The 57,671-nt window shown below is 51.8% G+C and carries 38 protein-coding genes (2 of these 38 only partly in view); 15 read left to right on the top strand and 23 right to left on the bottom strand.

Annotation, left to right across the window (positions count from 1 at the left end; genetic code table 11):
- Positions 1-1,690, top strand: partial view of a TrkH family potassium uptake protein gene (locus Q4E40_RS09200; protein WP_303411614.1) — the 3' portion only. Its footprint begins 110 nt before the window's first position; only the last 1,690 of its 1,800 coding nucleotides appear in the window; its start codon lies off the left edge, out of view; it ends in the stop codon at positions 1,688-1,690.
- Between the two features lie 191 nt (positions 1,691-1,881).
- Here Q4E40_RS09200 and hemE read toward each other — a convergent pair whose 3' ends face one another.
- From hemE to Q4E40_RS09215, 3 genes are all read right to left on the bottom strand, one after another.
- Positions 1,882-2,928: a uroporphyrinogen decarboxylase gene (hemE, locus tag Q4E40_RS09205; RefSeq protein WP_303411615.1), complete on the bottom strand. Its 1,047-nt coding sequence runs from the start codon at positions 2,926-2,928 to the stop codon at positions 1,882-1,884.
- 847 nt (positions 2,929-3,775) lie between these two features.
- Positions 3,776-4,396, bottom strand: coding sequence for a MarC family NAAT transporter (locus Q4E40_RS09210; RefSeq protein WP_303411617.1), 621 nt, complete (start codon positions 4,394-4,396; stop codon positions 3,776-3,778).
- A gap of 91 nt (positions 4,397-4,487) precedes the next feature.
- A complete protein-coding gene (locus Q4E40_RS09215; RefSeq protein WP_303411619.1) occupies positions 4,488-5,105 on the bottom strand; it encodes a MarC family NAAT transporter in 618 nt (205 codons plus the stop codon).
- 147 nt (positions 5,106-5,252) lie between these two features.
- On the opposite strand from Q4E40_RS09215, the gene Q4E40_RS09220 reads away from it, so the two are divergent.
- Together Q4E40_RS09220 and purE are read left to right on the top strand one after the other, a co-directional pair.
- Positions 5,253-6,383, top strand: a complete 1,131-nt coding sequence (locus tag Q4E40_RS09220; RefSeq protein WP_303411621.1) for a 5-(carboxyamino)imidazole ribonucleotide synthase — start codon at positions 5,253-5,255, stop codon at positions 6,381-6,383.
- 1 nt (position 6,384) lies between these two features.
- Positions 6,385-6,912: a 5-(carboxyamino)imidazole ribonucleotide mutase gene (gene purE / locus Q4E40_RS09225; protein ID WP_303411623.1), complete on the top strand. Its 528-nt coding sequence runs from the start codon at positions 6,385-6,387 to the stop codon at positions 6,910-6,912.
- Positions 6,913-6,975: 63 nt separating this feature from the next.
- On the opposite strand, the gene Q4E40_RS09230 is transcribed toward purE, so the two are convergent.
- The 3 genes from Q4E40_RS09230 to Q4E40_RS09240 all read right to left on the bottom strand — a co-directional run bounded on the left by Q4E40_RS09230 (position 6,976) and on the right by Q4E40_RS09240 (position 10,645).
- Positions 6,976-8,214: an outer membrane beta-barrel protein gene (locus Q4E40_RS09230; protein ID WP_303411625.1), complete on the bottom strand. Its 1,239-nt coding sequence runs from the start codon at positions 8,212-8,214 to the stop codon at positions 6,976-6,978.
- Positions 8,215-8,543: 329 nt separating this feature from the next.
- Entirely contained in the window at positions 8,544-9,788 is a 1,245-nt protein-coding gene (locus Q4E40_RS09235; protein ID WP_303411627.1) for a porin family protein, read from the bottom strand.
- Positions 9,789-9,886: 98 nt separating this feature from the next.
- Positions 9,887-10,645, bottom strand: coding sequence for an outer membrane beta-barrel protein (locus Q4E40_RS09240; protein WP_303411629.1), 759 nt, complete (start codon positions 10,643-10,645; stop codon positions 9,887-9,889).
- Positions 10,646-11,068: 423 nt separating this feature from the next.
- Between Q4E40_RS09240 and Q4E40_RS09245 the strand changes: the two genes are divergently transcribed.
- A complete protein-coding gene (locus tag Q4E40_RS09245; protein WP_303411631.1) occupies positions 11,069-11,980 on the top strand; it encodes an AraC family transcriptional regulator in 912 nt (303 codons plus the stop codon).
- A 241-nt stretch (positions 11,981-12,221) separates the two neighbouring features.
- Here Q4E40_RS09245 and Q4E40_RS09250 read toward each other — a convergent pair whose 3' ends face one another.
- The 4 genes from Q4E40_RS09250 to Q4E40_RS09265 form a co-directional block, all read right to left on the bottom strand.
- Positions 12,222-13,820: an amidohydrolase family protein gene (locus tag Q4E40_RS09250; RefSeq protein WP_303411633.1), complete on the bottom strand. Its 1,599-nt coding sequence runs from the start codon at positions 13,818-13,820 to the stop codon at positions 12,222-12,224.
- Positions 13,821-13,957: 137 nt separating this feature from the next.
- Positions 13,958-15,466 carry a S10 family peptidase gene (locus Q4E40_RS09255; RefSeq protein ID WP_303411635.1) on the bottom strand — a complete coding sequence of 503 codons (1,509 nt, stop codon included), beginning with the start codon at positions 15,464-15,466 and terminating at the stop codon, positions 13,958-13,960.
- A gap of 232 nt (positions 15,467-15,698) precedes the next feature.
- Complete coding sequence (locus Q4E40_RS09260) at positions 15,699-17,219, bottom strand: SusD/RagB family nutrient-binding outer membrane lipoprotein (protein WP_303411638.1); 1,521 nt, start codon at positions 17,217-17,219, stop codon at positions 15,699-15,701.
- A gap of 32 nt (positions 17,220-17,251) precedes the next feature.
- On the bottom strand, positions 17,252-20,356 hold the full coding sequence (locus tag Q4E40_RS09265) for a SusC/RagA family TonB-linked outer membrane protein (RefSeq protein ID WP_303411640.1): 3,105 nt from the start codon (positions 20,354-20,356) through the stop codon (positions 17,252-17,254).
- 418 nt (positions 20,357-20,774) lie between these two features.
- On the opposite strand from Q4E40_RS09265, the gene Q4E40_RS09270 reads away from it, so the two are divergent.
- Positions 20,775-23,708: a WD40/YVTN/BNR-like repeat-containing protein gene (locus Q4E40_RS09270; RefSeq protein ID WP_303411642.1), complete on the top strand. Its 2,934-nt coding sequence runs from the start codon at positions 20,775-20,777 to the stop codon at positions 23,706-23,708.
- A gap of 78 nt (positions 23,709-23,786) precedes the next feature.
- Here the strand turns inward: Q4E40_RS09270 and dnaK are convergent, their stop codons facing one another.
- Together dnaK and Q4E40_RS09280 are read right to left on the bottom strand one after the other, a co-directional pair.
- A complete protein-coding gene (dnaK, locus tag Q4E40_RS09275; protein WP_303411643.1) occupies positions 23,787-25,712 on the bottom strand; it encodes a molecular chaperone DnaK in 1,926 nt (641 codons plus the stop codon).
- A gap of 295 nt (positions 25,713-26,007) precedes the next feature.
- On the bottom strand, positions 26,008-28,728 hold the full coding sequence (locus Q4E40_RS09280; RefSeq protein ID WP_303411644.1) for a S8/S53 family peptidase: 2,721 nt from the start codon (positions 28,726-28,728) through the stop codon (positions 26,008-26,010).
- Between the two features lie 484 nt (positions 28,729-29,212).
- Here Q4E40_RS09280 and Q4E40_RS09285 point away from each other — a divergent pair, with 484 nt between their 5' ends.
- Positions 29,213-32,398, top strand: a complete 3,186-nt coding sequence (locus Q4E40_RS09285; protein ID WP_303411645.1) for a WD40/YVTN/BNR-like repeat-containing protein — start codon at positions 29,213-29,215, stop codon at positions 32,396-32,398.
- Positions 32,399-32,544: 146 nt separating this feature from the next.
- Here Q4E40_RS09285 and Q4E40_RS09290 read toward each other — a convergent pair whose 3' ends face one another.
- A complete protein-coding gene (locus Q4E40_RS09290) occupies positions 32,545-33,018 on the bottom strand; it encodes a hypothetical protein (RefSeq protein ID WP_303411646.1) in 474 nt (157 codons plus the stop codon).
- Positions 33,019-33,189: 171 nt separating this feature from the next.
- Here Q4E40_RS09290 and Q4E40_RS09295 point away from each other — a divergent pair, with 171 nt between their 5' ends.
- Together Q4E40_RS09295 and Q4E40_RS09300 are read left to right on the top strand one after the other, a co-directional pair.
- Positions 33,190-33,732, top strand: a complete 543-nt coding sequence (locus tag Q4E40_RS09295; protein ID WP_303411648.1) for a PepSY-associated TM helix domain-containing protein — start codon at positions 33,190-33,192, stop codon at positions 33,730-33,732.
- A 5-nt stretch (positions 33,733-33,737) separates the two neighbouring features.
- The gene (locus Q4E40_RS09300; protein WP_303411650.1) at positions 33,738-36,149 is read left to right on the top strand and encodes a TonB-dependent receptor plug domain-containing protein; all 2,412 of its coding nucleotides are present in this window, start codon (positions 33,738-33,740) and stop codon (positions 36,147-36,149) included.
- An 18-nt stretch (positions 36,150-36,167) separates the two neighbouring features.
- Here the strand turns inward: Q4E40_RS09300 and Q4E40_RS09305 are convergent, their stop codons facing one another.
- Together Q4E40_RS09305 and Q4E40_RS09310 are read right to left on the bottom strand one after the other, a co-directional pair.
- Complete coding sequence (locus Q4E40_RS09305) at positions 36,168-36,749, bottom strand: hypothetical protein (protein WP_303411651.1); 582 nt, start codon at positions 36,747-36,749, stop codon at positions 36,168-36,170.
- 196 nt (positions 36,750-36,945) lie between these two features.
- Positions 36,946-39,882 (bottom strand): WD40/YVTN/BNR-like repeat-containing protein, encoded by a 2,937-nt coding sequence (locus Q4E40_RS09310; protein ID WP_303411653.1) that lies wholly within the window; start codon positions 39,880-39,882, stop codon positions 36,946-36,948.
- Positions 39,883-40,167: 285 nt separating this feature from the next.
- Here Q4E40_RS09310 and Q4E40_RS09315 point away from each other — a divergent pair, with 285 nt between their 5' ends.
- Together Q4E40_RS09315 and Q4E40_RS09320 are read left to right on the top strand one after the other, a co-directional pair.
- Entirely contained in the window at positions 40,168-40,932 is a 765-nt protein-coding gene (locus Q4E40_RS09315) for a ThuA domain-containing protein (RefSeq protein WP_303411655.1), read from the top strand.
- Positions 40,933-41,004: 72 nt separating this feature from the next.
- Complete coding sequence (locus tag Q4E40_RS09320; protein ID WP_303411656.1) at positions 41,005-41,979, top strand: YpdA family putative bacillithiol disulfide reductase; 975 nt, start codon at positions 41,005-41,007, stop codon at positions 41,977-41,979.
- Here the strand turns inward: Q4E40_RS09320 and Q4E40_RS09325 are convergent.
- The 6 genes from Q4E40_RS09325 to fabG form a co-directional block, all read right to left on the bottom strand.
- Positions 41,969-42,526, bottom strand: coding sequence for a hypothetical protein (locus Q4E40_RS09325; RefSeq protein WP_303411657.1), 558 nt, complete (start codon positions 42,524-42,526; stop codon positions 41,969-41,971). The genes Q4E40_RS09320 and Q4E40_RS09325 overlap by 11 nt on opposite strands.
- Positions 42,527-42,544: 18 nt before the next feature.
- On the bottom strand, positions 42,545-43,828 hold the full coding sequence (locus Q4E40_RS09330; protein WP_303411658.1) for an LVIVD repeat-containing protein: 1,284 nt from the start codon (positions 43,826-43,828) through the stop codon (positions 42,545-42,547).
- 110 nt (positions 43,829-43,938) lie between these two features.
- The gene (locus tag Q4E40_RS09335; protein WP_303411659.1) at positions 43,939-44,607 is read right to left on the bottom strand and encodes a pseudouridine synthase; all 669 of its coding nucleotides are present in this window, start codon (positions 44,605-44,607) and stop codon (positions 43,939-43,941) included.
- A 238-nt stretch (positions 44,608-44,845) separates the two neighbouring features.
- Positions 44,846-45,457, bottom strand: coding sequence for a GNAT family N-acetyltransferase (locus Q4E40_RS09340; protein WP_303411660.1), 612 nt, complete (start codon positions 45,455-45,457; stop codon positions 44,846-44,848).
- Between the two features lie 21 nt (positions 45,458-45,478).
- Positions 45,479-47,560, bottom strand: coding sequence for a vWA domain-containing protein (locus Q4E40_RS09345; RefSeq protein WP_303411662.1), 2,082 nt, complete (start codon positions 47,558-47,560; stop codon positions 45,479-45,481).
- A 193-nt stretch (positions 47,561-47,753) separates the two neighbouring features.
- Positions 47,754-48,500 (bottom strand): 3-oxoacyl-[acyl-carrier-protein] reductase, encoded by a 747-nt coding sequence (gene fabG, locus Q4E40_RS09350; RefSeq protein WP_303411664.1) that lies wholly within the window; start codon positions 48,498-48,500, stop codon positions 47,754-47,756.
- 277 nt (positions 48,501-48,777) lie between these two features.
- Between fabG and Q4E40_RS09355 the strand changes: the two genes are divergently transcribed.
- Positions 48,778-50,112: a M23 family metallopeptidase gene (locus Q4E40_RS09355; protein ID WP_303411666.1), complete on the top strand. Its 1,335-nt coding sequence runs from the start codon at positions 48,778-48,780 to the stop codon at positions 50,110-50,112.
- Between the two features lie 711 nt (positions 50,113-50,823).
- Here Q4E40_RS09355 and Q4E40_RS09360 read toward each other — a convergent pair.
- Positions 50,824-51,492 (bottom strand): tetratricopeptide repeat protein, encoded by a 669-nt coding sequence (locus Q4E40_RS09360; protein WP_303411668.1) that lies wholly within the window; start codon positions 51,490-51,492, stop codon positions 50,824-50,826.
- Positions 51,493-51,703: 211 nt separating this feature from the next.
- On the opposite strand from Q4E40_RS09360, the gene lpdA reads away from it, so the two are divergent.
- The 4 genes from lpdA (at position 51,704) to Q4E40_RS09380 (ending at position 57,314) form a co-directional block, all read left to right on the top strand.
- On the top strand, positions 51,704-53,098 hold the full coding sequence (lpdA, locus tag Q4E40_RS09365; RefSeq protein WP_303411670.1) for a dihydrolipoyl dehydrogenase: 1,395 nt from the start codon (positions 51,704-51,706) through the stop codon (positions 53,096-53,098).
- A 357-nt stretch (positions 53,099-53,455) separates the two neighbouring features.
- Entirely contained in the window at positions 53,456-54,568 is a 1,113-nt protein-coding gene (locus Q4E40_RS09370; RefSeq protein WP_303411672.1) for a fatty acid desaturase family protein, read from the top strand.
- Between the two features lie 216 nt (positions 54,569-54,784).
- On the top strand, positions 54,785-55,903 hold the full coding sequence (locus Q4E40_RS09375) for a fatty acid desaturase family protein (RefSeq protein ID WP_303411674.1): 1,119 nt from the start codon (positions 54,785-54,787) through the stop codon (positions 55,901-55,903).
- 187 nt (positions 55,904-56,090) lie between these two features.
- Positions 56,091-57,314, top strand: a complete 1,224-nt coding sequence (locus tag Q4E40_RS09380; protein WP_303411675.1) for a DEAD/DEAH box helicase — start codon at positions 56,091-56,093, stop codon at positions 57,312-57,314.
- Between the two features lie 206 nt (positions 57,315-57,520).
- Here the strand turns inward: Q4E40_RS09380 and Q4E40_RS09385 are convergent, their stop codons facing one another.
- On the bottom strand, positions 57,521-57,671 hold the 3' portion of the coding sequence (locus Q4E40_RS09385) for a glycine zipper domain-containing protein (RefSeq protein WP_303411676.1). 95 nt of this gene lie beyond the right edge of the window; only the last 151 of its 246 coding nucleotides appear in the window; its start codon lies off the right edge, out of view; it ends in the stop codon at positions 57,521-57,523.

A 57,671-nucleotide genomic window follows, 5' to 3' on the forward strand; every position in this document is an offset into this window, starting at 1 on the left:
TTACGCGCATGGTATGCTGGAGAACCCGGATGCCGTACAGAAAGTGTTCTATGCCATAGACGGGATTTTTACTGTCTTTGTAGTCATTTACCTGCTTCGAATATTGTATGCCTTTGAGCGGGTGAGGTTTCTCAAGCGCACCTGGTTTGAAGGCACCCTGATGGCGATTGTTTTCATCAACCTGGTGGGCACCTACCTGCTGCAACTGCCCCTTATTTACAACCTGTTTGAAAGCGCTGACATTCTGCTTTCAGTGGAACTGCACCGGTTGGCGGTATCCATATACATGCTGGTGCTGCTTTTGATCGAACTGCTGGAAACCCGGGTTTACTTCAAGGTCCTGCAGTTTAAGCCGACAGTTGTCTTCCTGCTAAGCTTCGTGTTCCTGGTGCTGCTGGGTGCCGGACTCCTGATGATGCCGAACATGATCACCTCACCAGGCAGTATGCGCTTCATCGATGCCCTCTTTATGGCCACCACCACCTCCTGCGTAACAGGCTTGGTGGTGGTGGATCCGGGTACATACTTCACGTTCTCGGGGCAAGTGGTTCTGCTGATGCTGATACAGTTGGGAGGGCTGGGTATTCTGACCTTTGCCACTTTCTTTGTTTTACTCATGCGGCAGGGAATGGGCATAAAGCAGCACCTGGCCATGTACGAAATACTGGAAAGTGATTCGCTCTTCTCCACCCAAAACCTGTTGCGCAAACTGGTGTTGATGACATTTACGATCGAAGGGATCGGGGCGCTGATCATCTTTACGACCTGGGACAAAGACCTGGAATTCGTCAGCCTGGGCAGCAAAATATTTTACTCCATTTTTCACTCAGTTTCAGCTTTTTGCAATGCGGGCATCTCACTTTACCCGGAGGGGTTGTACACAGTGCCTGTGCGCTATTCATATGCGCTGCATCTCGTCATCGCGGCGCTGATTATTCTGGGCGGCATCGGTTTCCCGACTATAATTGATATAATGTCCCCTCAATCGATTCGGGCGCGCATGTCGGCTCCCTGGAAAAACTGGAGATTGCTCACCCGCATTAGTGTATATACCTCTGTCGGTCTGATTGTTCTGGGTACCGTGGGGTTTTTCCTGCTGGAGTACTTTAACACGCTGGCACACCTAAACTTCGGGGAAGCCGTGATCACCTCCTTCTTTCAGTCTGTCACCACCCGCACGGCTGGCTACAACACTGTGGATATATCGGCTCTGACGGTGCCGACCCTGCTGATGTTCGTCTTTCTCATGTTTATCGGCGCTTCTCCCGGTTCCACGGGCGGGGGTATCAAAACGACCACATTCCTCATCATCCTGCTCACTGTTTGGACAACCATACGGGGTAAGCGTTACGTGGAAATCGGCAAGAGGACGATCCCGCATGCTGTGTCTTACAAAGCCTTTACGGTGTTTGCCTTTGCGGCCACACTCAACCTTCTGTTCCTGTTTATCCTCACCATCACCGATTCGCAGTTCGACGTGATGCGGCTCGCTATTGAGCAGGTATCCGCCTTTGCCACAGTGGGGCTCAGCACAGGTATAACAGCCGGTATGTCGGATGCCGGAAAATGCGTGTTAATTCTATCTATGTTCATCGGGCGGGTGGGTACGCTCACCCTTGCTGTCGCGCTGAGCACCCGCGCTTCCACAACCGCCTACAAATACCCCGAAACGCAAGTGCCGGTCGGGTAGGAGAGTCTAGGAGTTTTAGTGTTTAAAAGTTGAGGAGTTGTGAATTAGAGCGTATAGAGCAGAGCGTTTGGCAGGGATTATAATTCCGCTTTAAGATTCCGGAACCATACTAACAGCGAAGGCCCGCCAAATAGTCGGGCCTTCGCTGTTATGAATGAAAAGGTCAATTCTAATTTATAAAGCCTTCAACTCTAAAACTCACCAGCTCCTAAACTGCCAAACTCCTTCACCGTCTGAATAAAGCATTTTACTTTTTCCGGATCAGTGTCAGGGTATACCCCGTGGCCGAGGTTAGCGATGTGGCGTTGTGGCCCAAACTCCTTCAGCATTTTGATAGTTTCGTCCTGAATAGTCTCGAATGAGCTGTAAAGGAGACAAGGGTCCATGTTGCCTTGCAGTGTTTTGTTCGGACCAAGCTGTGCTCTGGATGTTTTGATATCCATGTTCCAGTCGAGGCCGATGGTTTCGCAGTTCAGTTTGCTGAAATCCTCCAGTGCAAAGAAAGCGCCTTTGGCAAAAACCGTTACCGGCACATCGTTGATGGCGTTGCAAATCTCTGTAATGTAAGGCAACGAAAACTCACGGTAATGCGCCGGAGTCAGGATGCCTGCCCAGGAATCAAACACCTGGATCAGGTTGGCACCTGCCTCTACCTGTGCTTTCAGGTAGGCGATGGTGGTATCGGTAATCATGCGCAGCATCTGGTGTGCCAGCCTTGGGTTAGTATACAGCAAACCGCGTGCATGCGAGAATGTCTTGGACCCGCTGCCCTCTACCATGTACGCCAGGATGGTCCACGGCGCGCCAGCAAAACCGATAAGCGGCACGCGTCCGTTCAGGGCTCTTTTGGTCACTTTGATGGCTTCCAGCACATAGCCCAGGTGCTCGTGCGGGTCGGCTACGCGTAGGCGGGCCAGATCAGCCTCGGTGCGGATGGTTTTTGGGAACCACGGGCCACGCTTCTCCACCATTTCGTAGGTACAGCCCATTGCCTCCGGCACTACCAGGATGTCAGAGAAGATAATGGCAGCGTCCACGTCCAGAATATCCACAGGTTGGATGGTCACTTCAGCGGCCAGATCAGGTGTTTCCACCAGTTCCTTGAATCCGCTCAGGCTTTCGCGTACGGCTCTGTATTCAGGTAAGATGCGGCCGGCCTGGCGCATCAGCCACACCGGAGTACGTTCTACGGTCTCCCCTTTTGCGGCTCTTATAAGCAGGTCATTCTTCAATTGCATGGCACAAAGATACGTTAAAATTGCTGACTGTCGGAAGATGATTGTTATCATCAAACCTACGATGGTATAGCCTGTGGTTAAAAACGTTTTACTCTCGCTTTTAGTAGAATGTTAGGTTTTGTTTTCGCCTGTCCGGCGGGGGAAGGTTTCGCAGGTATAACTTGATGGCGTGAGTCCATGCGCGTGATGGCTAGGGTGGAGCCTCTGGCCTAGGTATAGATATAAGTATAAGGTTTACTATACCTCAAGTTTATCGTCAGCGCAAATGTGGTTGGGCCTGATGGCCAGCGTGCAACTGGCATAGCTGCTGTCTTGCTATACCTAAACTGTTTTGTTTCATTGCTTCGCCTGTGCGGCGGGCACCTACTTTTTTCCTTGATGAAAAAAATAGGCAAAAAAATCAAGACGCTCCAAACTCGCTGAACGCTCGAACAGTGGAGCGTCGTAAAGTGCACCGGGCACCGCTTTCTGCTGCGTAGTTAGCGTGCAAGTTAGTCTTGCTATACCTGCCAGTGGTCTGAGACAGGGCTACGAAGCTTATACCTTGTAGAGTAGTAGTGGCAAAAACTCCCCTCCTTGGACTACTGAGAACGAGAGTTCGAAAGTAGCGAGCATAGCTCTGAGGGGCAGGGGTGGTTGGACCTAGTTTAGCAAAGTATAACCCGCAGCTAAAAACTTTATACCTGTGAATTGGCAGCTACAGAAAAGCCCCCTTTGAAGTGGGTAGGGGGATGTTAATCGTGCGTATGAAACTGCAGCTACGAAGCCTATACCTGAAATTCAGCAGGATCAGGTAAAGTTCTACTTTAGTGGAGCAGGGGATGACAAACGTGCACCAGAGGCCTGATCAAACAAAAAACAGCCCTTGTATACCTGTCACAATAAAGTTGACGCCAATCGACAAGACGATAAAACCCATGATGCGCGAGAGTGCTGAAAGGCCCGCTTTCCCCATAAACTGCAGCAACTGATGCGAGAAAATAAGAATAAGATAGGAAACCACGGCCAGCGCAGCAATGGCTGTCACCACCAGGCCCAGATCAGTAATTTTAAGTGCATCGGAGTATAGACTGATGCTTACGGCGATAGCGCCCGGACCGGACAGCATCGGCATGGCCAGCGGCGCAAAGGAAATGTCTTCTTTTTGCATACTCTCTTTCAACACGCCTTTCGACACTTTTTTGCCCCGGTGTGCCTTGCTGGAAAGCAGCTCGAAGCCCGCCTTCATAATCATGAGTCCGCCCGCAATGCGGATGTCGTGGAGACGGATGCCGAAAAAGTTGAGTACGTATTGTCCGGCCAGGAAGAAAACGGCCAGAATGAGCGCCATGTATATGCAGGCCCGAAGTGCCTGCTGGTTGCGGTTAGAAGGGGTATCGTCCTGGGTGAGTGTCAAAAAAACGGGCATTGCCCCGAAGGGGTTTACCACACTAAACAGGGCCGAAAAAGTGGCCAGCATCATTTCCATAGCTTGGTCAGGAGTTAGTCTGATGCAAAGCTAGGAAGGTGAAATTACGCCTGCGTTACCGCCGTGTTGTATGTTTGTTAAGAGAGGGCGACTATGACAAAAACAGCGCGTAAATGGCTGATACGATGAAGTTCACGCCAATCGAAAGCACGATAAAGCCCATGATGCGCGAGAGTGCCGACAGACCGGCCTTGCCCATAAAACGAGTCAGCTGCGTCGAAAAACGGAGGATCACATAAGAGATAACGGCCAGCAGTATAATACCGATCAGAATCAGGGTCATATCCCAGAAGGAAAGGGAAGTGGTGAACAGACCAATACTCACGGCAATGGCACCCGGACCGGACAGCATAGGCATGGCCAGTGGGGTAAACGAAATATCTTCTTTGTGCTGCGCTTCTTCTACCACATCCGGAGAGACTTTTTTATTACTGCCACCCGGGGTGAGTAGATCAAATCCCGCTTTCATGATCATCAGTCCACCGGCAATGCGCAGGTCGTGAATGCGGATGCCGAAAAAGTTGAGCACGTACTGTCCGGCCAGGAAGAACACGGCCAGTATACCAACCATGTAGAGGCAAGCCTTGAGGGCCTGTTGGTTACGCTGGTCAGGAGTATCGTTTTGGGTAAGCGTCAGGAAGACCGGCATGGCTCCGAAAGGGTTCACAACGGAGAAAAGGGCAGAAAGCGTAGCAAGAATGATTTCCATGGATGCGATAAACGTAGAATCTCCAATATAGTTTTTAATCAATATAAATCAAAGAACGACGTTAGCAGGTATAGAATTGCAGCGGAAGGCGGCGCGTTTAAAACATAATCCTTAATTTTGGGTAGAAAACACCCTAAGCAACATACTATGAAAGGAGAAGTAAAGCTCGGCATACTGGGCGGCGGACAACTGGGACGCATGCTGATTCAGGCCGGGCTCGATTTTAATATCTATACCCTGGTGCTGGACCCGGACGAAAACGCACCCTGCAAAGATGTGTGCCACGAGTTCTTCGTGGGCAGCTTCCGCGACTTCGATACGGTGTACGAGTTCGGCAAGAACTGCGACATCCTCACCATCGAAATAGAACACGTAAACGCCGATGCCCTGGAGAAACTGGAGCAGGAAGGCGTGAAGGTATACCCGGATGCCAAAACAGTGCGCACCATTCAGGACAAGGGCCTTCAGAAAGAGTTTTACAAGCAACATGCTATACCTACCGCTGATTTCAGAATCCTGAAAGACGGCGGAGAACTCCAGGCAAACACCGACTTTCTGCCCGCCTTCCAGAAACTGCGTCGCGAAGGCTACGATGGCCGTGGGGTAACGCGCCTGCAAAGCGAGGTCGATCTGGGCAAAGGCTTTACAGAACCATCGTTACTGGAGAAGCTGGTGGATTTTGAGAAGGAAATCTCCGTGATCGTGGCCCGCAACGCCAGCGGGCAGGTAACGGCCTTCCCGGTGGTGGAACTGAGCTTCCATCCGGAGCACAACCTCGTGGACTCGCTATTCGCACCTGCCAATGTGCCCTACAAAATGCAGCGTCTAGCTATCGAAATCGCTACCCGCGTGATCGAATCGTTCGACATGGTTGGTATTCTGGCCGTAGAAATGTTCCTGACCAAAGACGGACAGATACTGGTAAACGAAGTAGCGCCTCGTCCGCACAACAGCGGCCACCATACCATCAAGGCTAATTATACCTCGCAGTACGAGCAGCACCTGCGTGCTATCCTGAACCTGCCACTCGGCAGCACCGACATCCAAAGTGCCGCCGTGATGCTCAACCTCCTGGGCGAGCCGGGCTATGATGGCGAAGCCAAATACGAAGGTCTGCAGGAGGCGCTGGCCGTGCCGGGTGTCTACATTCACCTGTATGGTAAGAAGTATACCCGTGCCGCCCGTAAGATGGGCCACATTACCGTGCTGGGCACTGACTTGCAGGAAGCACAGCAGCGGGCGGAATCTATTAAAAACGTAATCAAAGTAATCGCATAATATGGCTAATGAAACAACAACTACGCAGCCGTTGGTAGGCATCATCATGGGCAGCCAGTCTGACATGAAAGTGATGGAAGCGGCAGCTGAGATATTGGAAAACCTGGGCGTGGCTTTTGAGATCACGATCGTGTCGGCACACCGCACCCCGCACCGTATGTTTGAGTACGCCGAGCAGGCCCGCAAAAAAGGCCTGAAGGTAATCATTGCCGGAGCCGGTGGCGCAGCGCACCTGCCAGGTATGGTCGCCTCTATTACCACACTGCCGGTTATCGGCGTACCTGTCAAGTCGAGCAACTCCATCGACGGCTGGGACTCTGTACTATCTATCCTGCAAATGCCGGGTGGAGTGCCAGTTGCAACGGTAGCCTTGGACGGCGCTCTAAATGCAGGTATACTGGCCGCGCAGATCATCGGTACGACAAACGCCGCCGTGGCGGATAAACTGGAAAAGTATAAGGTCGGCCTGAAAGACAAAGTGATGCGCTCAGTAGAAGAGTTGCGTCGCGGTGACCGGGATTTGGATTAATACATACTACTTCTAATAACAAAAAGGACCACAGTATTTATACTGCGGTCCTTTTTGAAAGCGCTAAAACCTATACCCTGCCATTATGCTGAATCCTTTAACATTGCTGGAGAGGATTCGGATGTTGGAGATACCCTCTGTCGTCTCATACCTTGTCTCGATGAGCAGTGCCCTGTTTTGCATGGGGTACAGGATGCCTATACCTGCCTGTGCACCGAACATGTACTGTTTAAAAACGCTGCCTGGCATGGCTTCTGACACTTCGGTGTAGCTGGTGTTATGGAAGGTGCTGTTCTTGGTTTCTACCCTGTCTGTGCTGATCGCATAAGAATAAGAAATCCCGGCATTGGCAAACGGTCTTAACTTGCCTTTGGGAAAGGTATAGCGCAGTTGCGCAGGCACCTTCAGGTAGTGCAGATCGAGTAGAATGTCGTGTTGTGTGGTTCTGCCGGAGTTATTCACATCTTTGATGACACCCTCGAAGTGATAAGGGGCGTAGAGCAACTCCAGTATCAGCGTCAGCTTCTCGCTGATGGCAGGATTGGCAACTTCCAGGCCTACTCCACCTCCCAGACCCGGACCAGTAGTGCGGAATGAAGCTTTGGAATAAGGGTGCTCTCCTGCCATCTGCAGCGCTGGCTTTGCGTAAAAGAGCACAGGATACAGCGTTACAGTAGTTTTGCGAGATGGCTGCACATATTGGTTGCTGTCCATGCATTCATTGTAGTCATTGACTATTTTGGTTAGGCCGCTGTGTCGGAATGTTACGTTCCTGAACCGCTCTTCTGACATGGCGGGGCAGTCGGCGAAGGCGGACCCCAGCACGCCGAGGTACAGCTTATCCACCATCCGGAAGGTTTTGCCGGTCCTGGGATCTTTCTTGTTGTAGACATTCTCTTTGAGCTCTACCAAGTCATCACCGTCTTTTGACAGGTAAAAGTGGTCCAGGTCCAAATCATCCCGATAGGTATGAAGAGAGACGCTGCCTTTTGTCAGCACCTGCAAAAATAAGCGCTGCACAGGCTGTGCTCCATCGGCAGGTATAGTGTACGCCTCGTATACCTTGTCTTCTTTAGCGAAGCCATAGCCAGCGAGCTGGTCAGGAGAGTAGGCTTGCTCCGAAGCGCCCAGGCTGGCCTTAAAAGTTGCGGTCTTGGAATTGCGGACCGCTCCCCGGTAATCGACGTAGCCCTGCAGCGTATCGGAGTTAAGGACGATGTAGCCTGTCCGGAAATCTTTTTGGGCAATAGCAGGTGCGACAACTAAGCATATAAGTAGGAAAATCAGGTAAAGCTGTTTCATTAAGCTGTTTTAAAGATAGTTAGTGGTGAATATAGATAAACAAATATAAAGTTTATACCTGGAAAAGGATGGACTCCTACAATAACAAACTGCTCCCATGCTAGTGTGCTCTCCAAACAGGAGAAGGATAGGTAGGCTAGAGGGTAAGGGTCTTGCTCATTAAAGGAGTTGCGCTGTGCCGACTGGAATCTGGTACAAGGTATAGCCTGCCCTGAATAGCAAAAAGGACCGCAGCTTAAGTACTGCGGTCCTTTTTGTTTGCTCTAACAGATGTGTTTAATTCTATACCAGTTCTTCAATAGTGATTTTCAACTATACCTAGACCAAGCTTAAAGTCTGTATGACAGTACCAGGAACATACTCTTGATGCTTGTAGAATGACTGGTATAGCGTGACACGCCATCGTTGATTTCGTAGCGGGCTTCCAGGCTAAGCGGATTGTTAAAAACCGGGTAAGAGATACCTAAACCAGTTGCTATGCCTCCGGAAAGCGTCAGAAAACCATCATCTTCCAGAAAAGGTTTTGTGTTTGTGCGCGTTGAGCCACCGAACGTACTCGTGGTGGTCATCTCATTTTCCTGCGATGCCACCAGGTTAATAACCGGGCCGATGTTGATGTACGGTCTGATCACTCCTTTGGGGTAGGTATAGCGGGCCAGAACAGGGATTTTCACATGTTTCACATCCAGCCAGATTTCGCTGGTGGAGACACCCGGCACCATCGGGTCATCTTGAGTACTCCCTTCGAAATAATTAGGAGCATACAGTACTACTACCTGCAACGACAGTTTCTCGCTGATGGTAGGCACCGAAAAGTTAAAAGAGGCACCCAGTACAGGCTTAACAGAGGTGTTGTCGAAATTCTGATCCGAGTTTTCTATCTTATAGTCAAGGGTCGAGCTGCTCATACCTGCTATAGGTCCCAGCGAAACACGTATTTTCTTCGGTACTTTGCTGTACTCCTCCTGGCCAACACACGCATTGTATTTCTTCACGATACTCGACAGCGAGTTAAGACCCAGCACTACCTTGTCTACATCCGCTTCGGAGATAGAATTGCAGTCCAGGAAAGTCTGCATCAGAAGCGGTTTATAGAGCTCACGGCGCATGAGGTTGGTATGACCAAGTTTGCGGCCTTCCTGCATATTCTTCTGTTTAAAATCCTCCACCCGTAGTTCCTTGAGCGGCTCCGAGTCTTTGGAGATGTAGAAGCGGTCTTTCTGCATTGGGTCACGCAGGAGGTACAGGTTCGCTTTGCCTTTTACCAGGAGCTGTGCAAAAAGTGTTTGTTCTGTGCTCAGGGTATCAAAAGCCGGTACCAGTTTAGATTCGTAGAATTTCTGCTCTTGCCGGAAACCATAACCCTGTATCTGAGTCGGTGTAAAGTCCTGCTGGTTAGCAGCATCGTTGCTTTTAAATGAGATCTGGTGGGTGTTGCGTTGGGCACCGCGGTAATCGACTAAACCGCTGGCTGTGTCGCCATTCTGGATAATATAGCCCGGACGGAAATCTGATTGGGCAAAGGCCTGCGATAAAAATAAACAGGTAATAAGAGTCAGGTAAAGTTGTTTCATCAGCTTGATTTAAATGATCGGTTCAAGTAAATATAGGTATTTACAGTTATACCCGGGTGTCCTAAATAGTTTTTATGAAAAATCTGTGCTCAAGATAATCAAAAGTAATACCCTATACCCAGGTTCATCCTGCTTAAGCTTAGGTTAGCCTCTGTGTCACTTCCCCGGTCAAAATCAGATTGATAGTGCAGGACGTTCGCCTTCAGTTCTATACCCAGTCTGTCGCTCGGGAAAAAGACAAGGCCAGGTGACACGGTGCCATACAGCACGACTTCCTTTGAACGTGACGTCGACGAGGATTGTGAACCACCCGGGGGAGTAATGGGGTCGCCGAACTGCCCGGAGCCTGTCGAATTGTGCTCCGCTCTCGTGCTGATCAGCGCAAAGCCGCCAGTGCCCTCTGCAAACAGGGCAAACTTGCTGCCGAGGCCGACATAGTAGCGCGCCATAGGGCCTATGTTGTAGGCATGGGCAACGGTTTTGCTTTCGTAATGATAAAACGTACTCGAACTGCCAGGCGCTGAGCTCCTTTCCTGACGGTTTGCAGCATATTGGTAGCCATAGCTAAGGCCAACCACCAGTTTGTCTTTAACAAAGTAGCCCACAGAAGAAGCTACCCCAAAAGAAGTGACCTTGCTAAACTCGTCGGGTTTGGAAAAGCCAGCCCCTGCCTGTATGCCGGCGAACCTGTTACCTGATTGGAGTTGGGCGAAGGCGCTGTGCGTGTTGCCCCAGTAATCGACAAGTCCCTTCAGGGCGTCACCCTGCTGCATAATGTATCTTGGCTGGAAATCTTTATGGGCGAAAGCATGGGCTGAGCAGAGGGTAAAGAGGGGTACTAAGCAGAGGTATTTCATTCGGTTTAAGTTTGTTCAGTCAGTTTGAAAAATATATAGTAAACTTAAAATAAATATTATAAAATGTATATTTTGTAATAGGGTTTAATTACGAGGGATTAAGTCCCACCCCTCTGCCGGTTATCGGCCACTAACGCTGCAGTTGGTTGCGAATTTTCTACACGTGCTCTGTAAATGCCTGCCCCTTGGTTGTCAGGTTGTTGACCAATAATGCCTAGTACGACCAGTTTGTTCTTGTCGAGGACTTCGGTGGTGCAATAGCGCTGTATTGGACTGTAGGATAGTATTATTGACTTTCTACCAAATAGTAATTATTTAAATTAGATTATTTAAGGTAGATAATTGATATTCTGCTGAATTTCAGTTGGTTGTTAGATGTTTTAATAGAAAATAGCTATTATACTATCTCTAATTTGGGTATGTATGAAAGTAATTCAATTCAAGGTACCAGTCGCACAAGCAGAGTCAGTGATTGTCAACGAGGATGTATTGCCTTTTTTCTATGAACACATCCATCGCCATCAGGAAATGCAACTTACGCTCATACTTAGGGGGGAGGGTACTTTAATTGTAGGGAATTATACACAGCCTTTTAAGGCGGGAGATCTCTACATCATCGGAGCCAATCAGCCACATATATTCAAATCTGAGCAGAGCTATTATGTTGATCAGGGTATAGCCAGTGTGCATGCCATCCACATCTTCTTTGAACATGAGCGCACCCTCCAATGCCTGAACAATCTTCCGGAAATGGAATTTGTGAATAAGTTTTTGGAAAACACCTGCCAAGGCTTGCAGGTGGCCGAAGCCTATACGCAGGAAGCGGTGCGGATGATAGAGAAGATCAATAAAACTTCAGGCCTTAAAAGGTTGCTCTCTTTTATCAGGCTTATAAGGTACCTGACAAAACATGTAAAAGAGTATAAATCCCTCACGACAGGCTTCTCCAACGGGCTGGTTTCTACGCCGGACGGAAACCGGATAGATAAGATCTGTCAGTATACACAGCAACACTATGCCGAAAATATTACCTTAGAGAGGATCGCTTCCATCGTGCATATTACACCACAGGCCTTTTGCAAATATTTCAAAACGCATACCCGCAAAACCTATAGGACTTTTTTGAACGAAGTCAGAATCAACGAAGCGTGTAAGATAATCATGAATGGTGACTTTGAGAGTATCTCCTCCATCGCTTACGCCACAGGATTCAACAGCGCCATTAACTTCAACAAAGTGTTTAAAAAGACGACAGGCAAATCCCCTAGTGAGTACATCAAGGAATATAAGCACGGATGGAAAGGAACGACTAAAATGCTCAAGCAACCGGCCTGATTATTCCTATGCAGGGATTTCAATATTAAATAAAGCATTGCCAGGAAACCAGTATACCTGGCTATAGGATGAATCCGTTTTTGAGGCGGTCTTATGCAAGTGGCTCTATACCTGAAAAGCAGGTATAGCATGGGTACGAACGCATAAGCAGCAGCTGAAGCGGGGGTTTGCCAACAGAACGTATCCATGGTCCTGGCAAAGTGCTCAAACCAAAGATACGTCCGTAGGCGTTGATGGATGATCAGTGCGTATGAGGGGCTATACCTGGCTGTATGATCTGATAGCCTGTTTTAGCCTTTTCAGTTTCCACCATTTTCTTAACCTGTGCCAGTAAGTCCTTTGCATCGTACACAATGCCGTCCTTGATGGTGTATTTTACACCGCCTACCCGTGTTACCTGGTTGTTGTCTACCAGCCGGATGGCGCCGGTGCCGTAGAGTACTTTAAAATCCATAAGGGGGTTCTCCTCTACAATGACAAAGTCAGCCAGCTTTCCTATTTCCACGCTCCCGATTTCCTTTTCCATGCCCAGCAGTTCTGCCCCGTTTAGGGTAGCCGCCTTTATCACTTCGAGCGGGTGGAAGCCCGCTTCCCGTAATAACTCCATTTCGCGGGGGTAGGCAAAACCAAACAGCTCATAAATGAATCCTGAGTCCGTGCCGACCGTTACTCTGCCCCCGCGGTTTTTGTATTCATTGATAAAGGCCATCCACAATCTGAAATTTTCCCGCCATTGCACTTCCTGCTCCGTCCCCCAGGAGTGCCAGTAAGAGCCGTGCGCGTTCCAACTCGGTGCATAAAAGTCCCATAGTTTTGGCATCGTGTAGTCCTCATGCCACTCCGCTCGCCGGGCTCGCATCAAATCCCGGTTTGCTTCATAGATGTTGAAAGTAGGGCTCAGCGTGAAATCTAGTGCGATCAGATCATCCATCACTTTATTCCAACGGTCAGAGAAAGGCGCTGCCGCCTGTTTCCACAACGTGCCTGCCTCTGCAAACCGGTCCTGTTCGTTGGTGTAATTATAGTCTGGTGAGTAGTGCTGCACCGTTCGGTCGGTGAACATCGCCTCCGGCAATCCATACCAATGCTCCAGCGAGCTAATACCTGCCTTGGCGCTGTGCAATGCGTTCCAACGGCCTACATCTGTCTGCGCATGATGGATGGCTGATTTTAAGCCAAGCTTTTTGTTTTCTTCCGCCGCTGCCTGCATCACTTCGGGAGAGGCACCAAAGAATTTGATGCCATCGGCTCCATTCTTGGCATTTTGCCTGACCCATTCGCGTGCCTGCTGTGCAGTGACAATGGGCTGCTTGCTGTTCATGCCAAACCGGGTATAGGCTTTTATGCGCGGCGCTGTGATCGTATTCTGGGTACTTTTTTTCTTTTGATCCAAGGTCCAGGCCAGTCCATTGCCGGCGGATGGCTCCCGGATGGTGGTCACGCCATGGGCCATCCAGAGTTTATACACATAACTTGCATCAACGCCATTGTTGCCCCCGATATGAGCGTGCGTGTCCACAAAGCCTGGCAAAAGGTACATACCCGAGGCATCAAACTCTTTGCCTCCGGGCTTCAGCTGCGGGCGTTTGGCAGGGTCTATGGGCATACCTGTGGTGCCTACCACCCGGATGTCCGCAATGCGGTTGTTCTCCACTACAATGTCTACAGGTCCCAGGGGCGGTGACCCCGTACTATTGATCAGAATAACGCCTCTTATAATCAGCTGTGGCCAGGGTCCTTCGCCTTCCTGCCGGGCAGGAACCTCAAGCGCCTGGGCATGAAGGCCATTTTGCAAAAAGAGACACAGCAACAGGAGCATGCCGGGTATGTGTTTTTTCATATAGGGTGAATTTAACTGATGGTAACATAAAGCTCTACCCCTGCAAAGAGATAGAGCTTTATAGAATCCTACTACTAACTATTTATACAGGTCCTTAATTAGTTGCTTGCGGAGCTTTAGACCAGTTTTACGCAGTTTTAACTGCCTGTTTGATTGGTCGGCCGGGTGTCACCTGCTGCTTTCTTGCGGGTATACTGGGCAGGTTGGCCGGGCTTAGGCAATGAGTCGCTGATAAACTTCCGGATATCCTCGTTTGAGGTGGCCAGGTCTTCACTTCGCAAATACATCATGTGGCCGCTGCGATAGCCTTTAAAACTCATGCGGTCTTTCAATTTGCCACCCGGATCCATCTGCCACATGTTGTACTTCGCGTTGAAGTAATCACAGGCACCATCGTAGTACCCGGACTGTACCATCAGGTGCAGGTTGGGGTTTTGCGCCATGGCTTGTCGCAGGTTATCGCCGGTGTTGTCATCACTGTTATCCCAGGGACGTACCGGACCAAACATGTTATACTTAATGTCTGTTTTATATTTCAGGTGATCCTTGATATATAAGTTGATCGCAGGCGTGAAGGAGTGCAGCCAGGAGGTGAGTTCCGGGGCATAGTCGGGTCGCAGGCCTATGTCCTGGCGGTCAATACCGATGTAGCGGGAGTCCAGTCTGCCAACGGTGAAGCCCTCTTTGCGTAACAGCTCCTTCCAGAAAAAGGCGGGTGGCACGTTGAGGTTGTGCTGCAGAATCACCTCTTCCGATAAGCCGGAGTAATGTGCCATTTTGGCGGCGATTGCTTTTTTCTTCTCATCGCCCAGGCTCCAGCCTCTTGTGATGGCAGGAATCAGTTCATTGATGGTGAACTCCTCTACTTCAGGCAGCATTGCCGTCAGATCCTTCTGTTGAAGGCCTGGTTTGAGCACTTTGTGATGCCATGCCGTGGCGGCGTAGTAGGGCAGCATATTGGCAGCTGCAACCGGGCCGTCCCGTTTAATTCCTAGCCCGGTTGGCGAAACCAGGATTACGCCGTTCAGGTACATCCAATGGGCATTCTGAAGCTCCAGCGCCAGGCCAGAAACACGAGTAGTGCCATAGCTCTCCCCAATAAGGTACTTCGGGGAGGCCCAGCGGTTCTTGCGTCCCACGAAGGTGTTGATCCAGCCGGCCAGGTACTTGATGTCGGCATTGATGCCAAAGAATTTCTTCTGAACGTCTTCCTTGGATAAGGTGCTGACAGCTCTGGAAAGCCCCGTGTTAACAGGATTGACATAGACAATGTCGGCCACATCCAATATGGAGTGCGGGTTTTCTTTGATCCCGTAGGGCTGCAGGGGGTATCCTTCATCATCAATGTTGAGCAATCTGGGGCCTGTATAAGCGATGTGCATCCAAACGGAAGCTGATCCGGGGCCTCCGTTGAAGGAGATGACCAGGGGCCTGTTCGCTTTGTCCTTTACATCAGTGCGTTCATAATAGGTATAGAACAAGCCTGCAACGGGCTTGCCATCCTCGTCCCAGACTGGCTGCGTGCCGGCAGTGGCGGTGTAGGGAATGCGTTTCCCCTTTACTGTCACCTCGTGCTTTGTGGTGACAGTCGAATCGGTCTTCGTGACAAGTTGCTGTGCTGTGACCGGGATTATGGTAATAGCCATAATCATGAGTAGCGTAAACAGATGCTTCATATTTCTTAACATTAAACCTTACAAAATTTTAAGTGCTCGGGCCATAAAAGTCCGTGTTAATGAGTCAGTACCTATATTTTTCGCTGTGCGCCATACCTGATTCTGCTTAGGTATAGGAAGTGACTTGTACAAGGTATAGCCTGCGATTTGATCTTGTATGACAGCAGCATTGCCCGCATGACAGGCAATGCTGCTACACACTTTACTGGCGTGTATCCCAGAAAACCCTTTCGAGCAGGGAGCTTTTCTGTTCAATGTTCGGGTTGCTGCTTACTTCGTTGAATGGATAGAATAAAGATCGCGCAACACCATCCCAAACTGCTATTGGCGTTGGAATAGGCGTAATGGCAGGGTAGCCCGTTCTTCTCCAGTCAGTCCAGTTTTCCATTACTACGCCAAAGTTTGCGATGTATTTCTGATTGATGATCTGCTCCAGCTTATTGGCTTCTGAACCGGACAAGGTACCATTCGCAGCCAGGTATTCGTCGATCGCTGACTGTGGTACTCCAGCATCTCTCATCGACGCTTTGATTCCCTCCTTGAAGAAAGTTTCCGCATCCCCTTGCGCCCCGAACCGCAACGCTGCTTCTGCTCTTATAAAATTGTATTCCGAATAGAGGAGAAGCCTGGAAGGAGAGTCCCCTCCGTACGTTATGGCAGTGCCTTCCAAGCTGCCGTCCGCATTGATCCCTGCCGGGTTTACAGCGGATGGGGTGCCCTTCAAATAGCTGTGTAGCCTCGAATATTGAGTAGAAGGGGTCGACTCCAGGATGGAGGAGCCTATGTAAGATGTTGAATTGTAAGGAAAAGCAACGAAGTAAGTGGATCTTCTAGGGTCCTCCTTTTCATTCATCAGGTTAACGAGGAAGCGGTTAGGGAAAAACTGGTTTCTGAACTGGCCTCCCTCAATACTGGCCAACGGGTTCTGCCTTTGAGGCTGATTCAGGAACTTCATTTGGAAGTTATCATCATTGGACTGCATGAATTCTGCCCCACTGTTGATCAACGCATTGATCTGTTGGGTGGCAAAGGCAGGATCGACCTCACTGTAGTGTAAAAACATCCTTAATTTAAGCGTATTGGCCAAACGCTCCCATTTCACTTTTGACGCAGCCCAGCTGGAACTGGCGTAAATGGTAGAATAATTGTTGGGCTCCAGTGTAGAGGTTGGCGCATTCAGATCTACGATGGCCTCATCCAAAAGCTTTATAAGTTGCGGGTAAATGTCGGCGTCGTTGTCATATTTCGGATACTTGACCGCCCCGAATTTCAACCCTTCCGTATAGGGTACATCTCCCCAGGCATCCACGGTTACCTGGTAGGTATATGCCTTCAGTATTTTAGCAACCCCGGTATAGTGGGGGCTCCCGTTTTCGCTCGTAATGATGATCAGCTGCTCCAGATCGGCAAGTATGCCGGCAAATATGCTGTTCCAGGTGTTATTCACATCCGAATCGCTGATGGAGTAGCGCTCATAGTTTGTAAAGGTGTTGTTGAGCACTGGGCCATGACCGGAGAACTGCTGCATGATCAGGTTGCTGTAGCGCATGAGGTCACTGCTCCCCATAAAGCCGATGTTGGTAGTGGCAGAAGGCAGGATCTCGGATGGCCGGGCTATTGTGATATTATTGGGATCATCGTTTACGTCAAAAAAGCTCTCACACGATGGGAAAATAAGCCCGGCTGAAAGTAAAGCGATGCTTAAAAGTCTGGTATATTTCATGACTGAATTTTAAGTTAAGGTGAATGAAGAAATTACAAGGTTGCCCTTAAGCTTGCGCCTATCGTTCGGGCGATCGGCTGTATGCCAAATTCAAGGCCCCGAGAGTTACTGACACCTTGCAGGTTCTGCTCAGGATCCAGATGCGGGTAGTTAGGCGCATGGGTCAGCAGGTTGCGGCCATAAACAGACACTTGCAACGCTTTGATGAAGCCGGCTTTTGAAAGTAGGGACTGCGGCAGTTTGTAGCTGAGGGAGGCTTCGCGCAGCTTCACAAAAGAGGCGTCGTGCACATACCCTGCCCAGGCAACGTATTTTCCTCTCAGGCCCCAGTAGTCCTGTGCTGTCACATAGATGTCATTCGTTCTTCCGTCTTCCAGCACCCCTTCAAACAGGTAGGGTTTGTTGGGCGTCCCATTTTCGGTGAAGCGAGGGTATTCCGCTGTTTCAGCTGCTACCCCATAGATCCTCAAGTTGCCCGCTGTTCTGGAAAGGATATCTCCTTTGTGTTTCCAGTCTATCAGGAAGGATAGGTTGAAGGCTTTATAGGAGAAGTTGTTGGTGAATCCCATAGTGAACTTAGGATTTGGATTGCCTGTAGCAGATACACCCGGCGCAGTTAAGGGGAGACCGTTGGATCCGATGATCATCCTGCCCTGTTCATCCCGTCTGTAGTCGGTTGAGTAGATCAGGCCATACTGCTCACCTACTACGGCTTGGGTGTTGGGAGATGTAAAGCCGCCAATTGTCAGTCTTCCAACGCCTGGCGCCAATTCTTCTACAATAGTTCTGAAGGTGGTGAAATTGACTGTTGATTCCCATCTGAAATTCTCGCCGGCAACCGGGCTGCCTGATACGAGTACCTCCAGGCCTTTTGTAGATAATTTACCGGCATTGGTAATCGTACTGGTAAAGCCTGAGGTAGCAGGGACCGGAACAGCGAATATCAGGTTTCGGGTGTCTCGCTTATAGACCGATGCATCTACATAGAGGCGCTTGTTAAAGAAGCTCAGTTCCGTTCCTAATTCAATCTCCCGGGTAAATTCCGGTTTGATGTCATAATTTCCCGCCGAGTTGTCGTAGGTAAATCCGGCTAAGCCATTAAATGGAAAATTAACCGTTGTCGAGCCCCAGCCATCCCCAGCACTTGCCTGGCCCCAGTAGGTGCTCGTGCTGTATACGCCTGCTCCCTTGCCCACTTCACCCACGTTTGCTCTTATTTTAGCCGATGACAGTACGTCGCTCTGTAAGGAAGGGAAAGCCTCTGTAGGAACAAAACTTAGGGCTACAGCAGGGTAGAAAATGGACCGGTTCTCTTTTGTAAGAGTGGAGGAGAAGTCATTTCTGCCTTTAACGTTTAAGGTTAAGTAACTTTTGTAATCCACAATAAAGTCTCCGAAGAAGCCCATCAGTCTTCGTTCCGAAATGCTTGACGAGGGATTGTAAGATAAGAAGTTCTTCAGGTTATCAAAGCCAGGTACAACGATGCCCAGGCCTACAGCGGCCAGGTTACTGCTGTAGTTGGAGATTACCTCATTACCTAGCGTTGCGGTAAGTCTAAAATTGTCACCAACCTTTTTGTCGCCTGTAACAGTCAGATAGGAGTTGATATCCCGGGAAAAAATTTCTCTATCTCTAACTCCACCAGTACCAGCAGAGTTTGTGTTGCCGTTGCTGCGGATGCCTTTGTCATCAAAGCCCTTGCTGTTGGTTGTAAACACATCGCCACCAATCCGGAAGTCAGCACGCAGCCAGTCTGTAAAGTCATAGGCCAGGTTCAGGTTACCGTATACCCGGTTGGTTTCGTCTGTAAATTTAACATGTTCTATCGCCCAGTAGGGATGGTCCTCAGCAGCAAACCATAGCTGGCCTCCTAGTTCATTCTGATACGGCTTGCCGGAGAGATCATAGCTCCTGGGTGTATATATACCTGCCCAAAGCGGGTTAGAGCCCTGGTTGCCTGCCTGTGTCCGTTCCGATTGGTTATTGATGTAGTTGATGGACGTATTGACTGTTAATTTATCTGTCACACTGGTGCCTGCATTCACACTGAAAGAATTTCTGTTCATCTCGTTGCCCGGTACAAGCCCGGTCTCGTGCGTGTTACCGTAAGATATCCTGTAGTTATACTTTTCGGTGGCACCTGAGAAGCTCAAGGTGTTTTGCAGGAATTTGGAATGCTGCAGGATGTCTTTCACATTGTTAGGGTAGGCCTTCAGCGTTTCATCTTCTCCAAACCAGTTTTTTACTGTCTGCCCGTTTATGCGTGGACCCCACGAACCTGGCGTGTTATTGGCATAGTTGCCATTGGTGCCTTGGGCATATTCATTCTGTAGATCAGGAAACCGGTTCATGGTCCCCACACCATAGTTTGAATTGAAGTTTATCTGGTTCTTGGTTCCCAGCTTTCCCTTTTTGGTGGTGATCAGTATAACACCGGAAGCCGCCCTGGATCCATAGAGTACGGTTGCTGCAGCACCTTTCAGCACACTCATGCTTTCAATATCATCCGGATTGATATCAGCGGCTCTGTTAGAGCTGGCCACGCCGGCATTCACACTATTGCTGCCGCCACTGTTGTCTATCGGCACTCCATCTATCACAAACAAAGGCTGGTTACTCCCTGTGATACTGGAGAAGCCGCGAATGGTGATGTTGGAGCTGGAAAGTCCTCCGCCGGTACCAGATATCTGTACGCCGGCGACTTTGCCAGCCAACGCGTTGGTCACGTCCGTCACAGGCGACTTAGTTATTTCATCGGAGCTTACTCCGCTCACCCCATAGCCAAGCGATTTTTTATCTCTTTCAATCCCGAAGGAGGTGACCACCACTTCCTGCAGTTGCTTGGAGTCCTGCGCAATAGCGATGTTGTACACACTCTGGCCTGTAACAGGGATTCTCTGCGTCACAAAACCAATAAATGACACCATCAGTGTGGCGCCCTCCGGTGCCTGCAAACTAAAAGTGCCATCCATATTTGTTTGTGTACCTCTTGCCATGCCCTCCACAACAATGGTGACACCGGGCATAGGAGAGTTGTCCTCTTTGGCGACAACCTTGCCTGTGATTTGCTTGTCCTGTGCATAGGATATACTGTAGATACTTAAGCACAAGAGAAATAAGAGTAGCTTTTTCATCATAACGTTAGTTTTATTTCCTATTTGAAATATAGCTAATCAAAAACTAGGTTATCTGGCTAAAATCATGAAAATGCAGGCGATGTTAATTGCGGTTTACGATTAGATAATTTTGATTAATCCAATTGCCCTATCTTCGGTAAAAATCAGGGTCTTATTTTTTAGTAGCCTTTACAGGTATGGCTAACTTATAATTGTGTGCCCAAACTGGTTCTGTATTATAGAGATAGACGCTGCCTGGAGGTGAGTGTTAAGCAGCGGAGATCAGGACTTTGGTTGTGAATGAACAGCGATAGGTTTTTGATGACCTGAAATTAATCATACTACATAGAATGGGGTGGTCGCAGAGTTGGTTGTGGGATGTTGGAATAGTTTTAAAACAGACATTTGATTCACATTATTTAACCAACTCAATTAACCTATGCAAAAGCGTATACTAGTAGTAGCCCTGTTCTTCTCCCTCGGGGCAACGGCAATAGCTCAGAAGAAAATAAAACAGCCGAATGCGACGCCCGCGTCCGAAAGGTTGCTAGCCCTGGAGAAGAGAGAGCAGTTGGAGCAGGCGTCTCTTGTAAACAATGTCAAATTCAGAAACGCAGGTCCCACTATCATGAGTGGCCGTGTTGCCGATATTGAAGGTTCACCCAAAGACCCGTCTACATTCTATGCCGCTTACGCGTCGGGTGGCCTCTGGAAAACGACCAACAACGGCATCTCTTTCGAGCCTATCTTCGACAAAGAAGCCGTAATGACGATCGGCGACATTGCCGTGGACTGGAACAACAACGAAACAATCTGGGTCGGAACCGGCGAGAGCAACTCCAGCCGCTCTTCCTACTCGGGTGTGGGGGTATACAAAAGTACCGACGGTGGTAAGTCCTGGCAACATATGGGGCTGGATGACACGCACCACATAGGGAAGGTAATTATACACCCAACCGACCCGAATACCGTTTGGGTAGCAGCACTGGGGCATCTGTACTCCCCAAACAAAGACCGTGGCGTGTACAAGACGACCGATGGCGGCAAGACCTGGAAGAAGACACTTTATATAGATGATAACACAGGTGCCATTGACCTGCAGGTAGATCCGAAGAACCCAAACAACGTGTTTGCAGCTATGTGGCACCGCGAGCGCCGCGCCTGGGACTTTGTAGAGAGCGGCAAGACCTCCGGCATATACAAGTCTACCGATGGCGGCAACACCTGGTCCGATATCAGTACGGCCGCACATAACTTCCCGGATACGGAAGGAGTGGGACGAATAGGACTCAGCATGTATCCGGGTGACCCTAATATAATGTATGCGTTGGTGGATAACTTTGATCCCCGCCCGCAGGATACAAAATCTCAGAACAAAAGTGCCCTCACCACGGAAGTTTTTGCTGTTATGTCAGCCGAAAGCTTCCTGAAGTTAAATGATGAAGAGATCAATCAGTATTTAGATGATAATCGGTTTCCGCGGGAATTTGCAGCAAAAAATGTAAAGGAGATGGTAAAGAACGGTAAGATAAAGCCGTCTGCCCTAGCTGATTATCTGAATGACCCTACAAATGAGCCGCTGCCCGATGTGATTGGCGCAGAAGTATACCGCACAGATAATGGAGGCAAGAACTGGAAGAAAACGCATAGTGGTTACATAGATGGGCTATACTCTACCATCGGTTACTATTTAGGAGTGATCCGTGTGTCTCCTTCAAATCCGGATAAAATCTATGCGCTGGGGGTGCCTTTATTTACATCGGATGATGCCGGTAAAACCTTCAAAACGATCGGAGGCGCCAACGTGCATTCTGACCACCAGGCCTTGTGGATAAACCCAAATAAGCCAGAGCACCTGATAGAAGGGAATGATGGCGGGCTTAATATCTCCTATGATGCGGGTGAAAACTGGTTAAAGGTGAATGTGCCTTCTGTTGCCCAATTTTACTCGGTAGAGGTGGACATGGCAAAACCGTACAATGTATATGGTGGTTTGCAGGATAACGGCACCTGGGTTGGCCCGAGCAACTATTCGTATAGTAATGCCTGGACAGGCACAGGCCTATACCCTTACCAACGGCTGGGCGGTGGCGATGGCATGATGGTGCAGGCTGACTGGCGGGATAACAATACGATCTACTATGGATCACAATTCGGAAATTATACCCGTATCAATAAGCAAACCGGGGAGCGAACACCTGTAAAGCCAAGCCATAAATTGGGCGAAACGCCGCTCCGCTTTAACTGGGAGAGCCCGATCCACCTGAGCCGCCACAACCAGGACATCCTGTACTTCGGCTCCAACAAATTCCACCGCTCTCTTAAAAAAGGAGATGAGATGGAAACCTTGTCCGGTGACCTGACAAACGGGGGACGAAAAGGAAATGTAAGCTATGGGACGCTTACGTGTATCAACGAATCGCCTTTGCGCTTTGGCCTGCTCTATACCGGCTCTGACGACGGCGCCATCCATGTATCCAAAGATGGCGGCTATAACTGGGAGAACATCTCCAGGAAATTACCGCAGCACTTGTGGGTATCGACCGTGGTGGCTTCCAACCACGCTGAGAACCGGGTGTATACCTCACTGAACGGCTACCGCTGGGATGATTTCACACCCTACCTGTACGTGTCAGAAGACAATGGCAAAAAGTGGGAGCGCCTGGGCACCAACCTGCCTAAAGAGGCAATCAACGTGGTGAAGGAGGATCCGAAGAATCCGGACCTGCTCTACGTAGGCACCGACCATGGCCTGTATATTTCGCTTGACCGTGGCAAGACCTTTATGCAGATGCGCAACGGCATGCCAGCCGTAGCTGTGCACGACGTAGTGGTGCATCCACGCGATAATGACCTGGTGGTAGGTACACATGGACGGGGTATTTATATCGCCAATGTGGAACATCTGCAACAATTATCGCCAGCCCTGTTAATGGAGAAACTGCATATGTTTGCTTTTGAGCCTGTGCAGTTTAATCCGGCGTGGGGAGAGGAGCGCAATTCATGGCGAGGAGGATCTAAAGCAGAAATAAGCATTCCTTTCTACACAAAGGAGCCTGGCAATACGATTGTCCGAATCAAAACAGCGAAAGGGCTGGTCGTGAATGAGATGCAGGAGAAGAGCGGGCGTGGTCTCAACTACATCACCTACAATCTTTCGGTAGACAACGCCAACTTAAAAGCCTATGAAGCGGAGCTGAACAGTTCGAAAGAAGGAAATAAGGTACCGCTAAAGATAGAGCCTGCAGAAAACAATGTGATCTACCTGCGGCCCGGCAAATATACGGTAGAGGTACAAACCAGCACTGGTGTCACACAAACCCAGGAGTTGTCCATCAAAGCTCCGCAGGTTAGAACGAGAGGAGGTGTGTAGGTCGCTATACCTGATAGCCATAAACAAAAATCCCCAGCTGGATCAGCTGGGGATTTTTATTATTCTATAAGTTAAGGCTTACTTCTTGCCGTCTACTTCTTCATAGTCCACATCGGTTACACCGCCGTCGTCAGTTGCAGCGCCCTGCGGACCGCCAGCCTGCTGACCGTTACCGGCTGCAGCACCTTCCTGTCCACCACCGGCTGCGTACATCTCCTGAGAGGCCGCCTGCCAAGCGTTGTTGAGGTTTTCGATGGCGCGGTCTATACCTGCAATGTCCTTGGCACCGTGTGCTGTTCTGAGCTCGCCCAGTGCAGTTTCAATGTTCGACTTGTTGCCTTCAGACAGTTTCTCGCCATACTCTTTCAGCTGCTTCTCGGTCTGGAAGATCATCGAGTCAGCCGCATTCAGCTTCTCGATTTCTTCCTTCGCCTTCTTGTCAGCTTCGGCGTTGGCTTCCGCTTCCTGGCGCATTTTCTCGATCTCCTGCTCGCTCAGACCAGAAGAAGCCTCAATGCGGATCTTCTGCTCTTTGCCAGTCGCTTTGTCCTTGGCCGTTACGTGCAGTATACCGTTGGCGTCGATGTCGAAGATAACCTCGATCTGCGGAACGCCGCGTGGTGCTGGTGGAATGCCGTCCAGGTGGAAACGACCGATCGTGCGGTTGTCTTTCGCCATAGGGCGCTCACCCTGCAGTACGTGAATCTCTACTGAAGGCTGGTTGTCAGAAGCGGTTGAGAACGTCTCAGACTTCTTCGTTGGGATCGTCGTGTTCGACTCGATCAGCTTGGTCATCACACCACCCATGGTTTCGATACCCAGTGAAAGCGGGGTTACGTCGAGTAGAAGTACGTCTTTTACTTCACCTGTCAGTACACCACCCTGAATCGCAGCACCGATGGCTACTACTTCATCCGGGTTTACACCTTTAGAAGGCTTCTTGCCAAAGAACTTCTCTACTTCTTCTTGTACCTTAGGTATACGGGTTGAACCACCTACCAGAATCACTTCGTCAATGTCAGAAGTAGACAGACCAGCGTCCTGAAGGGCCTTCTTGCAAGGCTCCATCGAGCGACGGATCAAATCGTCTGTCAGCTGCTCGAACTTAGCTCTTGTCAGTTTGCGCACCAAGTGTTTCGGCACACCGTCCACTGGCATGATGTAAGGCAGGTTGATCTCGGTTTCGTTTGAAGAAGAAAGCTCCACTTTCGCCTTCTCAGCGGCTTCTTTCAGACGCTGCAGGGCCATTGGGTCTTTGCGCAGGTCCAGGCCTTCGTCGTTCTTGAACTCTTCAGCCAGCCAGTTGATGATCTTCTGGTCGAAGTCGTCACCACCCAGGTGTGTGTCTCCATTGGTCGAAAGCACTTCGAAAACACCGTCACCCAGCTCCAGGATAGAGATATCGAAGGTACCGCCACCTAAGTCGAATACGGCGATCTTCTGATCTTTGTGTTTTTTGTCCAAACCGTAGGCAAGCGCTGCTGCCGTCGGCTCGTTGATGATACGCTTCACTTCAAGACCTGCAATCTGTCCGGCCTCTTTTGTGGCCTGGCGCTGTGCATCGTTGAAGTAAGCCGGTACCGTGATCACGGCTTCTGTTACCGTAGTGCCCAAGTAATCTTCCGCCGTAGCCTTCATTTTCTGAAGCACCATCGCCGAAATTTCCTGTGGCGTGTACTGGCGATCGCCAATCTCCACACGGATGGTGTTGTTGCCACCCTGCACCACTTTATAAGACACCTGCTTGGCTTCTTCACTCACTTCGTTGTAGCTGTGGCCCATGAAGCGCTTGATAGAAGCGATCGTGTTTTGTGGGTTTGTGATTGCCTGACGTTTGGCAGGGTCACCTACCTTACGCTCGCCTTTGCCACCATCCAGGAACGCGACAATAGACGGAGTAGTTCTGCGGCCTTCGCTGTTTGGTATAACCACTGGCTCGTTGCCTTCCATTACGGCAACGCAGGAGTTGGTTGTACCTAAGTCAATACCAATTATCTTTCCCATTCTATAGTTTTATAATGATTCGATTACAATTTCTTTTTTACTGCTGCTAGCAATCTATCAAGGTATGTGCCAAGGCGGTTTATACCTGTTTTGCCTGTCATTCTGTCACAAGTAATTGCGCCGGGATTCCTTTTGTCGCTCTTACGGGAACGGAAATCCAATGATCAAGACATATTTGCCTGCACACAGGTATAGCGGTGCAAGGCCGTAAAACTTATACCTGTTATTTGGCGCCGCTTGCACATAAAAAAGCCCTCACATCGGAGGGCTTTTTTAGATCCTGTTCAGGTAATCTCTAGCGTGCGATCACCATCTTCATGGTCGATGTTTTTCCGTTTGTGTTGATGCGGTACAGGTATGTTCCACTCGGGAGGGTGCTGCCATCGAATTTCACCTCATGGTTGCCAGGCTGCTTCGCTTCCGAAACAAGTGTTCTGATCTTCTTGCCCATGATGTCCATCACCTCCATCGTCACGAAGCCTTCGTTCTCCAGGCTGTATTGGATGGTAGTGGTCTCGGCGAAAGGGTTTGGGTAGGCGATGGTTTTCGTGTGGGTCGCTTCTGCCATCTGTATAGCCGAGGCGCTTGCAGCGGCCAGTTCGTTCCAGCCGTTGAAGGTGCGCGTCACGATCACGGCAAATTCAGCGCGGGTCACGTTTGCTTTTGGCTTAAAGGTGGCGTGCAGCACTGGCTGCAGGTCGTGTGGCCCCTGCGTGACAGCGTAGAAAGCATTGATTAGGTTCAGCTCCAGTGCCACGCTCACGTAGCCTTCCAGACCGGCAGGTATATCCCTGGCGTCTTCTATCGGGTAAGTGGTGCCGTTGAGCGTTACGGTTGGCGCAGTGCCATTTCGTTTAATCGCCTCAGCTTCCTGGCCAAGCGCCTGCACCAGCGAGTAAGCGAGGCTCGCTCTGCTCACGGTGCCGGTTGGGCTGAATTTGCCGGCAGCGGTCGGCGTCATCAATCCGTTGAGGGTATGGAAACCGTCCCGCATGGCAGCGCCTTTTGCCGTAACTGATTCTGCCAGCAGTTTCTGTCCTGCCGCCACGTCAGTGAAAGAAACCGCTCCGTTCGTCGGGATATACTGCCGTACGCCTTGGCCCATCATCAGGTAATCGGCCAGCTCGATGCGCTTCAGCAAGGCATCCGGCTTATAGGTGCCATCGCTGAGGCCATCCACTAACCGATCTCCAACGGCCATTTCTATGGCCGACCGGGCAGGGTGACTGGCAATGTCGCTCAGCCCTGAAGTGCCCAGAGTCTGTGTTTGTGTAATTTTTACGTCCATCGTTTCCGGGAAGGCTACGCCCTGCAAGCCATATACGACTGCTTTCCACTGGCCGGCCATGGGGTTTGCAACCGTAACCGAGCGGTCGGTATACAAGGTAAATAGGGCGGAGATACCCGAGCCATAGGTGGTGCCGTCAGGGGCAACCAAACGCAGGCCAACTGTGTTACCCGTTTCGCCAAGCAGGCCTGTTGCATACATCTTGGCTTCTATACCTGTCACGCCAGGGGCTACATCAAATGTGCTTTCGTTCGTTGCGGCAGTTGCCGGGTTGTAGGCGATACGCATGGTCTGTTCTGCGGCCGAGGAGTTGATGTTGCTGTTGAATTTTCTGGTGATATTCAGCTGAGAGCCAAAGGACGTGTTTCGGAAGATATGATCCACGGCGGCATAAGCGTTCACGTAGCCTGCGCCCACCTCCCAGGGCTCACGGCCCGGTATGTTGGTGGCGGTCTGCTGCAGAATTGACTTTACCTGGTCCGGTGTCAGGGCCGGGTTCGCTTCCAGCATAAGGGCGACGATGCCTGCCACGTGCGGGGTGGCCATGGAGGTACCGCTCATGTGGGTGTAGAAGGGTACCTCGGCGGGCTCAAGTGTTTCCACGTCCTGTTGGGCTGCAAGAGAAGCGACAGGGCCAATCACTCTGGTGGAAACTACGTCCACGCCTGGGCCAACGATGGTTGGTCTGTTCTCAACTGTCCAGATTTTGCCATCATAGGTCAGCGTCTCTTTGTGGTTCTTCACACCTCTGGATGAGAAGTCGGCCAGCCTGCCGTAGCGATCGCCGGCGCCAACAGAGATCACCCAGGGGGCGATGGCGTAAGGGTTATGCGTATCGGAACCCGGGCCTTCGTTGCCGGCGGCAAATACTGAGATGATGTTCTTTTTGTAAGCGGCCAGCGAGGCCACGTTCACAGGGTTGTTCACATCAAAGGGGCCCGATGAACCCCATGAGTTGCTGATGACGCGGATGCCATAACGCGCCTGGTTCAGCATGACCCAATCATAGGCGCCCAGTGCGTCCAGAATAAAAAGCGCTCCTCCTGAGCCATAACCGATCAGGTCAGCTCCGGTTGCCACGCCCGCATACTTGCCTTTCGACATAGTGCCCAGGCCCCCTACAGAGCCGGCGCAATGCGTGCCGTGGCCGGAGTTGGTGTCGGTGTTCGGCACATTCTCCAACCAAACAGGTGGTAGCAGGGCCGAAAGGCTGTTCAGGTTGGTAGTGCCCAGTACGTTCTGCTTCAGGTTTTTGCCTAGTTTCAGGTCCTCGTGGGTGCCGTCAACGCCGCTGTCATTTATAACGACTGTCACACCCTTTCCTGAAACCGGGAGCCCGCCGTTTCTGGTCGTCATCTCCATGTCGTTGCGGAGACGCTGCACACCTGTCAGGTGCGTGTCGTGGTGGTTAAAGTAGGTCAGCTTTTTATTGAGGTAGATAGAGCGTACCTGCGAGTTTCTGGCCAGGGCATCTACCTGCACACTGGTTGCCAGCACGCCGACAATGGGCAAGGTCTGCAAAGAGACACCAGTCGTGATGCCGAGTAGCTTTAACGATAAAATGTTGGTGGTGCTCGGCGCTTTATCTCCGTGGAAAGTGACGATTACCTGCTGTGGCAGTAGCGACGACTGCAATGCCTGCCGCAACTCGGGGTCGACGGTAGCTTGTGCAAACGCACTACTTGCAAGGAAGAATAGTGCGGCAACCAATGTAAAGAATCTGTTCATAGGTGAGCTGTTTTTGGTTAGAAATGGCACTGAAATAGAATAGTAGAGAGCGTGACTATTCTATCATCAGTGATTATCAGCTTTATACTTGGTTTGTACTATATTGTTTTGTGTTAAATTGTAAAGAATAAGAATTTTAAAAAAGGTGCCAATTCAATGGTTAAACACCTTGTTTTCAATCTGTAAATCGAGCTGTAGATTTCCATAATATATAAATATAACATGCTATGATAAGGAGAATAGTGATGGTATTAAAGTAAGAAATAATTGATATTTTTGTATTGTTTTGGAGTAAAATACAGGTAAGGTAGTGTCGTGTGAAAAAACGCGCACCTTGTACAGCCTCTCCCCGTGGAATTCATTTCTCTTGCACACGCCTTTAGAGGGTATAACTTGCCAGCGGCCCTTATTTGGTATTCTGGCTAAACTTTCCTAAATCATTAGCCCAAACAAACTGATCTGTAATCTTTTCGCTCACCTTTACATGAAAAGCACCTTTCTTAGAACAGGCACCACGGCTTGCCTGCTGCTGGCACTGACCTTGTCTTCGCCAGAGGCGATGGCCCAGAAACAAAAGCCGCGCAGTAGCAAGCAAAAAGAAACTGCGGCACCCTTTGATGCCAAACTTTACAATGGCGTGACCTGGCGCTCCATTGGTCCCTTTCGGGGCGGTCGTTCGGCAACCGTAACGGGCGTGCCCGGTAAACCAAATCTGTATTACATGGGCACCGTGGGCGGGGGCGTCTGGCGCACCTCCGATGGCGGCTCCACCTGGGAAAACATATCGGACGGTTTCTTCGGCGGCTCCATTGGCGCCGTGGCGGTGAGTGAGGCCGACCCCAATGTAATGTATGTCGGAGAAGGGGAGAAGACGGTGCGCGGCAACGTGTCGTCGGGCCACGGTATGTGGCGCTCAGTGGATGCTGGCAAAACCTGGGAGCAAATCGGGTTGAAAGACTCCAAGCACATTGGCCGCATTCGCATCCATCCGCAGAACCCGGACATCGTGTATGTGGCGGTGATGGGTGATCTGTACAAATCGCATGAAGAACGTGGTGTGTTCAAGAGCACCGACGGCGGCAAGACCTGGAAGAAGACCTTGTTTGCCAACAAAGACGCCGGTGCCGTGGACCTGATCCTCGATCCGAACAACCCGCGCCACCTATACGCCACCACCTGGAATGTGCGCCGCAACCCGTATAGCCTTTCTTCCGGCGGACCTGGTTCGGGCATTTGGAAAAGCACCGATGGCGGCGATACCTGGAAAGACATCTCGAAGAATGAAGGCCTGCCGAAAGGAACATTGGGCATAATCGGGGTGACCGTTTCGCCAGTGAATTCCAACCGCGTTTTTGCCATGGTAGAGGCGGAGGAAGGCGGCTTGTTCCGCTCCGACGACAGCGGCCTGACCTGGCAGAAGGTGAACGACGACCGCAACCTGCGCCAGCGGGCCTGGTACTATACCCGCGTGTATGCCGACCCGAAAGACGAGGACGTGGTGTACGTGCTGAACGTGGCCTACCACCGCAGCAAGGATGGCGGCAAGACCTTTAGCTCCGCCTACGCGGGTCACAGCGACCACCACGACCTGTGGATCGCACCGGAAAACCCTTCCCGTATGGTGATCGCCGATGACGGTGGCGCACAGGTGACTTCTGACGGCGGCATGAACTGGAGCACCATGAATAACCAACCAACCGGCCAGTTCTACCGCGTAGTCACCGACAACCATTTCCCGTACCGTATCTACGGCGCGCAGCAGGACAATTCGACCGTGCGCATCAGCCATCGCTCCAACGGGTATAGTATTACAGAAAATGACTGGGAGGAAACTGCCGGATCGGAGAGTGCGCACCTGGCGGTAAACCCGGAGAACCCGGAAATTGTGTACGGCGGTAACTACGGCGGCTTTCTGTCGCGGGTGGACCACAGCAACGGGCAGGAGCGGGTGATCAATGTATGGCCGGACAACCCGATGGGCCATGGCGCGGAAGGCATGAAGTACCGCTTCCAGTGGAATTTCCCGATCATGTTTTCGCCCAACGACCCGAAAAAACTCTACACCACGTCCAACCACGTGCACGTGACCTACAACGAGGGGCAGTCGTGGGAGACCATCAGCCCGGACCTGACGCGAAACGACTCAACGAAGCTTGGTCCATCCGGCGGTCCGATCACCAAAGACAACACGAGCGTAGAATACTACGGCACCATTTTCGCCATCAGCGAGTCGCCTGTGGAGCCGGGCGTGATCTGGACTGGTTCTGATGACGGCCTGCTGCACGTGACCCGCGACAATGGCAAAAACTGGACAAAAGTGCAGCCGAAAGGCATGCCGGAGTGGATCCAGATCAACAGCATCGAGGCCCACCCAACCCAGAAAGGCGCCGCCTATGTGGCCGCCACCATGTACAAGTCCGGCGACTTCAGCCCCTACCTATACAAGACCACCGACTATGGCAAGTCCTGGACGAAGATCACGGCAGGTATACCGGGTCACCACTTTACCCGCGTTGTGCGCGCCGATCCGAAGCGGCAGGGGTTGCTGTACGCCGGCACAGAATACGGTATGTATGTGTCGTTCAACGACGGGCAAAGCTGGCAGCCCTTCCAACTGAACCTGCCGATCGTGCCGATCACGGACCTCACCATCAAGAACGACAACCTGATTGCCGCCACGCAGGGCCGCAGCTTCTGGATCATCGACGATCTGACGCCTTTGCACCAACTGAACCAAGGTATAGCCAACAGCAAGTTTCACCTGTACAAGCCGCTGGATACTTATAAAATGGACGGTGGCAGTCGCGGTCTTTCTAAAACAGCGGGCGAGAACCACCCGGGAGGTGTGATGGTGCACTTCTACCTTCCACAGAAACCCGACTCGGCGACGGTGGTGCAGCTGGAAATCATGGACCAAAACGGCAAACTGATTCGCAGCTACGTGAGCAATGCCAAAGAGAAGAAGGACAAGCTGGAGGTGAAGGAAGACTTGAACCGCTTCGTGTGGGACATGCGCTACCCGGAAGCCAGCAAGTTTGACGGCATCATCCTATGGGGTGGTGGTCTGCAGGGGCCGAAGGCTATACCTGGAACCTACAAAGCAAAACTCACGGTGAACAAAGAAAGCCAGGAAACGGGCTTCACCATACTGCCGGACCCACGCACCAAAGCTACGCCGGAGGACAGAGCGGCACAGTTTACCTTCCTGAACGAGGTGCGCGAAAAACTCACCGAAACGCACGACGCGATCAAAGACATCCGCACCATGCGTGCGCAGCTGAACACGCTCAAAGGCAACCTGAAAGGGCAGGAGAATTACAAAGACGTAGTCGAGTCTGCCACCGTCATCGACAAGAAGATCACGGCCATTGAAGAGGCGCTGTACCAGACCAAGAACCGCAGCGGCCAGGACCCGCTCAACTACCCAATCCGCCTTAATAACAAGCTGGCGAACCTGGTGGGGCAGGTGAGCACCGGCGACTTCCGCCCAACCAATCAGGCCTATGCCTTCAAGCAGGAAATCACAGCCCAGATCGATGAGCAGTTGAATCTGTTCAGGCAAGTGCAGGCGCAGGATGTGCCGGCCCTGAACAAATTAGTGAAGGAGAAAGGCGTGGATGCGATCTCAGTGAAGAAAGCAGCGGCAGCTCCGGCAACAGGCTCTTTATAAGGTATAGTTATACCTGAGAAAACGGAAAGCCCTGCCAGCAATGGCAGGGCTTTCTTGTTAGAATAAATTTACGTTCCTCGGTTCCTGGCAAATTTCTCAAACAGGCAGAGCTTTACGGTTGCTACAGGTATAAAACAGGAAAGCACCTACTTCTTCTTCTCCACCACCAAAGCCGCTTTTTGCACTTCGCCTTCGTGGGCCTGGCCGGGATACGGTTTTACACCTTTCAGGGTGAAGGTATAGTTAACGCCGCCGACCTCTGCCGCCAGGGTATGGGTTTCTCTGGCGCCATCGGTTCCGCAGTCGCCGATGCAAAGCGTAATGTTCTCGTTCGCGCCCTGGCTGTTGGAGGCCCGCAGCGCAACAGTGGCGTTACCCGCCGTCACACAGGTAACATCAATCGGGCAGCGGGAATCCTGGATACTTTTCAGAGCAACGATCAGGCGGCGGGGAACACCCTCGCCGTACATCGTAATTTGCCCATACTGCTGCAGGAGCGCCTCCTGTCCAAACTTCAGGTCGCCGTCTTCTTGCTTGGAAGAGGCGACTTCGTGTACTTCTTCTGGCTGACACTCGGTGAGGAGTGCCAAAGCAAGCAGAGGATAAAACAGTTTAATCATATATTTATTGGTTAATCAACCTTAGGAGCCCATAAAACGGAGAATGGTTGCAATTAGTACGCAAATTTTAAAGACTAGTGTCGCCACATTGTTTATCTGCCGCAATTGTTGGATATTGGGCTTCCATACCTATCCTAACCTATTTACGTGAGTACCAGTACTGCTACCCTTGTGAAACAGAAAGTAAGGACGCTTGCCGACCGGCTGCGAAACTTTCGGACTTACCACCGCTACCTGGGGCTCTTTATGGGCGTGTTTATCCTGATCAGCAGCACGACAGGTATACTGCTGGGCTGGAAAAAAGATGTGGACCTGCTGCAACCGCCCACTCAAAAAGGCGCCAGCACAGACCTGCAACAGTGGCTGCCGCTGGCTGAGTTGTCAGCACGATCGCTTGCTGGTCTGGATTCTGCGCAGGCGATCAGCAACAACCCCATCGACCGCATCGAAGCCCGCCTGGATAAAGGCATCGTCAAAACCATTTTTACGGAAGGCAGCTGGGAAGTGCAGCTGGATGCGAGCACCGGCAAAGTGTTGTCTGTCGCCCGCCGCCACTCCGACTGGATCGAGAAAATACACGACGGCTCCATCATCAGCGATCTTTTCAAACTTATTTCCATGAACGTACTGGGCCTGGGGCTGCTGATCCTCTCCGTCACAGGATTCTTCCTGTGGTTCTACCCACGGCAGATCAGAAAGATCAAGAGCGAGTAAGCAGCATGAAAAAGAGACTGTACTTGTTGGGATGGCTCTGCCTGCTCAGTTCTTCCGCGTTCGCGCAGGTCCTGACTGTGAAGGACCAGGTTTCGCAGCAGCCGCTGGAAATGGTGCAGCTCTCTGGCAAACAATCAACACCGACAAATTTTACGGACAGCAAAGGAAAAGTAGATGTCAGTCCTTTCAAGGGACTTGATAGTATAGTGGTGCGCCTGGTGGGCTATGATCAGAAGGTGTTGTCGTACAGTCAGTTTCAGCGTATGGGCTTTCAGCTATACCTGCGCGAGAACAAAATTGCCCTGAGCACGGTGGTCGTTTCGGCGACCCGTTGGCAGCAGGATGCCAAAGAAGTGCCGCAGCGCGTGAGTACCATTCGCCCAAAAGATGTGCTGCTGCAGCAGCCACAGACAGCCGCCGATATGCTGGGCCAGTCAGGGGAGGTGTATATCCAAAAAAGTCAGGGCGGAGGCGGCAGTCCCATGATCCGGGGTTTTGCCACTAACCGGGTGCTGATCGCAGTGGACGGCGTGCGCATGAACACGGCCATCTTCCGGAGCGGCAACCTGCAGAACGTCATCTCACTCGATCCCTTTGCCACGGAAAGGACAGAAGTGCTGTTCGGTCCGGGCTCTGTCATGTATGGCAGCGATGCGATTGGTGGTGTGATGAACTTCTATACCTTGTCTCCGAAGTTTGCGACTGACGCTGCGCCGCTTGTAAAAGGAAACGCCGCCGTGAGGTGGTCGTCTGCTAACAACGAGAAGACCGGCCACCTGGACCTGCGCTACGGCCTGAAGAAGTGGGCCTTCCTGACCAGCGCCACTTACAGCGACTATGGCGATCTGAAGATGGGATCACACGGGCCGGATGATTATTTGAGAAAAGAGTATGTGCGCACCCATAACGGACAGGATGAAGTGCTCACAAACGCTGATCCGGAGCGGCAGGTATATACCGGTTACGACCAGCTATACCTGATGCAGAAGATCAGGTATAGGGCGAGCGACAATTGGGAACTGCAGTACGGCTTCCATTACTCCACCACTTCCGACGTGCCCCGCTACGACCGCCTCACGCTTTACCGCAACGGGACGCTCCGATCTGCGGAATGGTACTACGGTCCGCAGGTATGGGCCATGAATCACCTGCAGGTAACGCACCGGGCAAACAACAAACTCTTTGATCAGCTGAACATCGGATTGGCGCACCAGCTGTTTGAGGAGAGTCGCCACAACCGCGACTTAGGAAAAGCGATCCGGTACAACCGCTACGAAAAAGTAAACGCCTACTCCGCCAACCTCGACTTCGAAAAAGCGCTTGGGCAGCGGCACCACCTGTTCTACGGTCTGGAAACGGTCATGAACAAAGTACACTCCACTGGCACCGACCAAAACGTAAATACCAGAGCTGTTGCACCTGGCCCTTCACGCTACCCGGACGGTGCCGACTGGAGCTCGCATGCCGCTTTCCTGACTTACCGTTTCAAAGCAGGCGAGAAACTCACCGTGCTGACAGGAGCCAGGTATAACCACATTCTGCTGCATGCGAACTTTGACAAGCGTTTCTATGATCTTCCTTTCACCTCCGCCGACATCAACACCGGGGCTGTGACCGGAAGTGCGGGGCTGGTGTATAGTCCTGCGCCTTCCTGGCAGCTGAGCACCAATTGGTCTACCGGTTTCCGCTCTCCGAATGTCGATGACGTCGGCAAGATATTCGACTCGGCACCGGGGCTGGTGGTAGTGCCCAATCCGGATCTGAAACCGGAGTATGCTTACAATGCGGACCTGGGGGCGGCCAAGACCTTTGGGGAGGTGCTGAAACTGGACGCCACCGTTTTCTATACCTACCTGCAGGATGCGCTGGTGCGGCGAAACTATACCTTGAACGGCAACAGCAGTATCGAGTACGAAGGAGAACTGAGCCAGGTGCAAGCAATTCAGAACGCCGCCTTTGCCAGGGTATGGGGTGTGCAGGCAGGTATGGAACTGAAGCTCCCCGCTGGCTTTGGCCTCGCTGTCAGGTATAACGTGCAACACGGTCGCGAGGAACTGGACAATGGCACCGAGGCACCTTTGCGACATGCTGCTCCAACTTTCGGCACTACCCGTTTGACTTATACCCGCAACCGATTCAAAGCAGACCTCTACGCCGTGTATAACGGAGCGATCCGGTATAACCGGCTGGCACCGGAAGAGCAGGACAAAGCCTATCTGTATGCCGCTGACGGAAACGGGAAGCCCTACAGTCCGGCCTGGGCCACGCTCAACCTGAAGGCACTCTACCAACTGACCCAACACCTGTCGCTGAGCGCAGGTATAGAGAACATCACCGATCAGCGTTACCGGCCCTACTCCTCAGGTATAGCGGCAGCGGGCAGAAATGTTGTGCTGTCGGTGCGGGCTACGCTCTGAGGACGTGGTACCTAGTAGTTACCATTTCGCATTTTTCAGGGTAAGGCCTACAGCAGCCAGTCGCTGGCCACCATGAAAGCTTTGAACAGAACCTCTCAGTCCGAACGTCAGACGCTGTTTTACCTTCACATCCAGGTTAAGCGCCAAAACATAGCCTGCCTGTAACCCATTGCGGGAGCGCATATCGGGCTGAAACTCCGTAATACTGCCCTGTCCATTATAGTGAATATGGAGTCCACGCAGTTCCCGTTCGCTCGCATACCTTAATACGGGCCCCGCGGCAGGGTATAGCTGGACGGGGCCAGCGTTAATGAACAGGTTATATGAACCCTCCAGGGCAACTCCATTCGACTTTTGAAACGTTTCGTACCCCGCAGCCCAGCGACGGGTCTGCTCAATGTAAGTGCCAGTTGCCAACACCTCAAAGCCTGATCGCCTGGAGATCTGTGTTTGCATCCCACCCATAAACCAATGACCGGGTATATCGCCGTTCCCGGCATACACGATGCCATAGCCAATTTTAGGAGTCCACTTGTCCTGTGCTATTACGGTATGCGAAGACCAGAAGAGAAGTGCGAACAGTAGAATTTTGATTTTCATAAGCGGGAGTTTTTAGTCGTTAGAGATGAAAGATGGATGACACGATTTATATATAAAATATAAAATAATTTATAACAATATATGTGCCAGTTTAATAACCTATCTGATAATCAAGGATGGAGGAACAGGTATAAAAAAGCGAAGGCAGCCCCATCGGAGCTGCCTTCGCTTTTTTCAGGTATAGCCGAAGCCAGAATTAGCTTCTGGATCTGCGTTCCTGCGCCTTTAAAGTGAATTCAGAGGTTGATTTGCCGCCGTCGGCTGTCTCTACCTCCACAATGTACTTTCCTGGCTGCAGGTAGATTACTTTGTTGTCGGCGGCTTCTACTTTCACCGCTTCTTCGCCGTCTTTCTTGCTGCCATTCAAGGCTGTTTCGTAGGCTTTCGCGTTAGCCTGGTCTACTGAGAAGTTGTAGGCCACGTAGTTCAAGCCACGCTCATGCTCATCTTTCAGTTCTTTCAGCAACTGCCCTTTGTCCGTCTTGATGCGGATCGTGGCAGTGCCGGCCTGTGCCGTGTAATAAGGGATTTCCAGCGTAGACTCTGCCGGCTCACCCCAGGCTCCCCACGACTGTCCCCAACGCGGGTTGTAATTGGTCGGCTGGAAGGCGAACAAATGTAACTTTTGGCTGCGAATCTCCGGCGTGAGTTGCTGCAGGTGTTCCACATTGGCAATGTAGATCGAGCGGCCGTGCGTGCCTACGATCAAATCGTTGTCACGTGGGTGTACGACCACGTCGTGCACAGCTACGGCTGGCATGCCGTTGCGCATCTGCATGAAGGTCTTGCCACGATCCAGTGAAATGTACAGGCCGTGGTCGGTGCCTACATAGAGCAGGTCAGGGTTCTTTGGATCTTCCTTCACTACGTTGATGGCTTCGGCTGGCAGGTTCGTGCCCAGGCGCTCCCACTTTTTGCCGTTGTCTTCCGATACGTACAGGTAAGGCGTGAAGTCATCCCAACGGTAACCATTGAGCGAGGTATACACCCGGTTTTCGCTGTGGTTAGAAGCTACCACCGTGGACACCCACATGTGCTGCGGCAATTTCTTAGAGATGTTCTCCCAGTTATAGCCACCGTCTTTGGACACATGAACCGCCCCGTCATCAGAACCGGTATAGAGCAGGCCGAATTTCAGCGGGGACTCGTCAATGCTGGTCAGCGTGCCGAAGCCCACGTCGCCTTTCAAACCGCCGTTGGTCAAATCGTCCGAGAGGGTTTGCATCTCCTCGCCCTTTTTCATGGAGCGGTGGAATTTGTTGGAACCGAAGTAAAGGATGTCCTGGTTGTGGCGGCTCAAATGAATCGGGCTTTCCCAGTTAAAGCGGAGCGGTGTTTCGCCCAGCTCATGGCTTGGTCTAACTGAAACCCGCTGGCCGGTGCGCTTGTCCACGCGGGCGTAGTTGCCGTACTGCGAGCCCAGGTATACGGTGTTGTTGTCGCGGAAATCCACCTGCACCATCATGCCGTCGCCACCGCCCAAACGCTGGTATGGGTAGCGGCCGTTCTGGGTCCAGGCGGAGCTGAACTGGTAGTTGCTTGGACCGTACCAGGTGCCGTTGTCCTGCAGACCGCCATAGATGTTGTAAGGTTTCTCCATGTCCACGGCCACGGCGTAGAACTGGCCTACGGAAGGGGAGTTGGCGATGGCCCAGGTCTTGCCGTCGTCGTAGGTGATGTTGAGGCCACCGTCGTTGCCGTTGATGACGTAACCGGGCTTGTCGGGGCTCACCCACAGCGCCTGGTGGTCGGAGTGCACGTTGTCACCCTCAATGTTGCGGAACGTTTTGCCGCCGTCATCTGAGGTCAGGAGGGGCACCCCCAGCAGGTATACCTTATCCGGGTTGTAAGGCGCCACACGCACCACGCCGAAGTAGTAGCCGTAGCTCGAGTACATGTCGTCGATCGGCTTCTCGTGCGTTTTTTTCCAGGTCTTGCCAGCGTCGTCAGAGCGGTAAAGCTCAGCACCTTTCACCGGGGCCTCCGTTGTCACCGCCAATGGGTCGTCCAGGTAAGCAGCCAGCGCGGCCGGTTTGATCTTGCCGCTCTTTACGTCCGCCTTCACCGTCTTGGCGGTATACTTGGCCGGGAAGCGGTTACTGTCGAGGAAGCTGTTCAGGTCCTTGTCGTTCAAGGCCAGGAAAGCCTCCGTCGTCATCCCCTTGAATTGATCCTTCTGCAATTCACCTGCTTTCGGTTCCTTTTTCTCTGCCTGGCGCAGCTCCTGGTTATCCAGGAAAGCATAGATGATGTTCGGGTTGCCCGGGTGAATGTCGAGACCGATACGGCCCACACCTTCAGAAGTCGGGAAGCCGCTGCCCTCGTTCGTCACACGCGTCCAGGTGTTGCCACCGTCCGTTGACTTGTGAATGCCGGAGGTTTTGCCGCCTTCCACGAAATCCCAGGCGCGGCGCTCGCGGTGCCACATGGCCGCGTACACGTTGTTGGGGTTCTTCGGGTCGATCACCAGGTCGATGGCGCCCGTATTATCATCGATGAAGAGCGTCTTTTTCCAGGTTTTGCCGCCGTCCGTGGTTTTGTAGATGCCTCGGTCTTTGTTAGGCGAGTACAGATGGCCTACTGCTGCTACCCATACCGTGTTCGGGTCCGTTGGATGCAGCACGATGCGACCGATGTGGTGCGTGTCGTCGAGTCCCATGTGCTGCCAGGTTTTGCCCCCGTCGGTACTTTTGTATACCCCCACGCCCGAGTATGAGGAGCGGCTGGAGTTGCTCTCGCCGGTTCCGATCCAGATGGTTTGGTTGTTGTTCCAGTCCACGGCGATGTCACCAATCGTCATCACGGCTTCGTTGTCGAAGATCGGCTCAAAGGAGATGCCGTTGTTAGTGGTTCGCCAGAGACCGCCCGAGGCGTAAGCCGCGTAGAAATTGGTGGGGTCTTTCGGGTTTACATCCAGGTCGGTGATGCGGCCACTTTGTACGGTAGGGCCTACGTTGCGGAAGGCCACGTTTTTGACCAAGGAGTTCTGGTCGAGTTGCTGACGCTTTTCGGTTGTCTGCAGCCTTTCTTTGGCGGGTGTGGAGGCCGGCTGCTTGGGTGCTTTCTTCTGAGCCTGCACAGCGCCCCCGCTCAGGGCCACCAGCAGCGCGACAGAAAGTATACGCTTTTGCATTGTGTAGATGTAGGTATAGTTTAGAGTAGATTGTTTGAGTTTCTAAAGCTAAGGAATTGTACCGGATTTTGGAAGAACTCGAAGAGCTGCTAAACATTTGTTATATTAGGTCATGAGTTTCACCCGGCCGAAAAAAAGTATTTTGATCTTGTGCACAGGGATGGCAAAAGGTTGAAGCTTGGTGACAATGGTTTAAGTGAGCCCAGAGTTGCAGATGATTAGGGCAAATAATTTTACGCTTTTTGGTAAGTCTATACCTGTAAATAAGAATCAATACCAAGTCATATGAAAGTCAACCTATTCGCTTATTTGCTGTTGTTGCTTGTATCCGGCAGTTTTCAAGCCTGCGATCGGGCAGATAGTTCTTCGATTTCAAATCCGGGAACAGCGTCTGCCCGCATCCTGATCTTCTCCAAAACAACAGGGTTCCGGCATGCTTCTATACCTGTTGGCAAAGCAGCGCTTAGGAAGCTAGGGCATGAGCATCAGGTAAAAGTGGACACAACCGAAAATGCAGCGTACTTTGTGGCGGATTCGCTGAAGCAGTATCGGGCCGTTGTGTTTCTGAACACAACCCTGGACGTGCTGAACCCGGAGCAGCAAACAGCTTTCGAAAACTACATCCGCGGAGGCGGAGGTTTTGCAGGTGTACATGCTGCCACAGACACAGAGTATGATTGGCCCTGGTATACCAAGCTGGTAGGCGCGCAGTTCGAAAGCCACCCGAAAGTGCAGCAGGCAGTCGTTGCCGTAGCTAAGAGAGATCACCCCGCTACAAAAGGACTTCCTGAGAGATGGGAGCGCACCGACGAATGGTATAACTTCAAAAATCTGAATCCGAAAGTACAAGTACTGGCCAGACTGGACGAGTCTACCTATACAGGGGGCAAGCATGGCGAGCAACACCCCATTGCCTGGTTCCATGCTTATGATGGAGGCAGGGCATTTTATACCGGCCTTGGCCATACTGTAGAAAGTTACAGCGAACCGGCCTTTCTGGAGCATGTTTGGGGAGGCATTGCCTATGCCATGGGAAAAGAGCGTGAGTAAATTCGAGCCACTTGCGTACTACACGTTCACAGGCTTCGGCACACAGCATTAGTTTTTATAATTTACCATATAGTGAATAACACACTCGATATACTGATCGTAGGCGGTGGCCCCATCGGGCTTGCCTGCGGACTGGAGGCAAAAAAGGCTGGCCTGACTTACCTGATCGTGGAGAAGGGCACGCTGGTGAACTCGCTTTTCAACTATCCCTCGCACATGACCTTTTTCTCCACCTCCGACAGGCTGGAGATCGGCGGCTATCCATTTCCCTCCATCCACGCCAAGCCCAACCGGAACGAGGCGCTGGAGTACTACCGCCGGGTGGCCGATACAGGCGCCCTGCACATCAATTTGTTTGAGGAAGTAAAAGAGATTGTGCGGGAGGAAGAGCTATACCTGATCAGCACCAATAAAGCCGGCTACAGGGCAAAGCACGTGATCATCGCGACCGGTTTTTACGACATTCCCAATAAACTCGGTATACCGGGCGAGGAGCTTGACAAGGTGCGGCACTACTACTACGATCCGCATTTCTATTACAAGCAGAAGGTGGTGGTCATCGGGGCCAATAATTCTTCGGCGGACGTGGCGCTGGAAACCTGGCGCAAAGGAGCAGAGGTGACCATGGTGGTGCGCGACGGCGAGCTGGGCCGCATCAAATACTGGACCAAGCCCGACCTAGAAAACCGCATTGCCGAAGGCTGCATCAAAGCCTATTTCAACTCCCGCATCACCGAGGTGCGGGAAGACGAAGTGGACATCCTGACGCCGGAGGGGAAAATAACGATCGCCAATGATTATGTGATGGCCATGACCGGTTACCAGCCGAATTTTGCCTTTCTGGAGAAAATAGGCGTGAAGCTATCGGATGACGTATACCGGCACCCGTTCCATAACCCCGACACCATGGAAACCAATCTACCGGGCCTATACCTGGCTGGCGTGGTGTGCGGCGGCATGGAAACACACGTGTGGTTCATCGAAAACTCCCGGGAGCACGCCGTGAAGATTGTGAAGCATATAGTGGGGGAGCAGGCTAAAACATAAAGCCCAGTTGCACCGACACGCGCTTGAAGTTTATCTTTTGTTCTGACTCGTTGCCTCCCCAGGTATAGACGGTTTCTGCTTTCTGGGTTTTGTAGCCGGCCGCAAAGGTATAGGCGGTGCTATGGCCGCTCCTGACACGGAAGCCCAGGGCCGGGTTAAACATCCAGCCGCCCTTCTTTTTTTCATTGTCAGATTCGTGGCTCAGTAAAGCGGAGCCATACCCGGCATCGATGCTGTAGATCGGGCTAATACGTGTGTCGAATACCTCACCGCGAATACCCACCGCAAAAGGCGTGATCAGGAGGTTGTTATAAAAATCAAATCCGGTGGTGGCGCCTACAGCCAGGAGCCTGTGCAGGCGGAATCCATTGAAAATCTTGACAGAAGGCGCAGCCACAAAATTGTCTATATCACCCTGTTTGTTGTTCCCGTACAGGTAGCCGATCTCGACCGTGCCCCTATAGTGTTTTACAGGCTGTTCTTCAGACTGCGCCATCGTCAGTCCGGAAGTGAAAAAAAACAGGGTGAGCAGGTATAGAAATTTCATAGAGCGGCGATGAGATGATTAGCGTGATACGGGCAGCTTGCTGAGCAGCTTGATGTCTTTCAGGTTGCTGTAGTCGTACTGGTAGAGGCCATCCTGGCCTATCAGCAGCAGGTTGCTCCCCAGCGGGATCACATCAAAGGCATCGTGCTCTTTGAAATGGGAGAGCAGGTTATCGCTCACTTTCAGGTGATCCTTGGCATCAAAGATCTTCAGGCCGTACTTGCCCTCACAGAGGAAGAGTGTTGAGCGGTCTATACCTAGACCGTGCGGATTTTGCATGGGGTAGGTTTTGATAAGCTGCGGACTGCGCGGGTTGCTGATATTGATCACTTCGAGCTGGTTGGTGAAGCCGGCGCAGGCATTGCCCGAGCGTAGCGTCACCCAGGCCAGGTCGCCCTCCACCACCACCGGGTCGCAGCTGTTGACGTGTGCGTAAGTAGACAGGTGCACCGGGCTTGTCGGATTGCTGTTGTCGTAGATGTGCATACCTGTGGTGGAGCCGATGAACAGCTTGTCTTCGTAAGGAAAGATGGTTTCGATGCCCCAGCCCAGCCTGATTTTCTCGCCCTTTTTCGGGCTAGCCATGTTGCTGATATCAAGCACCTGCAGGTCAGAGTTGCTGACGGTATACAAATGATTGCCGGAGATCGTAAACCTTGCCATCGAGCCGCCTTTGCCAGCCGAATTGCTGGGCTGCGCCACGGAAGCGGAAGCGAAGGAAACTCCGTCAAAAGTCATCCAGCCATTGCGCCAGCCCGGACCAGCACTACTACAGTCGGTGCCGGGTGGCTGTGTTAGCTGCGTTTCTTTAAATTCAGAGATGAAGACCGAAGCTGTATCGTTGACCAGCATCCCGAAGTAGGTCGGGAAGACATTTTCAACGCGGTTGATGAGCCTGACATCCAGTGGATTGCTGATGTCAAGGGCCACCAGGTCGATGTAGTTGTCGGCGTACAGAATATTGCCCTTCACTGCCATGTCCAGATTGCCCGGAATAGTGATAAAGCTTAGGAAGCGGGGCGCTCTGGGATTGGAATTGTCGATGATGTGGACCCCTTTGTTTACCTCATTGATGAAAAGGTAGTGCCCTTTGGCGTAGATCTTGCCCGGCTCCCGGAGGGTTTGTGCTGGCGCTACCTCCACAGCACTCTGCAAATTTGCCCGCAGCACGTACACCGGCTCGAATACGGTGAAGGTTAGAGTCGACTCACATTCGTCGGAGCAGGAGCTCAGCAGCAGGGCAGGCAGGAAAAACAGCAGGGCGATGGCTCGCTGTAGTACGGGTAGAGGTCCTTTTTTCATGATAGTCCTTTCTAAATGTGAAGCAATCGGCCTTTATAATCTACAATTATTTGCCTTTTAACTACAGGACCCTGAAACAGATGGAATGGTTGTAAGGTGTTAAAAACTTTCTAGAATTTTTTCTTCCTGCTGGAGTTGTTGCGGCTGTCATAGTGGCGGCCTCCGGTGGATTTGCGTTTGGAGGCGGGATTGGCTCTGAAGCTGCTGCCTGCTGTCAGGCCCTTCAGTTCGGCAATTTCCTCTGCTGTCAGTTCGCGGTACTCGCCGGGTTGCAGCTCGCCCAGGCTAAGCGGGCCAATGGCCGGACGGATGAGGCGAAGGGTCGGGAAGCCCACAGCGGCCGTCATACGGCGCACCTGCCGGTTCATGCCCTGCGAAATCCTGATCTCTACCCAGCTTGTCGGAATGTCTTTCCGGAAGCGGATCGGTTTGGAGCGCTCCCATACCTGTGGGGCCTCTTCGAGCAGACAGGTTTTGGCGGGAGCGGTCTTCGTGTTTTTGATCATGACCCCGCGGCGCAATTCCTCCAGCGCTTCTGCTGTAGGTATGCCATCCACCTGCACCCAATAGGTTTTCTCAATCTTAAACTTCGGGTCAGACAGGCGGTGTTGCAGGGCTTTGTCGTCTGTGAGCAGCACCAATCCCTCACTGTCGTAATCCAGCCGACCGACAGGGTAGATGTCAGGCACGGGCACAAAATCTTTGAGCGTAGCACGGCCTTCCTCGTCCGTAAACTGGGTGAGCACTTCGTAAGGTTTGTTGAGGATGAGGTATTTCAAGTTTAGGAGTTTAAGTGTTGAGGAGTTTGGGAGTTTTGACTTGTAGCGACGTTGATGCGACCTGATCACGCTCGGTCAAAATTTATATGAATTAGGATTAATTTTGTTAACAACCACTTATGAAGAATCTATATTGAGAATCCTGCTAATCCTGTAAATCCCTGGAGTGGGGGGGCTGTAGAAAGATTTGGACTATTAACAATTTAACCAACTAACAATCAGTAATTAACAATCACCCCTATACCTGCTCCGGCTGATGAATCTGGAACTGCAGATCCCATAATTGTTTAAGCTGGTCGTATTCGGGGCGGATGATGGAGTAGAGTACGGAGTCTTCGTTGACACCATCTACCACATAATGTTCCCGGATCACGCCCTCGAGTTGCATGCCGTAGTGCTTCAGCAGTTTGATGGAGGGGATGTTGTAGTCGGCGGCCAGTGCCTCAATGCGGCGCAGGCCCATTTCCTCGAAGCCATAAGCCAGCACGGGCCCCAATGCCTCTTTCATGTAGCCCTTTTGTTTGTAGCTATCCTCCAGCAGGGTATAGCCTACTTCCGCCCGACGGTGACTCACTACCCAGGTATGGAAACCGCAGCGGCCCATCATCGTGCCGGTAGCTTTCTCCAGTATCCTGAAGTTTTTGAAAGAGTGAAAGTACGTGGTAAGGCCCTTGCTGAACTTGTCTTTCTCCTCTGCCAGTTCCTCCGCCGACTTCAGACCCAGGTAAGCCTTTATTTCCTCGTTACTGCAGGCAATGAAAAGGTAATTGCAAATTTCCGGCGTGTACTCGCTCAGGTATAGGCGATCCGTTTCCAGTACGACAGGTTGTGGTGCAGCGGGGCTTTTCATAAACAGAGGTATAGCTTAGGTTTAATAACTTCCATTGTACTTCCGCACGAACCACTCACCGCATACCAGCGCCAGGATCACAAAGAAAAGCCATTTCAGGTCCACCAGGTCGTTGAGCGATTCAGAACTGTAGATCAAATCCTTGTGCTCGGCTTTTAGGATGTCCTGCTCCAGCTGCTCCAGCTGGGCGGGATAATAAAGTTTTGAGCCGGTATTGGCGCCAAGTTGGTACAGCAGGTTGTGATCAGCCACGGCATGCAGGGCCTCCAATTGCTGCTCCTCCACCACAAACTCGCCTTTGTCTTGCTGCAACGAACCGTTGATGCGGGCCGAGGCCGTGTAGGTATAGCGGCCGCCCGGCAGGGTGCCAATGTTCACCCCGGACTGGTTTTCGCCATTGGCAAACTCAAAGGACTTTTCGGCCCCTTCCGTGTCCTTAATCCTGAGGGTGATGTTCTGTCCGTAGATTAGCTCCAGTGCTTCGTTGTAGGCCTCGGCTGCAAACCGGATTTCATCGGAGTTGCTGTATTCGTTGAGCTGCGGGTATACGTTCAGGCGCTTCTTGTTGCGGGGCGCCGTGAGCAGCTGCACCAGGTTGGTGATCAGCTTGTCGTACACAGCAGCATTTTCGTGGGTGGCCGTTTCTGTGAGGCGCCATTGCCAGGTGCCGGAAGCCAGCAACGCTGCGTTGCGTTTGTTGCCCACAGTTTGCACGGTGAGCAGCGGCTTGGTAGTCCGTACACGCCCCACCTGCTGGAATAGCACCGTTTCAGTGTTGGGGTTGAGTTGGTAGTCACCGTAAGGCACTGTGGCCGGCGGGTACTGTTGCAGGCGCTCCGTGGCCTCCTCGGCTACCTTAAAAGTGCTGAAGTTTGGGTTGACCACACTGGTTACCTCATCGGACTGCCCCGGTGTATTGATGCGGATGCCCACGTTGAGCCGGTTGAAATCGCCGATATCGCTTTGCGGACCTACGATGTAGAGAGCAGGTAAATTCTTCTGACGTACCAGGTTGAGCGCTGCCTCGCCACCGGCTGTGCGGCCCGGCAACTGGTGAAGCACCGCTACATCGTAATCTTGCTGCTTGAGCGTGGTCAGGCCAGGTATAAACAGCTCCGTTTCGTAGTTCTCGTTCGACTCGATGGCAGCACGCAGCGCCTTGATATCGGGGTGGGGAGATGCGGCGGCTACCAGTACTTTTATCTTGCCTTTCACCACATCGATGTACGCGCTGCGGGAGTTGTTGAGTTCGGTGAACTCGCCTTGCTGCGGCAGCACTTCCACCTCGTAGTGGCGCTTGCCCAGGCCGCTGGCCATCACCTGAAAAGGCACTTGTTGCAACGGCTGCCCAGCTTTGAGGGTAACGGTTTTGCGCTCGATCACCTTCTTGTTTTCCTTCAGCTGCACCGTAACGGACGTGCCATCGAAACCCTGCTGTTGCAGTTCAGCCTCCAGCGGAAAACGGTTGCCGCTGTAGTTCACCTTATTGTAGCGCAGCGAAGCCATCACGATGTCTTTCTTTGGCACGGTGTCGCCCATGGCCACCGGGTAGATGGTATAGTTAAAATTAGCGTAAGTAGGGGAGGTGCCCTGGTTCACAATCCCATCCGAAAGCAGCACGACACCAGCCAGGTTTTGCTGCTCAAAATCAAGTTCCACCTTGCGGAGCAACTCACTTAAATTGGTCGTCTCTGCATCATATTGTAATGCACTCAGATCCTGGGGAGCCTCCGCATCACCTAAAACACGCACCTCAGTCTGTATACCTTGTTCCCGCAGTTTGCTGCGCAGATTCTGCAATCCCTGTTGCGCCTGCCGGAGCTGCACGGAATCAGAGAACAGCGCCACCGACTGTGAATTATCTACCGCAAACACAATGGTAGGCGACTGCGTGCTGTTGGTGACGTAGCGCACCAGCGGACCGAGCAGCAGGAAGCACAGAAAACTCACCACCACAAAGCGCACCGCCGCCAGGGTATAGTTTATACCTGCCGACCAGGGCGTCCGCTTGCTGTACAGCAGCCAGGCGTAAAGCGCCCCCACGGCCAGGCAAGCCAGGATCAGCCAGGGTGAATAAGTCGTTATGAGGCGGAAGGAGTTCAAAGAAGCTGGAAGGTTAGAAAGTTTAGATTTGGAAAGTAAACTTTGTTAGTTCTAAAGATAAAAGAAAAAGACCAATGCTACTAACGTAAACGCCGCGGCATTGGTCTTTTTATAATGACTAATGATGAATGAATATTGAGTAATGGTGGCTTATTCAATTATTCATTCATCATTAATAATTATTCATTATTTATTACGTCAGCATACCGCCGTCTACCTGCAGCACCTGGCCGGAGATGTACGAAGACTGATCAGAGGCCAGGAAGGCAACGGCATTGGCCACGTCCTCTGGCGTGCCACCACGCTTCAATGGAATTGCTTTTCTCCACTCGTCCACCACTTTCTGGTCGAGTTCGCCAGTCATTTCGGTTTCGATGAAGCCCGGGGCCACGGCGTTGCAGCGGATGTTGCGCGAACCCAACTCCAGCGCCACAGATTTGGTGAAGCCGATGATACCCGCTTTGGAAGCTGAGTAGTTGGCCTGGCCGGCGTTGCCCTTTATACCTACCACCGAAGTGATGTTGATGATCGAGCCGCTCTTGGCGCGCATCATGTGCTTGGTGGCACCTTTCGTTAAAGCAAACACAGATTTCAGGTTGGTATTGATCACCGCGTCCCACTGTTCTTCGGACATGCGCATCAGCAGACCGTCGCGCGTGATGCCGGCGTTGTTCACCAGGATGTCGATCTTGCCGAACTCAGCAACCACATCCTCAACCAGCTTCTCAGCCTGGGCCATGTCAGAGGCGTCGGAGCGGAAACCTTTGGCTTTGCCGCCGTTGGCAGTCAGTTCCTGCTCCAGGGCCTGGCCTTTTTCAACGCTTGAGAGGTAGGTGAACGCTACCTGGGCGCCCATCTCTACCAACTTCTCGGCGATGGCGCGACCTATACCTTTTGATGCCCCGGTTACGAGGGCTACTTTTCCTTCTAGTGCTTTCATAGGGGCCAAAGTTATAAAAGATTTTTTTATTCAGAAGGGCCTCCGCATCCTCCAGTATTATTTGTCTGCAATTTTCTGATAGCTAGCCGGTTAAGGGACGGTAAACGCGATAATGTGCAATTGTGGTTGAGCCCAATAAACGTGTTTGATGCTATATGTTGCTTCTAAAATAGGATTGCAACATATTTATAATCTGAATATTGTATGGTAAATGATTTTTATTTCTATCGGTTAAACCATATTTTCGTGCCATTCTTCCAACCAAAGGTACCTTGTAATGTTCAAACGTAGTGTCGGACTAGCCATCCTGATCGCGGTGTCGATGTTCGTGTTTATCACGGCAGCGCAAACAATCAGCTTCGAAAACTTCCATTTATCACAGGCAGAAAAAGCACCTGAGCCGGCACCCGAACCAGTGGCGAAAGTCAAAAAACCGGCCCCGATCATCTTCGGTATCCCCACCGACACACTCGAAATAGTAGAAGGCACGGTAGAGAGAGGGGAGAACCTCTCGGAGATTCTGGCGAGTTTCAACATCACACCCGTCACCATTGACCAACTGGCCCGCAAATCCAAAAAGATATTCGACGTGCGCCGCATCAACGCAAAGCGCAACTACATCATCCTGCACGCCCAGGATTCCGCCCAGACGGCCCGCTACTTTATCTATGAACCAAACGAGGTAGAATATGTGATCTACGACCTGAACGGGGAACTTGACGTTCGCCTCGAGAAGCGTGAAGTGGAGGTGGTAGAGCGGGCCATTGCCGGTTTTATCGAGAGCTCCTTATTCGAGTCTATCCTGGCTACTGGCGGGTCACCGCAGTTGGTCAACCACTTCGCCGACATTTACGCCTGGCGCCTCAACCTCAGCCGTCTGCAGCCCGGCGACCATTTCAAACTGATTTACGACGAAAAGCAGGTAAACGGAAGTGTGATCGGTTTTGGGAAGATCAAGGCTGCTTATTTTGAGCACGAAGGGAAACCACTTTATGCCATTGCCTTTGAGCAGGAAGGACAGAAAGCAGGCTACTACGACCAGGACGGCAAAAGTCTGAAGAAAGCTTTCCTGAGAGAGCCGCTGGAGTACAGCCGCATCAGTTCCCGCTATACCAAGAACCGTTTCCACCCGGTGCAGAAGCGCTACAAGCCGCACCTGGGCACCGATTTTGCCGCACCGCGTGGCACGCCGATCCGAACAGTGGGTGACGGCGTGGTGCTGGAAGCTTCCTATACCCGAGGTAACGGCTACTTTGTGAAGATCAAGCACAACAAGACTTATACCACCCAATACCTGCACATGTCCAAGTTCGCGAAGGGCATCAAACGCGGCTCCCGCGTCAGTCAGGGCCAGACCATCGGTTATGTTGGCAGCACCGGACTGGCGACAGGTCCGCACCTGTGCTACCGCTTCTGGAAAAACGGCCGGCAAGTAGACGCCCTGAAAGTGAAACTGCCCTCTGCCCACCCGATCGAAAAGAAGTACAAGGATGCTTTCGAGGAAGTGAAGTCTGAGCTGGAGGGCAAACTAATGGCGATCGAGCCCAAAGGCATGCAGCAGGAACTGCTGGCTACGGAGCAACAGAAGAATTTCAATGAAGAAGAGGTATAGCGCTTAAGTTCGAGCGTAACAAAAAAGGGGCGCTGCAAAGCGTCCCTTTTTTGTTTTCTGATACTGACGGCTACTGTCATTAAAACATTGGCGTCGTTTCATTCTAAGTTAACTGTCCAGATTTGCCCTCGTTCGCGTCCCGCGAGTGTGAGCTACTGCGCGGACTCTGGCGGCTTTTCCAAATTCTTCATAATGCCCAAATGCTCTCAAATGCTCTTTCGGACATCCCTGTCCGAAAGCAAACTGTTGGGGATGTCCACATCCCCGTGCTCAGGTTTGCAGGTATAGGGGACAAGGATGTCCCCGCCAGAACTACTTTCGGACAGGGATGTCCGAAAGAGCGCTAAAACCGACACACGGGGATTAGGAAATCCCCGACCGTTTGCTTCGGGATTGATAAATCCCGAAGAGCCTTGTGGCAGAGCCTTAAAGGAGAAATCGTTTGTAGGGACAGGTCGCGACCTGTCCGAGTCGTGCACCAGCTATCATACACTGGTATACCTGCCCGAATCGCGCACTGGCAAGCCTGCACCCTATACCTGACTCACTCTCGCCATGGTATACCTATGCAAGTCCCTACAACACACCTAACCAAGTCGTACATGAAAGTCCCTATTGAAGGGGTAGGGGGATGTAAATCGTGCACAAGTGGCGGGACGCCACCAGATAGCTCACACTCGCGGGATGCGAGCGAGGATATTGCAGTGTTTCTTACTTAGCCGGGCTTGCAGAGGAAACTGAATTCTGTCCGCAAAACTGTTTCAAATATTGAGCAGCTTCTTTCAGGCCGAGCTTTTCCGCTTTGATCCAGTCTTCGCAGGCACCACTTACGTCGCCGCTGGTATAGCGGGGGGCTCCCCGGTTGTAATAGGCTTCGGCATAGTTGGGCTGCAGGGTGATGGCGCGGCCGTAGTCGATGATGGCGCTGCGGTAGTCTTTCAGGGCGAAGCGTACCAGGCCGCGGTTATTGTAGGTGTGCGCCTGCAACTGATCGATCGAAACGGCAGTGTTGAAATCAATGAGCGCCCCTTTGTAGTCCTGCAGGTTATACTTCGATAGGCCACGACTTACCCAGGCTTCCAGGTGTTTAGGATCCAGCGTCAGGGCTTTGTCAAAGTCAGCAATGGCACCGCGGTAGTCCAGTATGCGGTCGCGGGCGATGCCGCGGTTAGTCATGGTGACGATGTGCTCGGGCTCCTGCTTCAGCACTTCGCTGTACTCCTTTATAGCTTCGGTATACTTGCCCGACTTAAACTTTTGGTTACCTGCGTTAAAGTGCTGCAGGGCTGTCTTCTGCTGGGCAGGCTGCGTTACGGCATTCTGCGGGAAAGCCGGTAGTGCAAAAAGTACGGATATAATGAGTAGTAAAATTGCTTTCATGCAGTAGGGGTTACCTCATGTTATGGAGCGCAAAATACAATAGTTCAGCCCAATACGGAATAGGTATGCAATTTTTTGTAGCAATTCTTAGTATTGTGAAGGTATAGGCTTTGTATAGTGCTACTCTTTGTGCAGATAACGCTGTAACAGAACTGGTTTTGTGAAGTTGGGATTATCGTTTAATTTTGCTCAGCATTTAAAAAGAGAAACTATGGCATCAAAATACGATTTGGTAGTGCTGGGTAGTGGCCCAGGCGGTTATGTGGCGGCTATCCGTGCGTCGCAATTGGGTTTGAAGGTAGGCGTGATCGAGCGTGAGTCGCTGGGCGGCATCTGTTTGAACTGGGGCTGTATCCCGACCAAAGCATTGCTTAAGAGCGCGAACGTGTTCGAATACATCAACCACGCGGCTGACTACGGCATTACCGTTGGGGAGGCTTCCGCTGACTTCAACGCGGTGATCAAGCGTAGCCGCGGTGTGGCCGACGGCATGAGCAAGGGCATTCAGTTCCTGTTCCGCAAAAACAAGATCGACGCCATCATGGGTACTGGTAAAGTGGTAGCTAAAGGCAAGATAGAGGTAACAGATGCGGAAGGCAAAAAAGACACGGTAGAGGCTGATCACATTATTCTGGCAACAGGAGCCCGTTCCCGCGAGCTGCCTAACTTGCCAATCGACGGCAAGAAAATCATCGGTTACCGTCAGGCCATGGCGCTTGACAAAATGCCGGAGAGCATGGTAGTGGTAGGTTCCGGCGCTATCGGCGTGGAGTTCGCGTACTTCTACAATGCCATGGGCACGAAAGTGACGATCGTGGAGTACCTGCCGAACATCGTGCCGGTAGAGGACGAAGAAGTATCGCGTCAGCTGTCCAAATCTTTCCGCAAGTCGGGCATCAACATCATGACCGATGCTTCTGTGGAGTCTGTGGACACCAGCGGCGACATCTGCAAAGTGAAAGTAAAAACGGCGAAAGGCGAAGAAACGCTGGAGGCGGAAGTAGTACTTTCGGCAGTAGGTATCCAGACCAACCTTGAGAACATCGGTATAGAGGAGCTGGGCATTAAAGTAGACAAAGGTCGCGTGGTAGTGGATGAGTACTACAAAACCAACGTAGACGGCATCTACGCGATCGGTGACATCGTGCCGGGCCCTGCGCTGGCGCACGTAGCATCTGCTGAAGGTATCATCTGTGTGGAGGCCATCACAGGCCACGACCCGGAGCCGTTGAACTACGGCAATATCCCGGGCTGTACATACTGCTCTCCTGAGATCGCTTCGGTTGGTCTGACGGAGAAAGCGGCCCGTGAGCAAGGGCTTGACATCAAAGTAGGCAAGTTCCCGTTCTCCGCTTCGGGCAAGGCAAGCGCCGCCGGTGCCAAGGACGGTTTCGTGAAGGTGATCTTTGACGCCAAGTATGGCGAGTTCCTGGGTGCCCACATGATTGGCACGAACGTAACAGAGATGATTGCCGAAATAGTGGTAGCCCGCAAGCTGGAGACAACTGGCCACGAGATCATCAAGTCGGTACATCCGCACCCAACCATGAGCGAAGCCGTGATGGAAGCCGCCGCCGCTGCTTACGACGAGGTAATACACCTGTAATTTTTTTCAGGTATAGCTTTAAAAAGCCTGACCGGAGTGTATCTGGTCAGGCTTTTTTTGTGTATATATAGCCAATCGCTTTTTTGATTTTTCAGCGGATTTTAATTTTAAGCAGTGAACGCGGGGATAGTCCATTTTTATTTGATAATGACTATATTGCAAGCTTAAACAGGACTGTAAAGTCTACATCTCCTTATTTTTTTTAAACGATCGGAAACTGAATTTGGCAAAGGGGGGCACTATGGCAACTGAACTTAAACTGGCCGAATTCTCTTTTATCAATATATTCAAAATTCACTCTCTGTGCCTTTAGGCCACTATGTGTGGGTTCAATTTTTCGCACATTAACCTAAAACTATGAAGCTGCAAAGCAAAGTCAAATTTGTCAACAAGGACAAAAGCCTTTTCTTCCCAACCCTACGAAAGCGCGTAGACGCCTATTTCTCAGAGAACAACATCCCGAAAACCGCCAACACCGCCATGATTGTGAAGAGCGTGGTGCTGTTGCTCGCTTACTTTGTGCCGTTTGTGGCGCTGCTTGCCTTTACACCCGGTCTGGGCTTCAGCCTGCTGCTGTGGTTCGTGATGGGCCTGGGCGTGGCAGGTATAGGTATGAGTGTGATGCACGACGCCAATCACGGCGCCTTCTCCAATAGCAAGCGCGTCAACGATTTGATGGGCCATACCTTAAATTTAGTGGGCGGCTCTGCCTTTAACTGGAAACTGCAGCACAACATCCTGCACCATACCTACACCAACGTGGTGGACATGGACGAGGACATTCAGGACCGTCTGGTGCTGCGTTTCAATCCCCATTCCAAAGTGAAGTTCTTTCATAAACTGCAGTGGGTGTATGCGTTCGTGTTTTACGGCCTGCTTACACTTTACTGGGTGGTGGCCAAGGACTTTGTGCAGTATGCGCTCTTCAAGAAAAACGGCGTGAACAACAACACGGCAGCTGAGAACAGGAACTGGTTCATGAAACTGGTGGCCATGAAGGTGCTGTACTTCTTTGTGATGTTTGGGGTGCCGACCCTTTTCTTCGGAATTCCCTTTCTGCAGGTGCTGCTGGGCTTTTTGCTGATGCACTTCGTGGCCGGCATCATTCTGACCGTGGTGTTCCAGTTGGCGCATACCGTGGAGGGAACCACACACCCAAGGCCGGACGAGACCGGGGTGATTGAGAATGACTGGGCGATACACCAGATGAACACCACCGTTAACTTTTCGCGTCACAACAAGCTGCTCTCGTGGTATGTGGGCGGACTGAACTTCCAGGTGGAGCATCACCTTTTTCCGCGTGTGTGCCATGTGCACTACCCGGCCATTGCTGGTATTGTAAAAGAAACAGCCGAAGAGTTTGGCGTACCCTACCTGGAGAACGAGACGTTCGGACAGGCCGTGCGCTCACACATCGCTACGCTGCATCGCTTTGGCAGGCTGCCGAGCATGAACGAGGCTATCGGCTAACGAAATCAAAATAACCTCACCTGCTTATACTCCCACATTTCCACTCTATATTTGCACCCTCCTTTGCCTTTCTGCCCGACTAAGTTTAATGGCTTAGTGCTTACTGGCAGCAGAAAATTACAGGTTAGAGCGGCAACAGACAAACACATAACCAACTGATTCGTAGGATATACTTCCTCCGGGTGAGTTTTGAATAAAGATTATCAAGTAGATTAAATGAAGCTTAAAGGCAAAGTAAAATTCGTTAACAAAGAAAAAAATTTGTTTTTCCCGACGCTCCGCAAACGTGTGGACGCCTATTTTTCTGAAAACAACCTGCCCAAATCCGGCAGTGCCCACCTACTGGTCAAGAGCATTGTGCTGTTGCTGATGTACGTGGTGCCGTTTGCGGTCCTGCTTGCCTTTACACCAGGTATAGGCATCAGCCTGCTGCTGTGGTTTGTGATGGGCCTGGGCGTGGCCGGCGTGGCCATGAGCGTGATGCATGACGCCAACCACGGCGCTTTTTCCAAAAACAAGACGGTGAACTACCTGATGGCGCACTCAGTGAACCTGCTGGGAGCCTCCGCCTTTAACTGGAAACTGCAGCACAACATTCTGCACCATACCTACACCAACGTGGTGGACATGGACGAGGACATCGACGATATGGTCGTGCTGCGCTTTTCGCCGCACACCAACGTGAAGTTCATCCACAGGCTGCAGTGGGCGTACGCGTTATTTTTCTACGGTTTGCTCACGCTTTACTGGGTAATTCTGAAAGATTTCGTGCAGTTCTTCAAGTATATCAAGAGCGGGGTGAACGCCAACTCCAAATCAGAAAACACAGTGGCCTTTCTGAAGATCGTCGCATTTAAAGTGCTGTACTTCTTCTCCATACTGGTAGCTCCGACTTTGATTTTCGGTATACCTTTCTGGGAAGTGCTGGTAGGCTTTGTGCTGATGCATTTTGTGGCCGGCATCATTCTGTCGACGGTATTCCAGCTGGCGCACACGGTGGAGGGCACCAACCATCCGCTGCCAAGTGAGAGTGGCGTGATCGAGAATGACTGGGCTATCCATCAGCTGAGCACTACCGCCAACTTTGCGCGCAAGAGCAAGTGGTTGTCGTGGTACGTAGGCGGACTGAATTTCCAGATCGAGCACCATTTGTTCCCGCGCATCAGCCACGTGCACTACCCGGCCATCGCGGAAATCGTGAAGCAAACCGCTGCCGAGTTCAACCTCACCTACATCGAGAGCAAGACCTTCATGCAGGCCGTGCGCTCGCATTTGAACACCCTCCACCGGTTTGGCCGACTGCGTCTGCCGGACCTGAACGAGGTGATGGCTTAACGTGCCTAACTAAAATCAAGAACTTTCGACAAAGGACAGTATACCTTTGGTATAGCAAATGAAGAACGGCGGGAATACACTCCCGCCGTTTTTGTTTCCGCCAGGTATAGCGCCTTGCCAGGCTACCTTATACCTTTGCACCAGGGTTTGCCACGCATGTTGTCCTGCCCTTATACCTGACGTGAAAATGACCTTTAAAGACCTATACCTAATTTCGCCCATTCTGCAGGCGCTGGAAGAAGCGGGCTATTCCCAACCCACACCCATCCAGAGGCAGGCTATACCTGAAGTGCTGCGGGGGCGCGATTTGCTGGCAACGGCCCAGACCGGCACGGGCAAAACGGCAGCCTTCGCTATACCTTTGCTGCAGTTACTGCACGGGCAGGCTATACCTGCGCCCCGAACAATTCGGGCACTGGTGCTCACACCCACCCGCGAGTTGGCCAGTCAGGTAAGCGATAGCTTTGCGACCTACGGCAGGTATACCGACCTGAAGCACCTGGTGGTGTATGGCGGCGTGCCCTACAAAGTGCAGACCGACGCGCTGCAGGCAGGTATAGACATCCTGGTAGCCACGCCCGGCCGTTTGCTGGATTTGCTTGATCAGGGCTTTGTGGAGTTGCGGCACGTGCAGTTGCTGGTGCTCGACGAGGCAGACCGCATGCTCGATTTGGGCTTTCTGCAGGACATCCGGCAGGTGCTGCAGGCGATACCTGAAAAACGGCAGACCCTGTTCTTTTCGGCTACGATGGCGCCGGAGGTGAGCAAACTGGCCCGTAAGATATTGACAGAACCTGTAACCATAGAAGTTGCGCCTGTTTCATCGACGGCAGTCACCATACGGCAGGAGCTGTACTATGTGAAGAAAGCGAACAAAACGCCTTTACTGTTGCACCTGTTGCAGGACCAAGGTATAGACCGCACGCTGGTTTTTATGCGCACCAAAGAGGGAGCCGACAAACTGGCCAAAGAGCTCGGTACTGTAGGTATAGTCGCCGAAGCCCTCCACGCCGACCGGTCCCAGCGCGACCGCGAGCGGGTGCTGGAGAGTTTCAAAAACAGCGAAACACGTGTGCTTGTCGCCACTGATGTGGCGGCCCGGGGCATTGATGTGGAAGAGCTTTCGCATGTGATCAATTACGAACTGCCTTTTGAGCCGGAGACCTATGTGCACCGCATCGGCCGCACGGGCAGGGCGGGGGCCGCTGGTGTTGCTATCACCTTCTGCGGCGCCAGCGAAACGCCCTTGCTCATCGCCATCCAAAACCTCACCGGCAAAGCCATACCTGTGGTAGATCAGCATCCTTTTCCGCTTACTGCGCAGGATTTTATGGATGCAGCCGCTGGTTCTAAAAATGACAAGCGCAAAGGCACAGGCAGGGGAGGGAAAGGCAAGCGGGGGAGAAGGTAGCAAAAGACTACGCGGAGCGCGCAGCTCCCGCTAGTGTCTGATAAGGTAACTGTTGCTATACCTAAGCACTTTTAGCGTAGGCCAATCTGTTAAACACTCGTAGGGCTGAAGACACCACGAGGTCTGGGGACAGGTATCGCAATTCCCGAAAACAATACAGGCCGTCGGGAAACCGACGGCCTGTTTTGTGTAACGATAGGTATAGCCTAGCGTTCTTCTTGTGGTTGCTGCAAATTATCCTGATTGCGCTGGCGCTCCCTTTTCTTTTTGTCTTTCTTACGGCCGATGGCCCCGCCACCGACTGCACCGGCCGCACCACCAATCACCGCACCAGAGGTACCACCCACGGCAGCGCCT

Source organism: Pontibacter coccineus (assembly GCF_030546575.1).
GTDB lineage: Bacteria > Bacteroidota > Bacteroidia > Cytophagales > Hymenobacteraceae > Pontibacter > Pontibacter coccineus.

Bases quoted from the DNA above. Each gene is read 5' to 3' on its own strand.
- Q4E40_RS09255 (WP_303411635.1), bottom strand. From the start codon at position 15,466: ATGGCTATTACCATAATCCCGGTCACAGCACAGCAACTTGTCACGAAG.
- Q4E40_RS09280 (WP_303411644.1), bottom strand. From the start codon at position 28,728: ATGAACAGATTCTTTACATTGGTTGCCGCACTATTCTTCCTTGCAAGT.
- Q4E40_RS09315 (WP_303411655.1), top strand. From the start codon at position 40,168: ATGAAAGTCAACCTATTCGCTTATTTGCTGTTGTTGCTTGTATCCGGC.
- Q4E40_RS09325 (WP_303411657.1), bottom strand. From the start codon at position 42,526: ATGAAATTTCTATACCTGCTCACCCTGTTTTTTTTCACTTCCGGACTG.
- Q4E40_RS09235 (WP_303411627.1), bottom strand. From the start codon at position 9,788: ATGAAACAACTTTACCTGACTCTTATTACCTGTTTATTTTTATCGCAG.
- Q4E40_RS09210 (WP_303411617.1), bottom strand. From the start codon at position 4,396: ATGGAAATGATGCTGGCCACTTTTTCGGCCCTGTTTAGTGTGGTAAAC.
- Q4E40_RS09330 (WP_303411658.1), bottom strand. From the start codon at position 43,828: ATGAAAAAAGGACCTCTACCCGTACTACAGCGAGCCATCGCCCTGCTG.
- Q4E40_RS09250 (WP_303411633.1), bottom strand. From the start codon at position 13,820: ATGAAAAAACACATACCCGGCATGCTCCTGTTGCTGTGTCTCTTTTTG.
- Q4E40_RS09215 (WP_303411619.1), bottom strand. From the start codon at position 5,105: ATGGAAATCATTCTTGCTACGCTTTCTGCCCTTTTCTCCGTTGTGAAC.
- Q4E40_RS09220 (WP_303411621.1), top strand. From the start codon at position 5,253: ATGAAAGGAGAAGTAAAGCTCGGCATACTGGGCGGCGGACAACTGGGA.
- Q4E40_RS09360 (WP_303411668.1), bottom strand. From the start codon at position 51,492: ATGAAAGCAATTTTACTACTCATTATATCCGTACTTTTTGCACTACCG.
- hemE (WP_303411615.1), bottom strand. From the start codon at position 2,928: ATGCAATTGAAGAATGACCTGCTTATAAGAGCCGCAAAAGGGGAGACC.
- Q4E40_RS09270 (WP_303411642.1), top strand. From the start codon at position 20,775: ATGCAAAAGCGTATACTAGTAGTAGCCCTGTTCTTCTCCCTCGGGGCA.
- Q4E40_RS09305 (WP_303411651.1), bottom strand. From the start codon at position 36,749: ATGAAAATCAAAATTCTACTGTTCGCACTTCTCTTCTGGTCTTCGCAT.
- Q4E40_RS09310 (WP_303411653.1), bottom strand. From the start codon at position 39,882: ATGCAAAAGCGTATACTTTCTGTCGCGCTGCTGGTGGCCCTGAGCGGG.
- Q4E40_RS09240 (WP_303411629.1), bottom strand. From the start codon at position 10,645: ATGAAATACCTCTGCTTAGTACCCCTCTTTACCCTCTGCTCAGCCCAT.
- Q4E40_RS09355 (WP_303411666.1), top strand. From the start codon at position 48,778: ATGTTCAAACGTAGTGTCGGACTAGCCATCCTGATCGCGGTGTCGATG.
- purE (WP_303411623.1), top strand. From the start codon at position 6,385: ATGGCTAATGAAACAACAACTACGCAGCCGTTGGTAGGCATCATCATG.
- fabG (WP_303411664.1), bottom strand. From the start codon at position 48,500: ATGAAAGCACTAGAAGGAAAAGTAGCCCTCGTAACCGGGGCATCAAAA.
- Q4E40_RS09380 (WP_303411675.1), top strand. From the start codon at position 56,091: ATGACCTTTAAAGACCTATACCTAATTTCGCCCATTCTGCAGGCGCTG.
- Q4E40_RS09340 (WP_303411660.1), bottom strand. From the start codon at position 45,457: ATGAAAAGCCCCGCTGCACCACAACCTGTCGTACTGGAAACGGATCGC.
- Q4E40_RS09230 (WP_303411625.1), bottom strand. From the start codon at position 8,214: ATGAAACAGCTTTACCTGATTTTCCTACTTATATGCTTAGTTGTCGCA.
- Q4E40_RS09245 (WP_303411631.1), top strand. From the start codon at position 11,069: ATGAAAGTAATTCAATTCAAGGTACCAGTCGCACAAGCAGAGTCAGTG.
- Q4E40_RS09285 (WP_303411645.1), top strand. From the start codon at position 29,213: ATGAAAAGCACCTTTCTTAGAACAGGCACCACGGCTTGCCTGCTGCTG.
- Q4E40_RS09370 (WP_303411672.1), top strand. From the start codon at position 53,456: ATGAAGCTGCAAAGCAAAGTCAAATTTGTCAACAAGGACAAAAGCCTT.
- Q4E40_RS09300 (WP_303411650.1), top strand. From the start codon at position 33,738: ATGAAAAAGAGACTGTACTTGTTGGGATGGCTCTGCCTGCTCAGTTCT.
- lpdA (WP_303411670.1), top strand. From the start codon at position 51,704: ATGGCATCAAAATACGATTTGGTAGTGCTGGGTAGTGGCCCAGGCGGT.
- Q4E40_RS09265 (WP_303411640.1), bottom strand. From the start codon at position 20,356: ATGATGAAAAAGCTACTCTTATTTCTCTTGTGCTTAAGTATCTACAGT.
- Q4E40_RS09260 (WP_303411638.1), bottom strand. From the start codon at position 17,219: ATGAAATATACCAGACTTTTAAGCATCGCTTTACTTTCAGCCGGGCTT.
- dnaK (WP_303411643.1), bottom strand. From the start codon at position 25,712: ATGGGAAAGATAATTGGTATTGACTTAGGTACAACCAACTCCTGCGTT.
- Q4E40_RS09375 (WP_303411674.1), top strand. From the start codon at position 54,785: ATGAAGCTTAAAGGCAAAGTAAAATTCGTTAACAAAGAAAAAAATTTG.
- Q4E40_RS09290 (WP_303411646.1), bottom strand. From the start codon at position 33,018: ATGATTAAACTGTTTTATCCTCTGCTTGCTTTGGCACTCCTCACCGAG.